The organism is Streptococcus sp. CF8_St5-11, from assembly GCF_024295625.1.
In the GTDB taxonomy this organism is placed as follows: Bacteria; Bacillota; Bacilli; order Lactobacillales; family Streptococcaceae; genus Streptococcus.
The window spans coordinates 1-57,671 of the sequence record NZ_JANCOJ010000006.1; the positions used below are offsets into that span (position 1 = coordinate 1).

General features: G+C 40.0%; 53 protein-coding genes and 1 riboswitch (1 of these 54 running past the window's edge). Of the genes, 14 read left to right on the forward strand and 39 right to left on the reverse strand.

The window, feature by feature from the left end; all coding sequences use genetic code 11:
* Positions 1 to 2 precede the first annotated feature (2 nt).
* The 6 genes from nrdI to malQ form a co-directional block, all read right to left on the reverse strand.
* Positions 3 to 458, reverse strand: a complete 456-nt coding sequence (nrdI, locus tag NMM13_RS09240) for a class Ib ribonucleoside-diphosphate reductase assembly flavoprotein NrdI (protein WP_155125189.1) — start codon at positions 456 to 458, stop codon at positions 3 to 5.
* Between the two features lie 61 nt (positions 459 to 519).
* A complete protein-coding gene (locus NMM13_RS09245) occupies positions 520 to 1,035 on the reverse strand; it encodes a hypothetical protein (RefSeq protein WP_254728664.1) in 516 nt (171 codons plus the stop codon).
* Positions 1,036 to 1,461: 426 nt separating this feature from the next.
* Positions 1,462 to 4,290, reverse strand: a complete 2,829-nt coding sequence (locus NMM13_RS09250; protein ID WP_254728666.1) for a GbpC/Spa domain-containing protein — start codon at positions 4,288 to 4,290, stop codon at positions 1,462 to 1,464.
* A 125-nt stretch (positions 4,291 to 4,415) separates the two neighbouring features.
* Positions 4,416 to 4,556: a hypothetical protein gene (locus NMM13_RS09255; protein WP_254728668.1), complete on the reverse strand. Its 141-nt coding sequence runs from the start codon at positions 4,554 to 4,556 to the stop codon at positions 4,416 to 4,418.
* 422 nt (positions 4,557 to 4,978) lie between these two features.
* Positions 4,979 to 7,237, reverse strand: a complete 2,259-nt coding sequence (gene glgP, locus NMM13_RS09260; RefSeq protein ID WP_254728670.1) for a glycogen/starch/alpha-glucan family phosphorylase — start codon at positions 7,235 to 7,237, stop codon at positions 4,979 to 4,981.
* Between the two features lie 43 nt (positions 7,238 to 7,280).
* On the reverse strand, positions 7,281 to 8,810 hold the full coding sequence (gene malQ / locus NMM13_RS09265; protein WP_254728672.1) for a 4-alpha-glucanotransferase: 1,530 nt from the start codon (positions 8,808 to 8,810) through the stop codon (positions 7,281 to 7,283).
* Positions 8,811 to 9,257: 447 nt separating this feature from the next.
* On the opposite strand from malQ, the gene NMM13_RS09270 reads away from it, so the two are divergent.
* From NMM13_RS09270 to pulA, 6 genes are all read left to right on the forward strand, one after another.
* On the forward strand, positions 9,258 to 10,514 hold the full coding sequence (locus tag NMM13_RS09270) for an extracellular solute-binding protein (protein ID WP_023919928.1): 1,257 nt from the start codon (positions 9,258 to 9,260) through the stop codon (positions 10,512 to 10,514).
* A gap of 127 nt (positions 10,515 to 10,641) precedes the next feature.
* Positions 10,642 to 11,937: a sugar ABC transporter permease gene (locus NMM13_RS09275; protein ID WP_049495699.1), complete on the forward strand. Its 1,296-nt coding sequence runs from the start codon at positions 10,642 to 10,644 to the stop codon at positions 11,935 to 11,937.
* A 1-nt stretch (position 11,938) separates the two neighbouring features.
* The gene (locus NMM13_RS09280) at positions 11,939 to 12,781 is read left to right on the forward strand and encodes a sugar ABC transporter permease (RefSeq protein ID WP_254728674.1); all 843 of its coding nucleotides are present in this window, start codon (positions 11,939 to 11,941) and stop codon (positions 12,779 to 12,781) included.
* A gap of 143 nt (positions 12,782 to 12,924) precedes the next feature.
* Positions 12,925 to 13,737, forward strand: coding sequence for a DUF1189 family protein (locus NMM13_RS09285; protein ID WP_254728676.1), 813 nt, complete (start codon positions 12,925 to 12,927; stop codon positions 13,735 to 13,737).
* 11 nt (positions 13,738 to 13,748) lie between these two features.
* The gene (locus NMM13_RS09290; RefSeq protein WP_254728678.1) at positions 13,749 to 14,732 is read left to right on the forward strand and encodes a LacI family DNA-binding transcriptional regulator; all 984 of its coding nucleotides are present in this window, start codon (positions 13,749 to 13,751) and stop codon (positions 14,730 to 14,732) included.
* An 8-nt stretch (positions 14,733 to 14,740) separates the two neighbouring features.
* Positions 14,741 to 16,816, forward strand: a complete 2,076-nt coding sequence (pulA, locus tag NMM13_RS09295; protein ID WP_254728680.1) for a type I pullulanase — start codon at positions 14,741 to 14,743, stop codon at positions 16,814 to 16,816.
* A 28-nt stretch (positions 16,817 to 16,844) separates the two neighbouring features.
* Here the strand turns inward: pulA and NMM13_RS09300 are convergent, their stop codons facing one another.
* The 11 genes from NMM13_RS09300 to NMM13_RS09350 form a co-directional block, all read right to left on the reverse strand.
* A complete protein-coding gene (locus NMM13_RS09300) occupies positions 16,845 to 17,786 on the reverse strand; it encodes a YitT family protein (RefSeq protein WP_003009152.1) in 942 nt (313 codons plus the stop codon).
* Positions 17,787 to 17,861: 75 nt separating this feature from the next.
* Entirely contained in the window at positions 17,862 to 19,616 is a 1,755-nt protein-coding gene (gene aspS / locus NMM13_RS09305) for an aspartate--tRNA ligase (protein WP_254728682.1), read from the reverse strand.
* A gap of 97 nt (positions 19,617 to 19,713) precedes the next feature.
* Positions 19,714 to 19,938, reverse strand: a complete 225-nt coding sequence (locus tag NMM13_RS09310; RefSeq protein WP_021154124.1) for a hypothetical protein — start codon at positions 19,936 to 19,938, stop codon at positions 19,714 to 19,716.
* A 251-nt stretch (positions 19,939 to 20,189) separates the two neighbouring features.
* Positions 20,190 to 21,458 carry a D-alanyl-lipoteichoic acid biosynthesis protein DltD gene (dltD, locus tag NMM13_RS09315; protein WP_049471789.1) on the reverse strand — a complete coding sequence of 423 codons (1,269 nt, stop codon included), beginning with the start codon at positions 21,456 to 21,458 and terminating at the stop codon, positions 20,190 to 20,192.
* Positions 21,451 to 21,690: a D-alanine--poly(phosphoribitol) ligase subunit DltC gene (gene dltC / locus NMM13_RS09320; RefSeq protein ID WP_024055455.1), complete on the reverse strand. Its 240-nt coding sequence runs from the start codon at positions 21,688 to 21,690 to the stop codon at positions 21,451 to 21,453. The genes dltD and dltC overlap by 8 nt, the downstream gene beginning before the upstream one ends.
* A gap of 14 nt (positions 21,691 to 21,704) precedes the next feature.
* Positions 21,705 to 22,958, reverse strand: coding sequence for a D-alanyl-lipoteichoic acid biosynthesis protein DltB (gene dltB, locus NMM13_RS09325; RefSeq protein WP_049471788.1), 1,254 nt, complete (start codon positions 22,956 to 22,958; stop codon positions 21,705 to 21,707).
* Positions 22,955 to 24,505 (reverse strand): D-alanine--poly(phosphoribitol) ligase subunit DltA, encoded by a 1,551-nt coding sequence (dltA, locus tag NMM13_RS09330; protein WP_049471787.1) that lies wholly within the window; start codon positions 24,503 to 24,505, stop codon positions 22,955 to 22,957. The genes dltB and dltA overlap by 4 nt, the downstream gene beginning before the upstream one ends.
* Before the next feature lie 18 nt (positions 24,506 to 24,523).
* On the reverse strand, positions 24,524 to 24,652 hold the full coding sequence (locus NMM13_RS09335) for a teichoic acid D-Ala incorporation-associated protein DltX (protein ID WP_251457995.1): 129 nt from the start codon (positions 24,650 to 24,652) through the stop codon (positions 24,524 to 24,526).
* A gap of 169 nt (positions 24,653 to 24,821) precedes the next feature.
* Positions 24,822 to 26,081 (reverse strand): S41 family peptidase, encoded by a 1,260-nt coding sequence (locus NMM13_RS09340; RefSeq protein WP_254728684.1) that lies wholly within the window; start codon positions 26,079 to 26,081, stop codon positions 24,822 to 24,824.
* A gap of 92 nt (positions 26,082 to 26,173) precedes the next feature.
* Positions 26,174 to 26,857 carry a DUF4956 domain-containing protein gene (locus tag NMM13_RS09345; RefSeq protein WP_045760045.1) on the reverse strand — a complete coding sequence of 228 codons (684 nt, stop codon included), beginning with the start codon at positions 26,855 to 26,857 and terminating at the stop codon, positions 26,174 to 26,176.
* Positions 26,850 to 27,629, reverse strand: coding sequence for a polyphosphate polymerase domain-containing protein (locus tag NMM13_RS09350; protein WP_254728686.1), 780 nt, complete (start codon positions 27,627 to 27,629; stop codon positions 26,850 to 26,852). Before NMM13_RS09350 ends, NMM13_RS09345 begins: the two co-directional genes overlap by 8 nt.
* 214 nt (positions 27,630 to 27,843) lie before the next feature.
* On the opposite strand from NMM13_RS09350, the gene NMM13_RS09355 reads away from it, so the two are divergent.
* Both NMM13_RS09355 and NMM13_RS09360 read left to right on the forward strand, forming a co-directional pair.
* Entirely contained in the window at positions 27,844 to 29,091 is a 1,248-nt protein-coding gene (locus NMM13_RS09355) for a carbohydrate-binding domain-containing protein (RefSeq protein WP_254728688.1), read from the forward strand.
* Positions 29,092 to 29,183: 92 nt separating this feature from the next.
* Positions 29,184 to 29,846: a DUF4947 domain-containing protein gene (locus tag NMM13_RS09360; protein WP_254728690.1), complete on the forward strand. Its 663-nt coding sequence runs from the start codon at positions 29,184 to 29,186 to the stop codon at positions 29,844 to 29,846.
* Positions 29,847 to 29,934: 88 nt separating this feature from the next.
* Here NMM13_RS09360 and NMM13_RS09365 read toward each other — a convergent pair whose 3' ends face one another.
* The gene (locus NMM13_RS09365) at positions 29,935 to 32,730 is read right to left on the reverse strand and encodes a YhgE/Pip domain-containing protein (protein ID WP_254728692.1); all 2,796 of its coding nucleotides are present in this window, start codon (positions 32,728 to 32,730) and stop codon (positions 29,935 to 29,937) included.
* A gap of 134 nt (positions 32,731 to 32,864) precedes the next feature.
* Between NMM13_RS09365 and NMM13_RS09370 the strand changes: the two genes are divergently transcribed.
* Positions 32,865 to 33,398, forward strand: a complete 534-nt coding sequence (locus NMM13_RS09370) for a TetR/AcrR family transcriptional regulator (RefSeq protein ID WP_003001962.1) — start codon at positions 32,865 to 32,867, stop codon at positions 33,396 to 33,398.
* A 151-nt stretch (positions 33,399 to 33,549) separates the two neighbouring features.
* Here the strand turns inward: NMM13_RS09370 and rpsD are convergent, their stop codons facing one another.
* The 12 genes from rpsD to NMM13_RS09430 all read right to left on the reverse strand — a co-directional run bounded on the left by rpsD (position 33,550) and on the right by NMM13_RS09430 (position 45,775).
* Complete coding sequence (gene rpsD, locus NMM13_RS09375) at positions 33,550 to 34,161, reverse strand: 30S ribosomal protein S4 (protein WP_003002210.1); 612 nt, start codon at positions 34,159 to 34,161, stop codon at positions 33,550 to 33,552.
* Positions 34,162 to 34,366: 205 nt separating this feature from the next.
* Complete coding sequence (locus NMM13_RS09380; RefSeq protein WP_254728694.1) at positions 34,367 to 35,098, reverse strand: ABC transporter ATP-binding protein; 732 nt, start codon at positions 35,096 to 35,098, stop codon at positions 34,367 to 34,369.
* Complete coding sequence (locus NMM13_RS09385) at positions 35,091 to 36,086, reverse strand: ABC transporter substrate-binding protein (protein ID WP_049506426.1); 996 nt, start codon at positions 36,084 to 36,086, stop codon at positions 35,091 to 35,093. The genes NMM13_RS09380 and NMM13_RS09385 overlap by 8 nt, the downstream gene beginning before the upstream one ends.
* 57 nt (positions 36,087 to 36,143) lie before the next feature.
* Positions 36,144 to 36,902: an ABC transporter permease gene (locus tag NMM13_RS09390; RefSeq protein ID WP_021154138.1), complete on the reverse strand. Its 759-nt coding sequence runs from the start codon at positions 36,900 to 36,902 to the stop codon at positions 36,144 to 36,146.
* A gap of 74 nt (positions 36,903 to 36,976) precedes the next feature.
* Positions 36,977 to 37,078, reverse strand: a riboswitch (TPP riboswitch).
* 34 nt (positions 37,079 to 37,112) lie between these two features.
* Positions 37,113 to 37,385, reverse strand: coding sequence for a Veg family protein (locus NMM13_RS09395; RefSeq protein WP_003009183.1), 273 nt, complete (start codon positions 37,383 to 37,385; stop codon positions 37,113 to 37,115).
* 1 nt (position 37,386) lies between these two features.
* On the reverse strand, positions 37,387 to 38,745 hold the full coding sequence (gene dnaB / locus NMM13_RS09400) for a replicative DNA helicase (RefSeq protein ID WP_014714093.1): 1,359 nt from the start codon (positions 38,743 to 38,745) through the stop codon (positions 37,387 to 37,389).
* A gap of 25 nt (positions 38,746 to 38,770) precedes the next feature.
* The gene (rplI, locus tag NMM13_RS09405; RefSeq protein ID WP_003002156.1) at positions 38,771 to 39,223 is read right to left on the reverse strand and encodes a 50S ribosomal protein L9; all 453 of its coding nucleotides are present in this window, start codon (positions 39,221 to 39,223) and stop codon (positions 38,771 to 38,773) included.
* Positions 39,220 to 41,199 carry a DHH family phosphoesterase gene (locus NMM13_RS09410; RefSeq protein ID WP_254728696.1) on the reverse strand — a complete coding sequence of 660 codons (1,980 nt, stop codon included), beginning with the start codon at positions 41,197 to 41,199 and terminating at the stop codon, positions 39,220 to 39,222. Before NMM13_RS09410 ends, rplI begins: the two co-directional genes overlap by 4 nt.
* Before the next feature lie 195 nt (positions 41,200 to 41,394).
* Positions 41,395 to 43,305: a tRNA uridine-5-carboxymethylaminomethyl(34) synthesis enzyme MnmG gene (gene mnmG / locus NMM13_RS09415; RefSeq protein WP_061455868.1), complete on the reverse strand. Its 1,911-nt coding sequence runs from the start codon at positions 43,303 to 43,305 to the stop codon at positions 41,395 to 41,397.
* An 8-nt stretch (positions 43,306 to 43,313) separates the two neighbouring features.
* Positions 43,314 to 43,769 carry an NUDIX hydrolase gene (locus NMM13_RS09420; protein WP_021154145.1) on the reverse strand — a complete coding sequence of 152 codons (456 nt, stop codon included), beginning with the start codon at positions 43,767 to 43,769 and terminating at the stop codon, positions 43,314 to 43,316.
* 137 nt (positions 43,770 to 43,906) lie between these two features.
* Complete coding sequence (gene mnmA, locus NMM13_RS09425) at positions 43,907 to 45,028, reverse strand: tRNA 2-thiouridine(34) synthase MnmA (protein WP_023919979.1); 1,122 nt, start codon at positions 45,026 to 45,028, stop codon at positions 43,907 to 43,909.
* A gap of 204 nt (positions 45,029 to 45,232) precedes the next feature.
* Positions 45,233 to 45,775 (reverse strand): LysM peptidoglycan-binding domain-containing protein, encoded by a 543-nt coding sequence (locus NMM13_RS09430; protein ID WP_254728698.1) that lies wholly within the window; start codon positions 45,773 to 45,775, stop codon positions 45,233 to 45,235.
* 228 nt (positions 45,776 to 46,003) lie between these two features.
* On the opposite strand from NMM13_RS09430, the gene sdaAB reads away from it, so the two are divergent.
* Genes sdaAB through NMM13_RS09445 form a run of 3 tightly spaced genes read left to right on the forward strand, consistent with a single transcriptional unit; the run spans position 46,004 to position 48,188 of the window.
* Positions 46,004 to 46,675, forward strand: coding sequence for an L-serine ammonia-lyase, iron-sulfur-dependent subunit beta (gene sdaAB, locus NMM13_RS09435; RefSeq protein WP_003002135.1), 672 nt, complete (start codon positions 46,004 to 46,006; stop codon positions 46,673 to 46,675).
* A gap of 9 nt (positions 46,676 to 46,684) precedes the next feature.
* Positions 46,685 to 47,557 (forward strand): L-serine ammonia-lyase, iron-sulfur-dependent, subunit alpha, encoded by an 873-nt coding sequence (sdaAA, locus tag NMM13_RS09440; protein ID WP_045760056.1) that lies wholly within the window; start codon positions 46,685 to 46,687, stop codon positions 47,555 to 47,557.
* Between the two features lies 1 nt (position 47,558).
* Positions 47,559 to 48,188, forward strand: a complete 630-nt coding sequence (locus NMM13_RS09445) for an HAD hydrolase-like protein (RefSeq protein ID WP_070589885.1) — start codon at positions 47,559 to 47,561, stop codon at positions 48,186 to 48,188.
* A gap of 25 nt (positions 48,189 to 48,213) precedes the next feature.
* Here NMM13_RS09445 and NMM13_RS09450 read toward each other — a convergent pair whose 3' ends face one another.
* From NMM13_RS09450 to NMM13_RS09485, 8 genes are all read right to left on the reverse strand, one after another.
* Positions 48,214 to 48,864: a LysM peptidoglycan-binding domain-containing protein gene (locus NMM13_RS09450; protein ID WP_003002250.1), complete on the reverse strand. Its 651-nt coding sequence runs from the start codon at positions 48,862 to 48,864 to the stop codon at positions 48,214 to 48,216.
* Positions 48,865 to 49,021: 157 nt separating this feature from the next.
* Positions 49,022 to 49,819 carry an energy-coupling factor transporter transmembrane protein EcfT gene (locus tag NMM13_RS09455; RefSeq protein ID WP_024054768.1) on the reverse strand — a complete coding sequence of 266 codons (798 nt, stop codon included), beginning with the start codon at positions 49,817 to 49,819 and terminating at the stop codon, positions 49,022 to 49,024.
* Complete coding sequence (locus NMM13_RS09460; RefSeq protein WP_049471771.1) at positions 49,812 to 50,654, reverse strand: energy-coupling factor transporter ATPase; 843 nt, start codon at positions 50,652 to 50,654, stop codon at positions 49,812 to 49,814. Before NMM13_RS09460 ends, NMM13_RS09455 begins: the two co-directional genes overlap by 8 nt.
* Entirely contained in the window at positions 50,639 to 51,463 is an 825-nt protein-coding gene (locus NMM13_RS09465) for an energy-coupling factor ABC transporter ATP-binding protein (RefSeq protein ID WP_049471770.1), read from the reverse strand. Before NMM13_RS09465 ends, NMM13_RS09460 begins: the two co-directional genes overlap by 16 nt.
* Positions 51,464 to 52,003: a CDP-diacylglycerol--glycerol-3-phosphate 3-phosphatidyltransferase gene (gene pgsA / locus NMM13_RS09470; RefSeq protein WP_003009208.1), complete on the reverse strand. Its 540-nt coding sequence runs from the start codon at positions 52,001 to 52,003 to the stop codon at positions 51,464 to 51,466.
* A gap of 31 nt (positions 52,004 to 52,034) precedes the next feature.
* On the reverse strand, positions 52,035 to 52,442 hold the full coding sequence (locus tag NMM13_RS09475) for a helix-turn-helix domain-containing protein (RefSeq protein WP_003002050.1): 408 nt from the start codon (positions 52,440 to 52,442) through the stop codon (positions 52,035 to 52,037).
* 26 nt (positions 52,443 to 52,468) lie between these two features.
* Positions 52,469 to 53,743, reverse strand: a complete 1,275-nt coding sequence (locus NMM13_RS09480; protein ID WP_254728700.1) for a pitrilysin family protein — start codon at positions 53,741 to 53,743, stop codon at positions 52,469 to 52,471.
* Between the two features lie 8 nt (positions 53,744 to 53,751).
* Positions 53,752 to 54,999 (reverse strand): pitrilysin family protein, encoded by a 1,248-nt coding sequence (locus tag NMM13_RS09485; protein WP_049522633.1) that lies wholly within the window; start codon positions 54,997 to 54,999, stop codon positions 53,752 to 53,754.
* Positions 55,000 to 55,154: 155 nt separating this feature from the next.
* Between NMM13_RS09485 and yaaA the strand changes: the two genes are divergently transcribed.
* On the forward strand, positions 55,155 to 55,517 hold the full coding sequence (yaaA, locus tag NMM13_RS09490) for a S4 domain-containing protein YaaA (protein ID WP_254728702.1): 363 nt from the start codon (positions 55,155 to 55,157) through the stop codon (positions 55,515 to 55,517).
* Positions 55,517 to 56,611, forward strand: coding sequence for a DNA replication/repair protein RecF (recF, locus tag NMM13_RS09495; protein WP_254728704.1), 1,095 nt, complete (start codon positions 55,517 to 55,519; stop codon positions 56,609 to 56,611). The genes yaaA and recF overlap by 1 nt, the downstream gene beginning before the upstream one ends.
* Positions 56,612 to 56,656: 45 nt before the next feature.
* Here the strand turns inward: recF and guaB are convergent, their stop codons facing one another.
* Positions 56,657 to 57,671 carry the 3' portion of an IMP dehydrogenase gene (guaB, locus tag NMM13_RS09500; RefSeq protein WP_003009220.1) on the reverse strand. Its footprint extends 467 nt past the window's final position, so only the last 1,015 of its 1,482 coding nucleotides appear in the window; its start codon lies off the right edge, out of view; its stop codon occupies positions 56,657 to 56,659.

The window sequence follows — 57,671 nt, forward strand, 5'->3', positions numbered from 1 at the left end:
TTTTAAAGATGATACAAATCTTCTACAATGGCGGCTACTTTTTTAATATCTCCCAACATCCCCCGCATTTCAAAATCGGCTAACATAGGGAAACCAAAGCGTTGGCTGTATTGCTTAGCGGTTAAACAATATTGATTGTTAAAATTCCGATTGCCTGATCCAACCACTCCTAAGCACTTGCTGGCGTTGCCTCCGTAAGCAATAAAATCTGCGACATCTGTCGTCAAAATTTCCACATCGCCATTGTCAACACCATTTCCACCCTCCAAATAGGTTGGCAAAAAAGTAATAAAAGGATTGGTCATTTCAAAGAAGGGCTGGCCCTCTTTGACTAGGTCTTTCACATGAACTTTCTCGATTTCAAGTCCGGGATGGGCCTCCAGCAAATAGTCACTTAAACGGCGGACAAAACTCTCTGTATTCCCACTCAGACTAATATAAACAAAGGATACTTTCATCTTTTTTCTCCAATCAAGAAGCTCTCTTATCCTCTAAGAGAGCTCCATTCAAACTTATCTATTATGCCCTAGCTTGAGCTTTTCTCAAACGCAAGGTTTTATACAAAACAATTCCAAGGAAGAGAAGAGATAAAGCAGTCAAGAGCAACAAAGCAATGGACGAAGATGCCAGATATCGTTGGCGAAGCGCTGAGTTTGAAAAACTAGCTAATAGTGGACGCCCTGCAAAATAATTATAGCAAGAGAAGGCTTGACTTAACAAAATCTGCCCCATATAAGTATAATGTGCTATTAACAGATCCTGCTTCATAAAGAGGAAATAGAAAGTTGCCAGTAAAGCAATCAGAATCAGGGAAACAAATAAAAAGGTTAATGGAGACTGATTGAGTTGGGCTGATTTCTCATAATATGTCACATAGTCAGCCTTGTCTTGAGCCGTTGTTAAACCAAGTTGTTTCGCAAAATCATCTGTCAACTCAAAACTCTTTGAAGCTCCAAAGGTTGAGACAGCTGATGTTAGGGTTCCAACCGTAGAGAAAAATAACAGGATGTAAAGATAGATAGGTTTCTTTTTCATACAAACTCCTTTTCATTTCTTACACCCTATTATATCGCGATACAGATAGAAAGGCAAGCGCCTCAAAACCGTGGAAGCACTTGCCTGATCACTGATACGTTCAAATGAAATTCATTTGGAAAAGTAATGTGTGCAAAAGATGAAAAGCCATCGCAACTGTATCATTGGAATGATTAGAGATATAACGGAGTCCTATAAACTTTCATTCGAACACCACCAGTATACCTCATTCTCTTCTTCTTGTGTCATCCATTTCTATTCTGCTTCATTTCGACACGATTTGGTCTATAAAAGCCATTTCCTCTCCTTATCCAAAAACTATTCTGTTCTATTTCTCAACTATTTGGTCATCACTCCATCAAAAAAGCCAGAAGGACTTGCCTTCTGACTTTCTTTATTTAGATGAATGAACGAAAGAAACAAGAATTAATCTTCTTTTTTCTTGCGTGCAAGACCCAATCCAAGCAATCCAGCCATCGCACCTGCAAGAACAGCTGCAGTTGAGCTTTCTGTACCTGTATTTGGAAGCGCAGGTGTTTGTGGTTGCGCAGCCTGTACAGGTTGTTCCGGAACTTCAGGAGTTGGTTCGGTTGGAACCTCTGGAGTTGGTGGAACGATTGGTGTAGGTGGAACAATTGGTGTTGGTGGGTTGTATGGAGTTGGTGGAGTTGGAGGAACTGGTGTTGGTGGGGTTGGAATATCTGTTTCCGTTACCACTTTATTCTTATGCCATTTCACTTCAGCTTCCGGTTTCACCGGATTCGTATTTGGAACGACTTCAGGAGTTGGTGGGGTTGGAGCTTTTGGTGGAGTTGGAGCTTTTGGTTCCTCCACATCGACCGTAATCACAGTGTAGTTAGGTGCTGTTGGCGGAGTTGGTGATTTAGGTTCTTCAGGTTTACTTGGCTCTGCTGGCACTTCCACAACTGTTGGTGTTGGTGGAGTTGGAGCCTTTGGTTCTGTTGGTTTTGTTGGCTCTTTCGGTTTTTCTCCTGGCTCTTTAGGAAGACCTACATTTGAGTTGATGGCAAACCAATAAACCGTTGGTTGACCAGCCGCATTGGCACCATTAGCCGTAAAGACTAAGTGTCCATCTGACATCTTCAAGCCTGCTCCACCATAATAGAGGTATGGAGAAGATGGATTATCCCAACCTTCAAGAGTTGTTGAAGATTCACCGTTAAAGACAGAGCCATGTTCAATATATTGGTTATCTTTAAAGGAAGTCACTTCTTTAGTAGCAGCATCATAAGAAACACTTGAGTTTGGAATTGGAATAAATTTATTATTTCCAACATTTACAGACTCTTGGTGTTCCACGTTTTCAAATTTCTTCTTAGGCGTGAACGTAATTTGACCTGTAGTTGCATCTACTTTGTATGATCCGATAACATCATCCTTACCTTCAAAGGTAAATTCTTCTGTACCAATAGAATGAACACTTCCTGAACCCGAAGCATTTACAGTTAACGCATCCGTTACTTCTTCCTTCTCAGGTGTCGTACCAGGAACCCATTTACCTGTGTCATCTTTAACATAACCATATTTCTGAGTCACAATTTTGAGAGGGTTGTCTGCTGAAATGGAAACAGTTGCAGTACCAAAGTCTGCTTTTCCTGTTTTAACCTTCACTTCATTGTTTTCAATGCTCATGGATGAACCATCTGCATATGGATCCCAAGTTCCACGAACAGTGTTGCCATTTTTATCTTTGGCTTCTACTGTAAGGGCACGAGGTTTGTCTCCACTATCGACATAGGAAGCACCTGTCCAGTGGTTGAGCGAGTTCAAAGCGACAATGGCATTGCGTTGAGTCAAATCAAATTTATTGCCATCACCATCATAGAATTCAACATCGACAGCAACCTTAACGGGTTTGTTTTGGTCGGTTGAAGCTCCGACTGTCATGGTTACCGTTGGATCTGCGTTGACTGCTGCAATCCCTTTGCCATCATTTGATGGAAGACTTAAAATCTCATAACGGTAAATCACACGTTTGATTGGATGCATATCCGTATTTTCACGCATGCTGGACTGATTCAAGTTATCATAAGTAACGACAAATTTATCGCCTTCTTTCACTTGAATGTACTCAGTTTCATTATTGGCCCAAGGACTAGTTGCTACAATATCTGAAGCTTCCAATTTATTAGAATCATATTGATGGACATTGCTTGTATTTAAACGAGCTTGAGCATCACGAGTAAGATAAGTGCTGATGCCGTCAATGGTGTGAGTTGCACCACCTTCACGTTGGAAGGTCAAATCTTGAACAGTTGAAACATTTTTAAGGTCAGCATACGCATTGTCTGTCATATATTTGTCGTATGCTTGTTTCGCGTCCGTATATTGTTTTTTGGCAACTTCGTATTCAGCTAATTTCTTTTGATAAGCAATATAATCATTTTCGTACTGTACTTTTTCTACATTGTATTTTGCAAGATCAGCTTCGTATTGAGCCTTAGCAGCATCTTCTTCTGCCTTCTTCGCTACCAATTGATCATAAGCTGCTTTATCTTTATCGTATTGCGCTTTCTTAGTTTGGTATTCTTGTAAATCTTTGTCATATTGCGCTTTAGCTGTATTGTAAACAGCCATTTCTGCATCATACTTAGCCTTGGCATCTGCATTGGCCTTATCGGCTGCTGCTTTTTCGGCTACTTTGGCATCGTAGGCTGCTTTTTTAGTATTGTACTCTTCTAAAGCTTTATCATAAGCTGCCTTTTCCTGATTGTACTTTGCTGTTTTCTTTTGGTAATCTGCTTCCGCATCCGCATTTCTCTTTTCAATCAATGTGATTTCTTGAGATTTTGCTTCATACTCGGCTTTGGCCTTTTTGTAGTTTTCAACGACTGTGTTGATTTCAGCTGTTTGGGCTTTATTATCTGCTTCTGCTACTGCGATAGATGGTTGGACTTTTTCAGCTTCTTCTGTAACGGTCACACCTTCTGTAGCTGCATCAGCTTTTGCTTTTTCAAGTTCTGGTGATTCTACATAAGTCGTTGTAACTGTTTTATTTCCTTCTACCACAGTTGTAGATGTCAACTTAGAACTTGTTGCAACAGCTGCATCGCTTGTTGCTGTATCCGTAGTAGTCGCTTCAGTTGCAGGCGCTGTTGCCTCATCTGCTTTCACTTCTGCTCCGTAGGTATTGACAGTAGCCAATCCAGCGATGGCTAATGAAACAACACCGACTGATAACTTACGAATTGAAAATTTTTCCTGCTTCGAAACATGTTCACGATAGCTTTTCATTTTCAAAACTCTCCTTTTTATGTTTAAAAAAATCTCACTGTAGAGGCAAAAATATGCTACTTTCAGTTAAATCTATTGTATCACAATCAACCATTTTAAAATATTTGTTGATTTAATTTTTTATTTTACTTTAAAGATATAACAACTTGAAACGCCAAACTTTCAAGTTCTTCTTCATCTTTTGGTTGAAAATATATGTAAACAGGTTTGAAAAAACCTTTATTTTCAAAGGTTTTCAAGCCGCTTTCTCTTTTTGTAAATTTCACCGGAAGGCTTTTTTAGGGGAAGTATTTTTTTATACCAATAGATTAGATTTGAAGGTTGAAATGAAAAATTATGTAACATTTTCCCTTTTTAGGTCCGTAAAATTCAAAAAAACAACAAATTTTAAGGAATCAGCCATTGCTTGAAACCCCTTACCTAGACCTTAGTTAGAGCTATTTTTTGGGGGCGGTTATTCCCTTTTATTTCGAAAAACGGGCACATCGTTTTTTCTTTTTCGATGTCTCCTTCACTTTATTTCAGAAAGAAACATGAAAATCAAGGGCAAATTGAAAGAAAATCTCCTCCCACACTCATGCACCATCTGTAGCTACGCTCCTCCCAATCTCTAGTCCTTTCCAATTTCCTCCCCCAATTCTATAAAAAAAGACCAAGGTCCTAAGAACCTTGGTCTAATAACTAGTGATTAGTTTAAGTGCCAGATATCTTCGTTGTACTGAGCGATCGTACGGTCAGATGAGAAGAATCCTGCTTTCGCAATGTTAACGATGACTTGATCCAACCATGCATCACGGTCTTCGTAGTCAGCCAACATGCGTTCTTTTGTTACAATATAGTCTTCCAAATCAAGAAGAGTCATGAACCAGTCTTTGTTGATCAATTCATTGTGAAGACGAGTCAAGCGTTCTTTGTCCCCAACAGCAAGAACGGCATCGCTGACGATGAAGTCTACCAATGGTTTGATGGCTTCACGTTCATAGAAGTCTGCTGATTTGTATGCTGATTTAGCGTAAAGATCGATAACTATTTCTGAATCTTCACCGAAGATATAGATGTTGTCACGTCCAACCAATTCAGCGATTTCCACGTTAGCTCCATCCATCGTACCAAGTGTCAATGCACCATTCAACATGAATTTCATGTTACCAGTACCTGAAGCTTCTTTCGAAGCAAGAGAGATTTGCTCAGAAATATCGCTAGCTGGGATCAAGTAGCTTGCAGCAGTTACGTTGTAGTTTTCTACCATAACAACTTGCAAGTGTGGAGCTACTGCTGGATCGTTTGCAATCACTTCAGACAAGCAAAGGATCAAGTGGATGATATCTTGTGCAATAGTGTAGGCAGGAGCTGCTTTACCACCAAAGAGAACAGTGATTGGACGAGCAGGGATATTTCCAGCTTTAATGTCCAAGTATTTGTGGATCACATACAAAGCGTTCATTTGTTGACGTTTGTATTCGTGAAGACGTTTGATTTGGGTATCAAAGATAGAATTTGGATTGATTTCCACACCTTGATGGTCTTTCAAGAAACGAGCCAATTTGCGTTTGTTGTGAGACTTGATGTTTTCCAATTTTGCTTTGACGGCATCTTTATCTTCATAAGAAAGAAGGTCTTCCAATTTAGATGCGTCATGGTGCCAGTCACGTCCGAGGATATCATCCAAGTAGTGTGACAAGGTTGGGTTGGCATGCATGAGCCAACGACGGAAAGTGATACCGTTTGTTTTATTGTTGAATTTTTCAGGGTAAATATCGTAGAAGGCTTTCAACTCAGAATTCTTCAAGATTTCTGTGTGAAGTGCAGCAACCCCGTTTACGCTAAATCCATAGTGGATATCCATGTGTGCCATGTGTACGCGATCATTCTCATCGATGATTTGAACAGCTGGATCTTTGTATTCAGCGCGAACACGGCGGTCCAATTCTTCAATGATTGGAACTAAGTGAGGAACCACTTCTTGTAAGAATTCAAGTGGCCATTTTTCAAGGGCTTCTGCAAGGATTGTGTGGTTAGTGTAAGCCGTCATGCTACGAACGATAGAGATGGCTTCATCCATTCCAATACCACGTTCTGTCAAAAGACGGATCAATTCAGGGATGACCATTGAGGGGTGAGTATCGTTGATTTGGACAACAGCATAGTCAGCAAGGTCATGCAAGTTGCTTCCTTTTTCGATGGCTTCGTCGATGATCAATTGTGCACCGTTTGATACCATGAAGTATTGTTGGAAGATACGGAGCAATTCCCCTTGACGGTTACTATCATCTGGGTACAAGAAGAGGGTCAAGTTGCGAGCGATATCTGTCTTGTCAAAGTTAATACCATCTTCAATAATAGATGAATCAACTGAATCCAAGTCGAACAAACGCAAACGGTTCTTGGTATCAATCTTGTAACCAGGGACATCGATATCATAAAGGGTAGAAGTCAATGTGAAGTGTGCAAATGGCACTTGGTAGCTACGGCTTGAACGAACGAGCCAGCTTTGGTCAGTCAACCATGCGTTTGGAATCGTTTCTTGTTGGTTGTTTTTAAGGACTTGTTGGAACAAACCAAAGTGGTAGTTCAAACCAACCCCATCCCCTGTCAAACCAAGGCTTGAGATAGAGTCGATAAAGCAGGCTGCCAAACGTCCCAAACCACCGTTACCAAGTGATGGTTCCAATTCCACTTCTTCGACTTCGATCAAGTCTTTACCAGCATCTGACAATTCTTTTTTGACATCGTCGTAAAGACCCAAGTTGATCAAGTTATTCGACAAGAGTTTACCGATCAAGAACTCAGCTGATATGTAGTAAACTTTCTTCTTACCAGTATTGATTTTCTTTTGGGCACTTGCTTGCTTGGTGTAATTAAGCAAAGCAATGTACAATTCTTCATTTGAACATTCTGCAATTGTTTTTTGATGATGATCAATCACATATTTTTGTAATGATTCCATGTTTTAAAGTCTCCTTTGTTTCAACAATTTTAATAGGGAAAGATTATTTTTCTGCTTTCTTAACTTCTTTTTTCAAATCTTTGTTTTCACGACGATAGATCGTTGTGAAATCAAGCAATTCTTGCTCAACAGCTGGAGTCAATTGATCCGCTGTCATCCGCCATGACCAGTTACCACCAAGAGTTGATGGGAAGTTCATCCGAGCTGAGCCATCTAACTCAAGCAAGTCTTGCATCGTAGCAATCGCCATGAAGCTGACGGAAGCAAAGACGGTGCGAAGCATAGCATGCGGTACAGATTCGTACTCTTTCCGGTTGGTATAACGAGCAAGATACTCACGAGTTGGATCGTCGATTTCATTGCGGTACCATCCAAGAACTGTGTTGTTATCATGTGTTCCAGTGTACATCACAGAGTTGTTTGGTGCCAAGTGAGGGCTATCGATACTTTCATCGTCAGGATTGAAGGCAAATTGAAGAATCTTCATTCCTGGGAAGCCAGTGCGTTCACGAAGTTCGATGACTTCGTCTGTCATGAAGCCAAGGTCCTCAGCGATGATGTTCAAATCACCGAGTTCTTCCTTCACGGCTGCAAAGAGTTTGTAGCCAGGACCTTTGACCCATTTACCTGGTGCTGCAGTTTCAGAACCAGCAGGGATTTCCCAGTATGATTCGAAACCACGGAAGTGGTCGATCCGAACGATGTCATAGATCTTGAAGCTTTCACGCAAGCGTTCAATCCACCATTGGTAGCCATCTTTGTCCATTGCTTCCCAGTCATAGATTGGGTTCCCCCAAAGTTGACCAGTTGCTGAGAACTCATCTGGCGGGCATCCTGCAATGCAAGTTGCTTTTCCGTTTTCATCTGTTTTGAAGAGATGAGGATTAGCCCACATGTCACTTGAATCTTCCGCTACATAGATTGGCATATCTCCCACAATTTCAATGTGGTGGTCGTTGGCATAAGCTTTCAAGGCCAACCATTGTTGGAAGAAGAAGAATTGAGTTACACGATGGTAAGTCAATTGATCAGCCAATTCTTCACGGTATTTAGCCAAAGCTTTTGGCTCACGCGCACGAATAGCTGCATCTGGCCACTCTGTCCAAGCTTTCAAATCAAAGTGTTCTTTAATAGCCATGTATTCTGCGAAGAGCTCCAACCAAGAAGCATTGGCTTCGCAAAAGGCTTGGAATTCTTTTTGATCACCTGATTTCAAGAAGTTCGCAACGGCTTTTTCAAGTAGCGGACGACGTTGTTCGAAAACCTTTGCATAATCCACTTGAGTAGGATCTTGACCAAAGTCCACTCCTTTAAGGTCTGCTTCTGTCAACAAACCTTGTTCGATCAAAAGATCGAAATCAATAAAATGAGTGTTCCCAGCAAAAGCTGAGAAAGATTGGTATGGAGAATCTCCATAACTGGTTGTACCAAGCGGCAAGATTTGCCAGTAACGTTGCTTGGTCCGAACGAGGAAATCAACAAAATCATATGCTGATTGTCCGAATGATCCGATTCCGTATTGTCCAGGAAGGGAAGAAATGTGCATCAAAACACCACTTTGACGTTTTTTCATGGGTTACCACCTCTTTTTATTTCTTTGAAGCCTGCGATTCGGTGCACGGTATGGGTATCGTTGCAGAGTCGTATCCAGCTCTCAAGCGGCTCTACTCTTTGTTAAAATCGAACAGGCGCAACTCAGTTTACGCAATTTTTGCGAAAACGTTTGCGTACCATGTCATTATAAACTTTTTCCATATTTTCTGCAAGGGGTTTCTTAAAAACTTTTTAACTTTTTTCAGAATGTCCTCACCCCCCTAGTGTATTCTTTCCTTTGCCTAATGTCAACAAATTTAATGTATTTTATAGAAGAAAGTTCGGAATTAAAATATTTTTAAAAAATTTTCTCAAAATCACTTGCAAACGTTTTCGCCTTGTGATATACTTAAGTCGTTTTAGGAAAACGTTTGTCTAAAACGGTTTCTAATTATTATCTTTTTTTATTCTTTAGGAGGAATAAATCATGAAACGTACAATTTTACGTAGTGCTGCTGTACTTGGTACAGTTGGTTTTGCCGGCTTCTTACTTGCTGCTTGTAGCAATAACTCATCAGGTTCTTCTGAGGCAAGTAAAGAAATCAACGTCTATGTAGACAAAGGCTACAAATCTTATGTTGAAGAAGCTGCAAAAGCTTTTGAAAAAGAAAATGGCGTAAAAATTAACATCAAGACTGGTGATGCTCTTGGTGGATTGGATAACCTTTCTCTTGATAACCAATCTAAAAAAGCTCCAGACGTTATGATGGCACCATACGACCGTGTAGGTGGTCTTGGTAGCGATGGTCAATTGGCTGAAGTGACATTAAACAAAGATAGCCATACAGATAAAACAACTGAAGCTCTTGTAACAAACGGTGGTAAAGTTTACGGTGCACCTGCTGTCATCGAAACATTGGTTCTCTACTATAACAAAGATCTTGTAAGCGAAGCTCCAAAAACATTTGGTGATCTTGAAAATCTTGCAAAAGATAGCAAGTACGACTTCGCTAGCGAACCTGGTAAAACAACTGCCTTCTTAGCTGACTGGACAAACTTCTACTACACTTACGGTTTACTTTCAGGTAACGGCGGTTATGTGTTTGGTAAAGACGGTACAGATCCTAAAGATATTGGATTGAACAACCAAGGTTCTATCGATGGTATCGAATATGCAAAAACTTGGTATGCTAAATGGCCAAAAGGTTTGCAAGATACAAAAGCTGCTGCTAACTTCATCCAAACACAATTCCAAGAAGGTAAAACAGCTGCTATCATCGATGGTCCTTGGAAAGCTGCTTCATTGAAAGAAGCTAAAGTAAACTACGGTGTCGCAACGATTCCAACTCTTCCAAACGGAAAACAATACTCTGCCTTTGGTGGTGGTAAAGCTTGGGTTATCCCTGCAGGTGCGAAAAACCTTGATGGCGCTCAAAAATTCATTGACTTCTTGACAAGTACTGACCAACAAAAAGCTTTGTTTGACAAGACCAATGAAGTTCCTGCCAACACAGAAGCTCGTAAATATGCGGTTAGCAAAAACGATGAATTGACAACTGCCGTTGTTGATCAATTCAAGAATGCTCAACCAATGCCAAATATCTCAGAAATGAGTGCTGTTTGGGATCCAGCTGCTACTATGCTTTTCGATGCTGTAAGTGGTAAAAAATCTGCAAAAGCATCTGCTGACGATGCAGTGAAATTGATTAAAGAAACCATCGAACAAAAATTCGGTAGCAAATAAGACAGTTTTTAGGTGTGAGTAAGAGGTTGGAGACAAAGTCCCAACCTCTTATGTTCAATTTTCAAGCACAACTTACTGTCTGACTTGTCTTCTTGCTCTCTAGCAAGGACATTATAAGGAGATTTGAATGACTACAGAACAAAACCCTAAAAAGGCTATGTGGCTCTCTTTGATCCCGGGTCTTGGGCAAATTTATAACAAACAAAAAACCAAAGGCTATATTTTTCTTGCCGTAACCATTCTCTTTCTCGCCTATTTCCTAGGAATTGGAGCTGGAGAATTAGCGAAATTGGTTACACTTGGAACCGTCCGTGGACAAGATAATTCTCTCTTTATCTTGATTCGTGGCGCCTTCCACTTGATCATTACCATTGTTTACTTCCTATTTTATGCCTTAAATATTAAGGATGCTGGAACCGTTGCAAAACGTATCAACAATGGCATTGCTGTTCCAAAAACTGGAAAAGAAATGGTTCAAGCCATCTATGAAAATGGCTTCCCATATTTATTGATCATTCCTTCATACATTGCTATGACATTTGCGATTATCTTCCCAGTTTTAGTAACTTTGATGATCGCCTTTACCAACTACGACTTCAAACATACCGCTCCAACAACCTTGTTGGATTGGATCGGGTTCCAAAACTTCACTAATATGTGGACCTTGAGCACCTTCCGCTCAGCCTTTACATCTGTTCTTGGCTGGACCTTGATTTGGGCACTCGCAGCTTCTACTCTTCAAATCGTACTCGGTATCTTGACCGCTATTGTTGCAAACCAACCATTCGTAAAAGGAAAACGAATCTTTGGGGTTATCTTCTTGCTCCCATGGGCTGTTCCAGCCTTCATCACTATCTTAACTTTCTCAAATATGTTTAACGATAGTGTCGGTGCCATCAATGCACAAGTTATCCCATTGTTTGCGAAGATCTTCCCATTCTTAGATGGCATTTTGATTCCTTGGAAAACAGATCCTACTTGGACAAAAATTGCTTTGATTATGATGCAAGGTTGGCTCGGCTTCCCTTACATTTACGTCTTGACTTTAGGGATTCTTCAATCTATTCCAAACGATCTTTACGAAGCTGCTTATATTGATGGTGCCAACGGTTGGCAAAAATTCCGCAGCATCACTTTCCCAATGATTATGGCTGTTGCAGCTCCAACTTTGATCAGTCAATATACTTTCAACTTTAATAACTTCTCCATCATTTACTTGTTTAACGATGGGGGACCTGGTTCTGTCGGAGGAAACGCCGGATCTACAGATATCTTGATCTCATGGATCTACAAGTTGACAACCAATTCTTCTCCTCAATATTCAATGGCCGCAGCGGTAACCTTGATTATCTCTGTGATTGTGATCTCAATCTCTATGATTGCCTTCAAGAAACTACATGCATTTGATATGGAGGATGTATAAAATGAAAAATTCAGTTCAATTTAAACGCCGCCTCAATCATTTCTTGACTTACCTGTACATGGTGGTTCTTTCAATCGTTATCATTTATCCATTGTTGATTACGGTTCTATCAGCCTTCAAATCAGGGAATGTCAGTGCCTTTACACTTGATTTTAGTGGCAATCTTAGTTTTGATAACTTCTCAAAACTTTTCTCTGAAACTCATTATGGCACTTGGTATATGAACACCTTGGTTATCGCCATTATCACCATGATTGTACAAACAAGTATCGTTACCTTCGCAGGTTACGCATACAGCCGTTACAATTTCTTGGCGCGTAAACAAAGTTTGGTCTTCTTCTTGATTATTCAAATGGTCCCAACCATGGCAGCCCTCACAGCCTTCTTCGTTATGGCTTTGATGCTGAATGCCTTGAACCAACCTTGGTTCTTGATCTTCCTTTATGTTGGTGGTGGTATTCCAATGAATGCCTGGTTGATGAAGGGATACTTCGATACTGTTCCAATTTCCCTCGATGAATCTGCGAAATTGGATGGAGCTGGACACTTCCGTCGCTTCTGGCAAATCGTCCTTCCTCTTGTTCGTCCAATGATTGCCGTTCAAGCACTTTGGGCTTTCATGGGGCCTTTCGGAGACTATATCTTGTCTAAATTCTTGCTTCGTGACGAAGTGAACTTTACGGTAGCCGTTGGTCTTCAAACCTTTATCAGTGACCAAAAAAATCAAAAAATCGCCTTCTTTGCAGCCGGTGCTATTTTGATCGCGGTTCCAATCTGTATCTTATTCTTCTTCCTACAAAAGAACTTTGTTTCAGGCTTGACAGCTGGTGGAGATAAAGGATAAAATAGAATCTTATTTCAAGCACATTTTATTTTTAAGTTAAGGGTAGTATGGTGGATGCTTTACTACCCTTCGTTAAGAATAAAATCAATCAAAGAGATTTCTCTTTGCATTTCTGATACTCTTATGTTTAGAAAGGTCATCTTATGCCCTATCCTTTTAATTATTTCGCAAGTATCTTCAATTTTCGCTCTTCTTTTGCAAACCGCAAAAAACTGAGCTGGTTCCAAATGATTTTTACTTCTTTCTTTCTAATCTCTATCACACTATTACCTGTGGCTCTGCAAAATGCTCAACTCAAAACCTATCCTTTGACAACCTTTGTCAGCGATGTGTTTGATCCTTTATCAACAGACGTTATGAAAGATATCCAAGAACACTTCGTGATCAAAGACCAAGAGCTCACCTATACAGGGACTAACCCTGTACACAAGACTTCAAAAGGACAGGTTATCTTAGGCCAAGAGGCAAAGGCTAGTGAAGGCAAGGAGTTAACACTCCATTTTGATCGCAAACAATTGATTATCTCAAAAGAAAATAAAGAACTCGCTACCGTCTCATACCAGGCTATCAATCAGGAGAGCCTCCGGGATAAAAAAAGCTTCACTCAAGCTATCTCTAGCGATTGGTTCCGTGAAAATCGACTCCCTGTCAGTCTCTTTCTCGTGATTTTCTCCGGCTTCTTATCGACAGTCAATTATTTGATTCTCATCGTAGGGGCATCTTTCTTCCTCTACTTGACACGAAAATCTCGACTCTTTTCACTACAAACTTTCAAGGAATGTTTCAATTGTATTCTGAATTGCCTGGGGCTCCCTATTTTACTAAGTGTCCTCATCAGTTTACTATTCCATCAAGTATTTACTACGATGATCATGATCCAAAATGTCTTATTTGTACTCTATCTTGCCATGGTATTTTATAAGACCCACTTTCGTGATCCAGACTATCACCGCTAGGAGGTTTTCTCATGCGTGTTACCATCAAAGATGTTGCGAAACTCGCTGGCGTCGCGCCTTCTACTGTCACTCGCGTCATCCAAAACAAATCCACGATTAGTGATGAAACAAAAAAACGTGTCCGTGAGGCCATGGTCGAATTGGACTACCATCCCAATCTTAATGCTCGCAGCCTTGTCAGCCAATCTAGTCAAGTCATTGCTTTGGTCCTACCAATCGACAGTGACGTCTTCTACCAGAATCCTTTCTTCCCAACTGTTTTACGAGGAATTACCCAGATTGCTTCAGACAATGACTATGCCATCCAAATCTGTACAGGTCAAAACGAAGAACGGCAGCTCGACAACCTCAAGCAACTCATCTACGGAAACCGTGTGGATGGTTTAATCTTCCTTTATTCCAACCCGAACGACCCCCTCGTTGAATTTGCACTGAAGGACAAGTTTCCCTTCCTCATCCTTGGAAAGGCGGTCTCTCCTTTTGTTTCGCTAGTCGATAATGACAATATCGAGGCTGCATTTGATGCAACAGATTATTTTATTCAACAAAACTACCGAAAAATTGCTTTTATCGGGGGAAACAAAGAGCTGTTTGTGTCTCAAGACCGCTACCAAGGTTATAAAGAAGCCCTCCAAAAAGCAGGGATTCCTCTCGATGAAAAACTCGTTCATTTTTCATTTGGGTTTATGTTAGAAGATAATTCTTATCAAATGATGGAGAGTCTACCATTAACAGAACTAGATGCGATTATGACGACCGATATTCTCGTTGCTGAAGGGGTGCGCCAATACCTATTAGAACACCAGCTGACAATCCCGATTATTTCCTTTGATTCGATCAAGCCACGACTCGATATTGAAGCCTATATTGACATCAATGCGGTGGAACTCGGGCGTGAATCTGTCCGGACCATCCTTCAAATCATCAAAGATCACAAAGAAGGAAAAACCGTCTGCTACCGTCAATTGATTGACCATACCATTACGAAACTTTAGGAGTCTTTATGTCTACATTTACTGCTTATTTAGATGACCAAGACCTCATTCGTATCCAAAAGGGAGAGGAGCATATCCTTCCTTTTTATTTGAAAACGAACCAAGGTCATCTTGCCTTAATCCCTGTCAAAACGTCAAGTGCAGCGACTGACACAGGAGACTATTTCTTAAGCCCTATTCCACTTGAACTCGGAGAAGAGTACACCATCTACGATGCTACTGGAAATTCTTCTATACTCCACTATCGAAACATCGTTCGCAAACCCATTTTTGATCAAACCTTCACCTATAGTGGAGAGGATCTAGGAAGTTTCTACACACCACATCAGACGCAATTTAAATTCTGGGCACCGATTTCGCAAGATGTGAGTCTCCATATCGAAGATCAGATCTATCCGATGACACGTACAGAAAACGGTGTCTGGAAACTCGTGCTCAAAGGGGATTGGGAAGGAGCTGCCTACCACTATGAATTTCGTGTCAATGGCCTAGAACGTCGGATTCACGATCCCTATGCTCTATCCTCTTTGGCCAACTCTGGAGACAGCTTGGTCATCGACCGGAAGAAGATTACACGTCCTATCACACGTGCTGCTCGTCAATTAGACCCGACAGAAGCAATCATCTACGAGATGAGCGTTCGGGACTTCTCTGTCCAAAAAGAGGCCGGCTTTAAACACCCTGGTAAGTTTAAAGGGTTGACAGAATCGCCTCAACTCAATGGTCAGATCCTTGGATTTGATTACCTTCAAAAACTTGGCATTACCCATGTACAGTTACTTCCTGTCTATGATTTCGGTAGTGTTGATGAAGAGAATCAATGGAAAGCCTACAACTGGGGTTATGATCCTGTCCAATACAATGTTCCAGAAGGTAGTTATGCCAGTGACCCCAACGATCCTTATGCACGGATTTGGGAACTCCAAGATGCTATTGCAACCTATCACCAATCTAATCTTAGTGTTATCATGGATGTGGTCTACAATCACGTCTACCAGGCCGATGAGTATGCATTTGAACAAATCGTACCCGGTTATTTCTACCGCTATAATGCAGAAGGAGGGCGGACCAATGGAACCTTCTGTGGGAATGATGTCGCAAGTGAACGCTCCATGGTGAGACACTATATCAAGCAATCTCTCAAACAATGGGTTTCCCTCTACGGCTTTGATGGTTTTCGCTTTGACTTGATGGGAATCCTAGACATTCAAACCATGACAGAGATTGCAGAAGAACTCCGTGAAATCTATCCTAACATCTATCTCTATGGGGAAGGGTGGAAGATGGATACCGGCCTCTCTGAAGATCAGCTCGCTCACCAGTATAACGCGAAACGATTACCAGCCTTTGGCTTTTTCAGTGATAACTTCCGGGATACGATCAAGAGAACACTTGTAGCCGGTCACCGTCGTGAGAGTCAACATCCCGCAAATGATTTTGCGAATATTCTAACGGCGAATGTCGGGAAGCTAGGGCCTGCTCATTTCACCCAACCTCAACAAGCCATTCAGTACGTCGAATGCCATGACAATGCAACTGTTTTTGATTATTTCCAACTTGAAAAGGAAGGGATTCGTCTAGAAGATCGAAAAGCTCTCTCACGATTAGCTCTTCATTTAGTGTTACTAGCTCAAGGAGTGCCGTTTATCCATGCTGGTCAAGAATTTTATCGCACAAAAGGGCTCGAAGACAACACCTATAACTTGCCAGATAGTCTCAACCAATTGGACTGGTCATCCCTTTCAAAATGCCAAGAAGAAATTGCTTTTCTTGAAGAATTGATTGCTTATCGGAAATCACAGCCACTCCTTCGTTTGAAAAAAGGGCAAGAGATTCGCGACTACTGTGATGTCAAATGGTTATCTGATCATCATTTGATCTACACGATTGAGAAAGATCGTGAAAAAATAACGATTCTTGTCAATTTCGGTGATCAAGAACAGACCTATCAGCATCCGAGCGATAGTCAGCTGCTATTTGCCTATCCTCATGCCAACCTCCAAGCGCCTATTCCTAAAGGAAAGGAACTTTCTATTCTTGCTCATAGTTGGCTCCTTCTCCACGAAACTGAATCAACAAAATAAAGGTCACCACATTGTGGTGACCTTATTTTTATTCTTCTGTTTCTACAAAGCGTCCGATGATATGAACGTTTTCTGAAATGGTGATAAAAGCCTGAGGATCAGCTTTTTTCATTATATATTTGAATTCATTAAACTCTGCACGCGTAATAACTGTCAGCAGAACCGCTTTTTCCTGATGGTTATAGGTTCCTTCTGCATTGTGGATAATGGTTGCTCCACGATGCAATTTTTTATGAATCTTTTCAATAATGGCATCCGGCTGGCTCGTTACGATCATTGCCTGCATCCGTTTTTGCTTGGTAAAGACAGCATCCGTTACTCGACTCGATACGAAGATGGTAATCATAGAGTAAAGAGCATACTTCCAACCAAAGGTCAGACCAGCAATCAACATGATGGTCCCATTGACCAAAAAGGAGATACTGCCGACATTCTTTCCTGTCCGTTTTCGAATCGTCAAACTAACAATATCCGTTCCTCCACTGGAAATGTTGTTCCGAAGAGCAAAACCAATCCCTGTTCCCATGACAACCCCACCAAATAGAGCATTCATGATCGGATCGTTGGTCAACGTAATCACTGGCACGAACTGAATAAAGAGGGAACTCATCGAAACCGTAATAAAGGTAAAGATGGTAAATTTATGGCCAATTTGATACCAAGCCACAATCATCAAAGGGATATTGATGGCATAAAAGGTTAAGGAAACGGGAATCGTAAAGCCAATAAAGCGTTGGCTCAGAACAGATAAAATCTGAGCTAGACCTGTTGCACCGCTGGAGTATACATGTCCTGGTTGAAAGAAGAAGTTGACGGCAATCGCTGATAGAAAACCATACAGCAAGGAAGCTGACACTTTTTCATCGTATTTCTCACGGGAGATGCTCTTCAGCACGCGCAATAATTTAATGTTATAAGCTAGTCGCCGCACATGATAGCGAAATAGCTTATGAAAGCGAATTTTTTTCATTTTCAATCCATCGATTAGAAGAAAAGGAAAATCTTAGAGCAACTGATTCCTAGACTCTCCCTTTTCTCTCTTGTCCTATTCTTGCTCTGCTACTTCTACTTGAAGATTTAACTCATCCAATTGCTTTTTAGAAACGACAGAAGGAGCTTGTGTCATTGGATCTGTCGCCTTGTTATTCTTAGGAAAGGCAATGACTTCCCGAATATTATCTTCACCTGCAAGAAGCATCACGAAGCGGTCCAAACCAATCGCCAATCCTCCATGTGGTGGGAAACCATAATCCATTGCTTCCAACAAGAAACCAAATTGTTCATTGGCAGCTTCTTTTGTAAATCCAAGTGCCTTAAACATCCGTTCTTGTAAATCTTTATGATTAATCCGTAGGCTTCCTCCACCTAATTCATAGCCATTTAAGACGATATCATAGGCAATTGCTCGAACTTTTGAAAGATCTCCTTCCAATTCATGCTCTGTTTCAGCTTGTGGGAGTGTAAATGGATGGTGAGCAGACATATAACGGCCTTCTTCTTCAGACCATTCAAACATTGGCCAATCCACTACCCAAAGGAAGTTGTATTGATTGTTGTCAATCAAGTCAAGCTCTTTCGCAAGACGAACACGCAAAGCACCAAGCGTGGCATTGGCTACTTCAAGAGTATCTGCTACAAAGAGAACTAGATCTTTGTCTTCTAACTGTAAAGCAGCTGTCAAGTCACTTGTCAAGTCTGTCAAGAACTTCGCAACAGGACCGTTCAAAGTACCCTCAGCATATTTCACCCAAGCAAGACCTTTTGCACCGTATTGCTTCGCAACTTCTGTCAATTTATCGATGTCTTTACGAGAGTAATGATCCGCTGCACCTTTGACAACGATCGCCTTAACTGCTGGAGCTTCTGAAAAGACTTTGAAGTCTACACCCTTGACAAGCTCTGTCAAGTCTTGAAGCAACATTTCAAAACGTGTATCTGGTTTATCTGAACCATACAAGGCCATGGCATCATCATAATTCATCCGTGGGAATGGGAGTGTTACCTCAATTCCCTTGGTTTCTTTCATGACACGTGCAATCAAGCCTTCTGTGATATCTTGGATTTCTTGATCACTCAAGAAAGAGGTTTCCAAGTCGACCTGTGTAAATTCAGGTTGACGGTCTCCCCGTAAATCCTCATCCCGGAAACACTTCACGATTTGATAATAGCGGTCAAATCCAGCATTCATCAACAATTGTTTTGTAATCTGAGGACTTTGTGGAAGGGCATAGAAATGCCCCTTATTGACACGGGAAGGAACCAAATAGTCACGCGCTCCTTCTGGAGTTGACTTAGAAAGAAACGGTGTTTCCACATCAATAAATTCTAATTCATCCAAGTAATTGCGGATTGAATGGGTTACTTTTGCACGAAGTTTGAGGTTTTCCAACATCTCAGGACGACGAAGGTCTAAGTAGCGGTAACGAAGACGAGTATCATCATTGGCTTCAATACCGTCCTTGATTTCAAATGGTGTTGTTTTTGCGGTATTGAGAACCGTAATAGTTTCTACCTTGAGTTCTACTGCTCCTGTAGGCAAGTTTGGATTAGCTTGTTCACGAGCTTCTACAAGACCTGTCACTTCTACAACATATTCACTACGGATGCTTTCGGCTGTAGCCATCACTTCTGTACTAACTGTTTCTGGATTGATCACCAATTGCATGATCCCTTCGCGGTCGCGTAGATCGATAAAGATCAAACCACCCAAGTCACGACGACGGCTAACCCATCCTTTCAAGGTAATACGAGTTCCAATGTGTTCTTCACGAACACGTCCAGCATACATTGAACGTTTCATTTCTAATTAATCTCCAAACTAATATTCTTCCTTCTATTTTACCATAAAGACCAGCAGAAAGTGGCCTTTAGCTCAACTTTTTCAGTCACCAACTTCTTTAATTATCGTGGCTCTCTTCTTTCTTTTTGGGATCATCGTAGAGAGTGGGTGCTAGCACCTTCATTAAAGTCGCCGTCCCAAATCGCAAGACAGCTGCTGCTAGTCCAAAAATAGGGGATAGGTAGCGGAAAAAGAAATCTCCCCTAAGCACATAGGTCATGCCACCCACAATAAAAAAGATCACAATTCCCTGAACGATTGCGTAAAACCAAATTTTTTTCACACTATTCTCCTTTTCACAAACCAGCTGACTTATCCACTGTTTTTTATCACTTATCCACAAAAATGTGGATAACTTTCACTTTTTGCCCCCTCAAAAGAGGAAGCGTCAGAAGCATCAGGACTTGCTTTCATCCATTTACAAGCAAGTTTCCCACAGCCTGTGGATAACTCTCTTGCTTATTTGTGACTTTCTCGTCACTTTCCTCACAAATCAAGGAGCCAGGATTTGATCCTGCCCCCTTTGATCAAGCATTATTTAAATTCGTCTGGTGTCCCTTTATATTGGGCCCAGTCTTTGCTGAAGAAGCGATCATTTAGATGGTAAGTTGGTGCTTTTTCAGCCTTTGTGACAAAGGGATTGACCGCTTTATCAAAGGCTAGCCAACCATTCCATCCCATATGAATCGTATCTTCCATAAAGTAAGGCTGATCACCATCTTTAGAAAAGTCTGCAATATTGGTGAATCCTTGACTTTCCAATTGGTAACGAATCTTTTGAACAGCCTGTTCATACTTTTCTTGGCTCAAGCCTGTGTATTTCATCCATTTGGCATTAACTGGAGGAATGACAAAGATAACATTGGTCCGAGATTTAGCAAACTGGTCTAGAACCAACTGCAAGTCATTGTACTCAGGAGATTGAACATAGGATTCGTTTTTTTGGAAACCTTTTAGTTTCTTCAACTTCATTTTTAAACGAGTATTGTAAAAATGATTGCTGATTCCAAGGTCGTTGTTATTGGTTTTGACTTTTGCTTCAGCCGTTGCAATTTCTTCCAATTTCTCATATGAGAATTGATCTGGTAAATCTTGTAGACGTTTTTTGACCTTCTTATCGTAATTCCCGTTTGTACGCGTTGCAAGATTACTAAACAAAGCATCTTCGCGCTGGACAAGGTGGGAAACAAACTGGTTCAAAGACTGATCAAATCTGGAAATTTTCTTTCCTTGAGAAATTTTTGTTACAACACTTTGAAAGGCGACATTTGGATACTGTTGTAACAGACGCTTTGCAGCATACTGGGATGCAGCATCCTGTTGGTGATTGGCAATAAAGCTATTCAACTGATCGCTATTAAAGAATTGTTGAAAGGCAGAGGAATCGTATCCCTTTTTGGTAAACCATTGCGGAGAAACCACATAAACAGCTGTATTGTCCTTGAGTTCTGGCAAAATCTGTTGCATTCCAAAATACTGGTTCAAAGAAGCCGCACCACGTTCTCCTAAAAAGTAGGGTCTGTAATTGCGGTCATATTTTTCAGCCAAAACTGCTGGATGCACCACATCAAAACGCAACCATTCACTTGAGCCGAAATAAGGAACAAAGCGATGCTGTGGATCCGAAAGTGCTTCTTGCTTCTTTGTACGACTCTTGAAGCCTTCTGCATTCAGACTAACCGCAGCTTTTTTCTCTTCAGTATAGTTGTGCTTATGATTGATTGGATAAAAGAATAATAAAGCTGCTACCATGAGGAGCGCGCAAAATACGGGCCCTAAAATCAGCCATAAACGCTTAAGCATTCTGAAGCTCCGTTACACCTTCTACGATCTTGTTGGCAGTGTTCCAATCATCGCGTCCAAATTCTGATACAGGAACACGGATGCCAAAGCGACTTTCCAATTCCACAATCAATTCGACTGTTCCCATACTATCAAGAACACCCGCATCAAAGAGATCCTCATCCATCATGTCTGAGACATCTTCCATAAACAATTCGTCAATAATTTCAATTACTTGTGATTTTACATCCATTTTTTATTCTCCTTTTATTTCACTTTTGGGAACCATTGCTGATCCAAGAATCCTGAGAAGATCAGGAAGGACAGCATCACTGTATTAAAGGTGATAAAGATCCCCAAAGCCTTGGTCCAACGATTGTCCGGTATCGGATCCAATCCTTTTGCTTTTCTTTCTTTATTGATGGTCTTTTTCTTGCGAATCCAAGCATCATTGATAACCATTCCAAGCCCATGGAAGAGCCCATAAGCGATATAGTACCAGGTCACTCCATGCCAGAAGCCCATGACCAACATATTAATAATGTAGGCAACATTTGAGGTGGTAATCCGGCTCTTGAACACTTTATTGCGCATCAGCACCATTACGAGACGCATAAAGACAAAATCACGGAACCAGAAAGATAAACTCATATGCCAGCGATTCCAGAATTCCTTTAAATCACGTGATTTAAAAGGACGGTCAAAGTTGATGGGACTTTTAATCCCCATCAAATTGGAAGCTGCTAAAGCAAACATGGAATACCCTGCAAAGTCAAAGAAAAGGTCAAAGCCATAAACATACATGACTCCCAGCGTTCCGATGTTGAAGAATCCACCTTGAGACAAAGCATAGGTCTGCACATGACCTAACAATAAGTGGCCAAAAATATGAGCTAGGATAAATTTATAAAGGAAGCCATACATAATGTACTTAACAGCTTGCTCCAACATATCCAATAATTCTTCGCGCTCAGGAATGGCTTTATAATCCTCATTAAAACGCTTGAAACGATCAATCGGCCCACTTGAGAAGGTCGGCATAAAGAGCATAAAACGTAAGAATTCCCAAAGTGTGAATTCTTTCAAGACACCATCTCGCATTTCGATGATCATTCCGACAGCCCGGAAGGTCAAATAAGAAATCCCTAAAAATCCAAACAAGGATTGGTGTCCATTCTTGATCGCTGGCTCTACCTTAACAAAGATCAAGGGCAAGACAGACAAGAAGGAATGAAGATAGAAAATCCACTTATTGTCCGCTTTCTGACGATAAAATTTGTAGGAATACACAATCAAGATTTGCCAGACTACGTAAAAGAGTAAGGCATAAATTTGCTTGAGATTCGAACCTGTCAGCATCAAAATGATAAAGATCAGACTCACAAGTCCTTCATATACCGGAAACCGCTTTTTGAAAAAGAGACCCACAAAGATCGGCAAAAAAGCTAGAATGAGGTAGATAAAATAGATCGGTGTTCCATAGTGTTCTAAATGAGGGAGCTGTTTCAAAAACTCGATCATCGGTTGTTAACCTCGCTAATCAACCCTTTGATGTCGATTTTCCCGTTTGGTGTTAATGGCAGGCTGTCACGGTAAAGGAATTTTGAAGGCATCATATAAGACATCATGATGTTTTCTAAATCTTCCTTAATGGCTTTCGTGATATCAATTTCGCGCTCAAATTGTTCTTTGACGCCCTCTTTTAAGATGACATAGGCCAAGAGATTTTGCACCTTGTGATCTTTATTATAACGCGGTACTGCGACTGCTGAGTCAATATACTTCGATTTATTCAAGTTTTGAGAGACATCCTCTAGCTCGATACGATAACCGTTAAACTTGATTTGGAAGTCCATTCGACCACCATAGAGAAGGAGTCCTTCATCCGTCATGGTTCCGACATCTCCCGTATGGTAGGCTGGCAGACCTTCAAATTCGAAGAAGGCTTCTGCTGTTTTCTCTGGATTATTCATATAACCTTTTGAAACGGCTGGTCCAGACACGATGATTTCCCCTTGCTCACCATTTGGCAATTTGTTGCCTGCCTCATCAATGATGAAGGTTGGAGAATCTTCTTTGGTATAACCAATTGGCAGACGTTTCAAAGTAGCTAACATCTCATCTGTTACGGCTACAGCCGAAAGAGCTACAGTTGCTTCTGTTGGGCCGTAGGCATTGATGATGCGTGCATTTGGGAAACGCTCGCGCAATTTCTGAGCAGTCTTGACTGTCAACTCTTCCCCATCAAAGTAGAAATGGGTGATCCCTGGCATTTTTTCAGCATTGAAATCTTCAGACAACATGGCCATATCTGCAAAAGATGGTGTTGAAGTCCAGATAGCAATCGGAAGAGAAAAGATGGTCGCAAAGAGTTGTTTGAAGTCTTGAGTAATGGCTGATGGAAGAGCAAAAAGCGTTCCTCCAAGAGCCAAGGTCGGTGCCCAGTACATGACAGACAAGTCAAAGGAATAGGGCGGTTGCGCCAACATTTGCGGACGCTCTGGCGTTGCAAATTCCTTGTCCGTAATCATCCAGTTGGTAAAGCTGAGCAAGTTATCGTGCGAAATTTGCACCCCTTTTGGTTTCCCAGTTGTCCCTGAGGTAAAGATGATGTAGTAGTTATCATCCCCTTTGACCGGATGTTTCAAGTCATAGGCATGCTGAGCCGCATAAGCTTCACGCACTTGCTCCAAGGACATGATTGGAGCAGCTGGGTTTTCCAATGGAAATTCATTGATGGCAATAATCAAGCTTGGCTCTGCTACTTCAACAATGGCAGACACGCGCTCCAAGGCAGAGTGGCTATCAATTGGGATATAGGCATGGCCAGATTTTGTCAAGGCCACAAAGGTTGCTAACATTTCATATTCTTGTCCACCAAAGACAACAACAGGTGACTTTTCAGGAAGTCCCATTTGATCAATGTGGGCAGCCAAGCTATCTGAATCAGCCTTCAATTGGCCATAGGTATGCTCCTCACCAAGGACATTGTAGACCGGATAGTCTGGTTGTAGTTGCGCATAACGTTCAATTGTCTCGATCATATCGTGAATAGGTTGGTTTGACACGGGTAGGAGTCTCCTTTTCTAAAATTCGTTGTAGATAAAGCCACCCTGACCTTGACCAAGGTAACTAAAGAAATAAAGTAGGGCTAGGAAAATGGCAAAATACAAGACCGTCTGCCCGATAAATTTATAAAGTGTTTGATGTTTCATAAGCTTCACTCTTCATTTTGATTATTACTCTCTATTTTACCATTTTTTATACCAAGTAAGCAATTTTAAACATAGTGAGAATCCCCTGGAAAACGTTATCATTTCAGACATTTATCCCTTCTAACCAAAGAAATTTTCTTTAATCAGTTTTTCTGATTGAAATCCTGTTTTATTTTACATTCCCCCGATGAATTAACTCCAGACACTTGTCCAGATCCACATCTCTTTCAAAATGGTCAGGACTCCAAGGAATCTCTATATCCGGTTCAACACCTTGATCCGTCATTCCTTTGCCTTGATCCAGGCTTAGACAGCGAGAAGTAGGAAACATCAATCGATAATCACCATAATCAACGGTACAACAATTGGAATAGTCTAAAATTCCGAGAGTTGGTCTACCTACCACCGTTACCTTCTTAAATTGCTTCATCATCTGGACAAAATTATCTCCAGAAGAAGCGCAGTAGATGTCTGATAAGACAAAGATCCGTTCGGGATAGTGGCCTCCTCTAACCTCTGGGAAGAATTCCTCGCTTTCTTGCTGATACGGTACATAGCCTTTCCCCCGATGGCGGAGCAAATCCCCTTTCATCTCTTCAAGCAGCTTAACTGTTTCAGGACTAATTTCTTTCTGTTGCATCCAGTCCTCAAAGTCTTTCAAGCGCAGGTCAACATTGCGCTCTGTGTAGAGAATTTCCATGCCATCATCATCCCAGTCAAGCGAATCATAGCCCTGATCCTTCTCTAAGCCTAGATGTAATAGAGGGAAATATAAAGAATCCGTCCCTCCACTGTTGCGTCGGACATCAATGATAAGAAACTTGACTTCCGTCATCGTCGGTAAACACTCTTGGTATAAACGACCCAAAGATCCTTCATCCATAAAGTTATCCAGACGAAGATAAAGAATCCCATCGTCTAATCGTTTCCAAAAAATCTGATCCTGGATCGGTTCTCGATTGGGTACTACTTTAATGGTCTTTTCTATCCCTTCTCGAAGCAGGGTGACACTCGTTGACTGAGAGACCAAATCTGCCCATTCTCTATAATGTCTTTCTGGGGTCTTGCTGATAAAATAGGCTTTATGAAGAGAAGCTATCTGATCCAAGTCACTTCCATCCAGAGCTAGGATCTGATCTCCTACTTGAAGACCCGTATCTTCATTAGCTTCCTCAACATACAGTTTCTGTCCATTTATTCTCAAAAGGAACCCTTTTTGACTGGCCTTTTTATCTCGAAAGGAAACATGCCCGATCACCCCAAAACTAGCTAGGTAAGCCTTAACTTGATAGAGAAAGGCATCATCCGACATATCATCTGTCATTTTTTCTCGAAAGCGATCGGGGTCGCATCCTTTTCGATCCTTGATGGTAGATGAATCATGGCTCATAATCGAGATGATATCTTCAAAAATAGCAGTCTTTTTCATAAAGGATTCCTTCAATTTTTTAGAAATAGTATACCACTTTTTCTTAAAAAGTTCTTAAAATCCTAAAAAACTATCCTAAAGTAGGATAGTAGTTATAAATTCTTTCTTTTCTTGGCTTTCTTTGTCAGAGCGACATCACAATTTTCAATCTTGCTAATCAATAGATTGGCAAGGGCAAAATCATCGATGTTCGATTCCATATTTACCTCATAGTTCAAGGTCAGTTGTTCTCCAGCTTGGGCCGTTGTGACAGAAATAAAGTCAATTTCTGAACAACTTTGATCCAACAACTGGCTGATTTGTTCTGCAACAGAATCTTGTTTTGAGACAGTTATGGTCAAATGACGGCGCCGTTGATGGTCTGCCTTACTCTGTTTGTTCTCTAATACCAGCCACACTCCTAGTAAAGAAAGGGTTGATAAAATGGCCAATAAAAGATAGCCCGAACCTGCCGCTAGTCCTATAATCATGGCAAGAAAAATCGCAATCAACTCTCTAGAACCACTCGTAGCTGACCGGAAACGGATCAAACTAAAGGTCCCTGCCACTGCAATCGAGGTTCCCAAACTTCCATTGACCAAAAAGATCACTAAGGTCATCATACAAGGAAGCAAGGTCAAACTAATGACAAACTCTCGAGTGTAAAGTGTCCGGTATTTATAGGTCCAAGATAGGGCCAGCCCTAGAAAGAGGCTGACCAAAAGGGCCAGCAGTAAGCGCAAGGGATCCACTGTTGCTGTAGCATTATTAAAAATAGAATCAAATAGATTAGACATAGGCAGCACCTACCGTTTCTTGAACTGGTCTTGGGGCATAATCCAAGCCTTGTGATTTATGATAAGCACAGCTATATTTTGAAAATTTCTGTTTCACCAAACCATACTTCTCTAAAATATCCTTTAACCATTGAGGTTCTTGCCCAGGAGCCTTAATTTCCATGATCACGAAGTCATCCTCTAGTAGAGGTTCTCCTTTCTTCCCATCAAAAAGGCTAACAGCCTGGTCTCGAAAGACTAAGTTTTGATCGATTGTCACGCGAATCTTCTGATAAGGATAACCCTGAATGGATTTCTTTTCTTTGAGAGACAGACGATCATAGTAAATGAACATCCGTGGTTCCAATCGATGACCATAACGTTTGCGCAATCTCTGAATCTCTTGCACTAAGTCTGGATCTTGTATCTGATGATCTACTTTCCCATCTGTCATCAAGTTGATAATGGCTTGCGAAGTGGCGACTAGACGGAATTTATGGCCAATTCCTTCTTCATCTTTTGACTTCACCTCTAGAAATACTGGACTGTCTGCTTGAGGTTTTTCTATATATGTCCGCATCCGAATTTTTTCACGGCGGTGTTGTTTGGCAAGAGCATCTTGAATGACATCAAAATTTTCCGTATCAAAATAAATGTTTGAAATGGTTGAAGTTGGGTAATCATCTTCTACGACGTATTCTTTTAAGTCTTTGATCAAGTCCTTCACGTCATCTTTTGCGACGATATATTTTGTTTCGATTCGTTTGAAACTTATCTCAATTGTTTTTTTCATGTTTCTTCTCCTTTAAGGGGGATCTATTGTTTCTAACCTTCAGTAAGTATGAATACGACTTACGTGCTTTCTAGTTTAATAGGACTTTCTTAACTGGTCATTAAGCCAAACTTAAAGAAAACTAAAGTTAAGGTTCCTTTCAGAAAAACTTTAGGAAACTTTCAGCTAGCAACTTTAGACTAGGAGCATATCAATTGAACGAGAGGAAAAGCTCATGAAATCAAACAAATGGAAATTTTTATTAACGGGGGCCGCAACCCTCACCTTACTGACAGCTTGCACCCAGGCGTCATCACAATCAGCTACAAAAAGCAATACTGCACAAACAACCGCTACTTCTACTTCAAAAAATAAAACAAACAGTTCCAACTATTTTACAGATAAGGACAAGGACAGCTCTTATGATGAAAGCAAAGCCTCTACTGTAAAACTATCTGGTTCGTCTGCAAATGTATCAGGTGATGGCGTAGCCGTTTCTGGATCAACTGTGACCATCTCAAAGGCCGGAACCTATGTCATCTCTGGTGAATCCGATGGGGTTCAAATCAAGGTCGAAGCAGGTGACTCAGATGATGTTCATATCGTCTTGAAAGGCGTTACCATGACCAACACCAACGCGCCAATTTCTGCTACGAAAGCAGGGCATGTCTACCTCACTTTAGCAGATGGCACGACCAATACCTTGTCTGATTCAAGTTCAAACAATGATGAAGATGCCGATGCGGTGATCTTCTCTAAAGGCGACCTCACCATCAATGGTTCAGGTACACTCAACATTGACGCCAAGAAGAACAACGGTATCAAAGCCAATGACACTCTCCACATCACAGGTGGAACCTATAAGATCACGGCTGTAGGAGATGCCTTCAACGTCAATGACGAACTCAATATCACTGGTACGACCATGACCATCGATGCAGATGAAGATGCAGTCAAGGTAGATAATGATGAAGATACTTCGGTCGGAACCATGTACCTTTCAGATAACAAAATGACCATCACAGCAGGAGACGATGGCATCCATGCTTCTGGTGATCTGATCATCGATAGCGGAACCTATCAGGTAACCGAGTCTGTCGAAGGTCTCGAAGGAAAATCGATCACCATTAACGGTGGAGATATCACCATCTATGCAACCGATGACGGGGTCAATGCGGCTAATGCTAATGCCAACCAAGATGAAATTTTCTTCACCATGAATGGTGGAACTCTCAACGTTGAAGTTGGCCAAGGGGATACCGATCCAATCGACTCAAACGGTAATGTCACTGTGACTGGAGGAACCATCAATTTAACAGGGCAATCCGGCTTTGACTTTGATGGTACTGCTACCTATACCGGTGGAGATATCTATATCAATGGTGAAAAACAAACAGAAATTGTCAATTCCATGCCTGGAGGCGGTGGTGCTCCCGGCGGTGGCGGACCTCAAGGTGGTGGACCTGGAGGCGGACATCCATAACAACAAATAAAGGCAGGATTTCTTCCTGACCTTTTTTTGTTCCTCTTTTTATGATAGAATAGAAAATCAATCAACTTGTTGAAAGGAATATGATGAAAAAACAGACACTACCTCTTTTGTTCACACTCTTGCTGTCTCTTCTTTTTCTATCAGCCTGTGTGCCGGACCTTAAGATCAATTTTAAACAAGTGCCTACTACTACCAGCTCAAAAAAGAAAACCACTAAAAAAAGTAGCTCGAGTCGTTCAACTAGCTCAACTAGCACAGGTAATTCCTCTAGCTCTCCCTCAACTACTACGGAGACCACTTCTGACATCATCACAACCGAAGGGCTCCCTAGAAATGCCCAAGAAGCACCCAAGGATAAAATTTATGCAACAGGGAACTTAAAAATAGCCTACTCTAGAAATGACGACAATATTTTTGTACAAACGCCGGATTATGAAGGGTATACCACTGCTCTTGTCCAAAAAATCCTTGGAAATCCAGAAAAACAAATAACAGACCCTGCTTATATTAGCGAATCTTTTCAAAATATTGAACTAGAAAATATTAAAAATCTCTACCGTAAGGGGAAAATTACAGAAGAACAAGCTCATGCCTTTTTATTGGGAGCTGTTGATCTGAAACAAGCTTCTAAATTCGGAGTAGATTACACCATTTACACCTATAAAAACAACACCATCCAACTGGTCTTTGAAAACGACCAACTCCTCTATATTACGCCAAATCCTGATGTTGTCTTCTTTAAATAATGAATATTCTCGCTTAAACAAGCGAGAATTTTTGTTTCACATGAAACAAAAAACTCTCAACTCCAAATGAGTTGAGAGTTCTTGACGATTAGTCCTCTTCATATTTTTTTGGATTGTAAAACCACATCCCTAGTCCCGCAAATAGAGCAATGGTCATCAAAAGAAAGACCACTTGATTTCCAATTTCTCCTGTCATCGAAATCGTTTGACGAAGACCAGAGACGGTATAGCTCATTGGCAAGAATGGATGAATGGCTTGGAAAAATCCATTTGTCAAAGCAAGAGGATAAGTTCCTGCACTAGAAGCCAATTGCAAGAGCAAGAGGATCAACGAGAGGAAAGCACCGACCTTTCTTTGCCATGTTGTTAAAGCGGTCACGATAGACATGAAGGCTAGACTACCGATCACACAAAGGAAGAGGGTAGCCATCTCATGATTGGCAGATAAACCAATCAAGTGAACAGCACCATAGACCAAGATTCCTGCAACCACCGCAATGGTTCCATTGACCTCAAAGCGAGATTTAAACCATGCCCAACGACTTTCAGGATGACGACCGGATGGCAATTTTGCAAAGATCATATTGGTTGACAAGGCACAAACAAAGAGTGCTACAGAGATCATATAAGGAGCCATTCCGACCCCATTTACAGGGACATTATCTTGATCTGTTTTAGAAGTCGTAACAGGATTGGCTAAGGTTTTTGCGTTTTCTTTTTCAGTTGTAGCCACATTCAATTGTCCCTTAGCATCGTTTAATCCTTGACTCAAGGTTTGGCTTCCTGTTGCTAATTCACCTAAACCGTTTGTCAATGTTTGGCCACCCGTTGCTAATTTGCTGGATCCTTCTGAGATTTGATTTGCACCGTCGGCTAGTTTATCAGCTCCGGTAACTAGTTGACCTGATTTTTCTGTCAACTGATTGACACCAGTGACAAGTTTATTGACACCACCTGCCAACTCTGGAGTCTTGCTGTTCAATTGTCCTACACCGTCAGCTAATTTTCCAGCACCAGCAACCAATTCACCCGACTTACCTGTTAATTGGGTCGCTCCTGAAGCCAGTTGATTCATGCCTGATGTCAAGGCAGGCATCTTCCCATTTAACTCACCTAGACCAGAAGCCAATTGATTGCTTCCTGCAAGTAATTCTGATGATTTACTATCTAGTTGACCAACACCTGCTGCTAACTGACTAGCCCCATTTGTTAAAGTACTGCTATTCGTCTGAAGTTGGGTTGCTCCATTAGCGATTTTATCGACACCAGCTGTATAAGCGCTGATCCCTTGACTGATGGTTTGACTAGCTGGCAACAATTGTCCACTAACTGCGGATTGGATCTTAGACAAGCCACTTGACAAGTCTGTCAAGGTAGAAGAAGCTGTCGGTAAAACTTGATTGGCTGCCGTTTGCAGTTGTGTCAAGCTATTTCCTGTATTCAAACTACCTTGGATCGTTTGAATCGTTGTCAAGATCCCTTGAGCCGCCGTTTCACTCGAGCTTGGGCTCGATGAGATTGCCGCATTGATTTCCGCTTGTTGGTCAGCTGTCATTGCTTGATAGGCTGCTGTCCCTTGCACACTTGCAAGGGCATTTGCACGATCCGCTTGGGCTGAAGCAAGGATTGATTGAGCTGAATTCGCAATACTCGTCAATCCAGACGAAAGTTGACTGGTATCTACCGTAGCATTTTGAATCGCTGCATTTAATTGGTTTAAACCTGCTGCCAATTGATCAATCTGAGCGGATTGACTTGTAGAAGCTTGTAGCTGGCTTGATAATGTTTGAATACCTGATTCTAATTGTGAAACCCCATTTCGAAGAGTAGCGGATTGACTACTTAATTGACCCGCTCCCTCTGATAATGTAGCGACTCCATTTGTATAGGTCACTAAACCATTTGAAAAGTTAGATAGACCCGAATTCAATTGACGCACACCATTGGTATAATTCCCAAGACCATCATTGAGGGTCCCCATACCACTAGTTAACTGACCAACTCCTGAGGCCAACTGAGGGGTTTGACTCGCCATTTGATTGAGACCATTTCCTAATCGATCCACTCCGGTAGCGTAAGCCATCAAGCCTGTATTAAAAGTACCAAACCCATTATTTAATTGATTGACGCCAGATACCAAGTTTGGAAGTTGACCAGCCATTTGATTGAGACCATTTCCTAATTGACCAACACCATCTGTATAGGCTGCTAGACCTGTACGAAGAGTAGTCGCACCATCTGAAAATGCTAAGCTTGAACGAGCCAATGTATTCAAATTAGTAGACAGTGTTTGACCACCATCTTCCAATTTACTTGCACCATCTGCTAATTTAGCACTTCCATCTGCCGCTGTCCCCATACCAGTTTTAAGCGATCCCATTTTAGAAAATAAAGCTGTTGTATACGTATTGGTCACTTTTTCAGCCACTGACTGCTTCATTTTTGTCATCGCAGTGTCGCTCATTTTCCCTGCGATAAAACTATGACCACTGGATGTTTGGTAATCAATGGTCATCTGTTCCGGATGATTGGTTAAGATGGAGCTAGCTTTTTTTGAAAGATCCTCAGGCAGGGTTACAATCATATAATAATCTCCATTTTTGAGACCATCTTTCGCAGTTTTCTCATCTACAAAATGAAAATCAAGTGAGTCATTGTCCTTCAAATTGGACACCATGTCTTTTCCAATTTCCATTTTTTGTCCATTATATGTAGCAGATTGATCCTTATTGACAACCGCTACAGGAAGATCCGAAACTTGGCCATATGGATCCCACATGGAAGATAGAAAAATAATATTATATAGAGCTGGAATCAAAGCAACTCCAATCATGACAATGATAAATGTTGGCTTTTTAAGAATAGCCTTCCATTCTTTCATCATATTTTTTGTCTCCTTTTTATACACATTGTCTAAATTTCTGATATAATAGATTATACAGTTTCTAGAAATTTTCACAAGTAGGAAATCTTTATTTTTAGACACCGTGTATAATTTTGTACAAAAAGGATTAATAGATGACTGAGAGCAATAAACGATTAAAAACAAAACGAAATATCGAGGAGGCGATGGTTCGACTACTCGAAAAGGAATCATTCGACCAAATCACGACGGTTGAGTTAGCACAAGAATCCGGCATTAGTCGCTCTAGCTTTTATACCCACTATCGAGACAAGTATGACATGATCGAGCGCTACCAACAAGCACTCTTTCACAAGCTTGAATATATCTTTGATAAACACCAAGATGACAAGCGCCAAGCGATTACAGAAGTGTTCGAATTTCTAACCAAGGAGCCACTCTTCGCGGTTCTTCTGACAGAGAATGGAACCAAGGAGATACAGACCTTCTTACGACATAAATTACAGATTCTTCTGGTTGATAGTTTGCAAGAGCGCTATAGTCATAAATCATTAACAGATATTGAAAGAGTCTACAGTTCTGTCTATCTGACCAATGCCTTCTTCGGAGTCTGTCAGATGTGGGTTTCGCGCGGAAAAAAAGAAAGCCCTCAACAAATGGCTGAATTTTTAATGAAAATGTTACGGTAACAGTCTCTCCTGATCGATCTAGATCAGGAGTTTTTTTATTAGCAGGTTTAGGTTTTAAGAAAACAAAAAGGGGAGCAAAGCCAGAAATCAACCCTTTAAGACAAAACAAAAAGCCCACTGTGGTAGGCTTTCTGCAAAGTATATCTTAAAATTAAAGCATTTTGTTGTAGAATTCAACGACAAGTGCTTCGTTGATTTCTGGGTTGATTTCATCGCGTTCTGGAAGGCGAGTCAATGAACCTTCAAGTTTGTCAGCATCGAATGATACGAATGCTGGACGTCCAACTGTAGCTTCAACAGCTTCAAGGATAGCTGGAACTTTAGCTGATTTTTCGCGAACTGAGATCACTTGACCTGGAGTTACACGGTATGAAGGGATATCAACGCGTTTTCCGTCAACAAGGATGTGACCGTGGTTAACGAATTGACGAGCTTGACGACGAGTAGTCGCAAGTCCAAGACGGTAAACAACGTTATCCAAACGACGTTCCAAAAGAAGCATGAAGTTGAAACCGACAGTTCCTTCTTTAACTTTAGTAGCTTGTACGAACAAGTTACGGAATTGTTTTTCACCAAGTCCGTAAGAGAAACGAAGTTTTTGTTTTTCAGCTAATTGCAAACCGTATTCTGACAATTTTGAACGGTTGTTTGGTCCATGTTGACCTGGTACGTAGTTACGACGTGCCAATTCTTTACCTGTACCTGTAAGTGACAAGCCAAGACGGCGAGATTGTTTCCAAGATGGTCCTGTATAACGTGACATTTGAAATGTCCTCCTATAAAAATAATTTTTGTAGGAAATAACGTTTTAGACAAACCTGATTCGTTCAGAAAGCCTTCGCCCAAACAGCAAAGGTTACTTTTCTAGCTGACTTCCTGTTGACGAGCTTCATTTTGTCCTGCTGTCATTTCGCACAAATTCTATTCTATCACGGAATAGAAACTTTGTAAAGTCCTTCAAAACAATTTCAATGAAATTCAGCTAACAATTCTATGATTCGTTTTTTATATTGCAATTGTTGCCAGTCCCTATCCGTTGCTGGATCCCATTTTAAAGGAAGATCTGCAATAATTTCACCGGGATTATGATTTAAGATATAGATCCGGTCACTCAATGTCAAAGCTTCTTCGATACTATGAGTGATCACTAGAGTGGTGAGACCAAGACGTTCCTTACTGTCTAGATACCAGTGATAAAGATCCTGCCTTGTCAATTCATCTAAGGCACTAAAAGCTTCATCTAATAGGAAGACAGAATGACCCAGAAGATAGGTTCTCAATAGCGCCACCCGTTGCCGCATCCCCCCACTCAGGGCATTGGGATAAAGGTTGGCAATACTTCCCAATTTAAATTCATCTAACAATTTTAGAGCTGTAGATGTTGCCTCTTCCTTAGGAATCTTTTTTAATTGAAGGGGAAGAATAATATTTCCCAATACTGTCTTATGTTCTAACAAAAGATCCTTTTGTAGCATATAGCTGACTTTTCCAAAGGAGATCGGGGCATCATCTACTTCTATAGCGCCCTTTTGTAAGGGAAGGATCCCAGCAATTAAATTAAACAAGGTTGATTTCCCTACCCCACTTGGACCTAGAATAGAGACGATTTCTCCTTTTTGCACTTCTAGTGATACATTGTTTAAAACTGCTTTATCTCCAAAAGAGAAACTTACATCTTTTACGGTTAAAATATCAGTCACCTACCAATTCATTTGTAAAACCTTTGTCTTCTAAGTCATTTGAAACCAATCCTTGCTCTTTTGCCCAAGCATAAAAAGCATTCCAACGCTTGGAGTCAAACTGCCCCCATTTATCCTTGTCTGAAGCATATTGACTGGAAAGATATTTTTGAGAAGCTAGTACAAAATCACGCTGGTTAGCCAAAGCAGGGGCCTGTTTAATCAAGATATCTGCTGCTTCTTCTGGATGCTCTATAGCATATTGGTAGCCTTTTTTCACCGCTTGAATGAATTTCTTTGCTTCCTCTTTATGAGACTTCAAATAGTCATTGTTAGCAATAATAACAGGCGAATAGTAGTCAAATGCAGGAACAAAATCTTTCATATAGAAGAAATTGGTCTTCATTCCCTTTTGCTCAGCCAAAATTCCATCCCAACCGTGATAAATCCAAGCAGCATCAAAGACCTTATTTTCAATCGGAGTAATGGAATTTGAATCACTATTTGGAACCAATTTTACTTGATTAAAATCAGCCCCCTCTTTTTTCATCATCGATTTGATCATTTCCAACTCAATCGGATCATTCCAGGTACCATACTTCTTACCAACCAAATCTTTTGGACTTGTGATCGCTGCATCTTTTCTTGAAATAATCCCTGACGTATTGTGTTCGACGATAGCTGCAACAGCGGTAATCCCCGCACCTTTATCCAATTTCTTGGCCATAGAATCTTGGAAATAAATACCAAATGGAGCTTTCCCATTAATAATCAAATCAGAACTACTGTCTTCCGGCGGAAGTTTTATATCTACATCCAGTCCTGCATCTTTAAAATACCCTTTTTCCTTTGCTACATAGAGACCCGTATGATTGGTATTCGGGGTCCAATCTAGAATAAAATCAATCTTTTTCAAACCACTTGACGATTGCTTGACAGAATTTTGACAAGCACTCAAGAAAACAAATCCCAATATTATTGAGAAAAATAAACCTATTGACTTTTTCATTAGCTATACCTCTTTTACATTTTTGTCAATTTAATTTTTACACCATTTACAAGTTTGTCAATCCTTTTTCCATTTTAGAATGGTTCGTTCTAATTGGTCAACGAGAAACATACCGAGTAAACTAATAGCAGAAATCAATACAATGATCGCAAACATCGTATCATACTGAAATAACTTCTTCGATTGGATCATATAGACCCCCAATCCATCAAAACCTCCTAACCATTCTGAAACTACCGTACTGATAAAAGCATAGGAAACGCTCACACGTAAACCTGCAAAAAAATAAGGAAGCGCTGCAGGAATTTTATAATGAGCTAAGGTCTGAAAGCGATTGGCTTGCATAATCTGAAACAATCTCAGAATATCTTGATCGCAATGCCGAAAACCATCTAACAGACTGACTACGATGGGAAATACCACCGTAATAATGATCAAAACCAGTTTTGGAAGCATACCATAACCAAACCAAAGAACCAGGATAGGGGCCAAGGCAATCGTCGGAATGGTTTGAATAACAACCATAAAAGGATAGACCAGATCATTCACCCATTGAAAACTATCCATGAGAATCGCAAATCCAGCAGCAAGAAGAACCCCTATAACAAGTCCGATCAAGGCCACTTGAAGGGTAGATAAACTGTGATGAATCAGGAGAGCTCGATCTCGTACAAAGGCATTCCCAATTTCAAGTGGCGTTGGTAATACAAATTTGGGGAGGATATTTAAAAATCCTGCTAACTGCCATAAGACAAGAAGACTGCTAAAACCTGCAAATCCTATCAATTGTTTTGAATATCTTTTTACAAGAGACATCGTAACCTCCTTTCTCACAAATAAAAAACGCCTCCAAAATAGGAGACGGATTGCACAAGGTCACTCATAACGAAAAATACATTTCATTTGTTTCCTACGCTAGCATTACCCAGATCAGGTGCGGTCGAAGCTTACACTTCCTCTCAGACTGTACACAGACTCCCATATGTATTTATTATAATAACTGATTTAGACGATAAAAGCAAGGAATTAATCCAAATAACGAATTAAATTCTTCTCTGTTAAAATATCTGAATAGGTGTAAGACTCCACGTATGTATTGGCCGGTTCACCTGGTAAGCTATTGTCGTTCGTATACTCGATAATAAATAAAGAAGGATAGACCTCAATCAAGCGTCCAAATTTATTTTTTTGACGTTTCCGTCCATTTTCAAGCGTCATTTCAACCACTTGTCCTTCATGGGCCTTGATCTCTTCTTTAATTTTTTTCATTTTTGCAACATCTGTAAATGCATCACTCATCTTATTGATCCTCTCTCTTTGAAATACTTGAGAATTTATTGTATTCCTTTTGGAATATTAATTCGACTGTCCCACGCGCACCTGAACGGTTTTTCTCAATAATCACTTCAACCGTATTATTAGGCATTCCATCTTCTTCCTCTTCACCAGCTCGATCATAATAATCATCACGGTACAAGAAAGCAACAATATCCGCATCCTGCTCAATCGATCCAGATTCACGAATATCAGAAAGAACAGGACGTTTGTCTTGGCGCTGTTCCACACCACGTGATAGCTGACTCAAAGCAATAACGGGAACTTTTAGTTCCTTAGCCAAAATCTTTAACTGACGAGAAATTTCTGAAACTTCCTGTTGACGGTTTTCTCTTCCAGTCCCTGTAATCAGCTGCAGGTAGTCAATCAGAATAAGACCGAGATTGCCTGTTTCCTGCGCTAATTTTCTTGCTCTCGAACGAATCTCAGTGATCCGAATTCCTGGAGTATCATCGATGTAAATACTCGCATTGGCCAAATTCCCTTGAGCAATGGCATATTTTCGCCACTCTTCATCCGTCAATTGACCTGTACGAATCGAATGGGATTCAATCAAGCCTTCAGCTGCTAACATCCGGTCAACCAAGCTTTCAGCACCCATTTCTAATGAGAAAATAGCTACTGTCTTATCCAACTTTGTCCCGATATTTTGAGCAATATTTAGAGCAAAGGCTGTTTTCCCTACTGCAGGACGAGCCGCTAAAATAATCAACTCTTCCTCATGTAGCCCTGTCGTCATATGGTCCAAATCGCGATAGCCTGTCGCAATACCCGTAATATCAGAGGTTTGAAGCGAGCGGGCTTCTAAGCTACCAAAATTTATATTCAAGATGTCTCGAATATTTTTAAATCCACTACGATTTGCGTTTTCACTAACATCAATCAGAGCTTTTTCAGCACCCGCAATGATTTCATCTGAAGGACTTGCACCATCATAAGCTTGATTAATACTTTCCGTTAATCGAGAGATCAATCGACGTAAGACAGCTTTTTCGGCAACAATCTTCGCGTAATACTCCGCGTTAGCTGAAGTTGGTACCGAATTAATGACTTCTACCAAATAGGAGAGACCGCCAATATTTTGGAGATCCCCCTGACTATCTAAAATATTTCGAACAGTCGTCGCATCAATCGCATCTCCGCGGTCAGCTAGATCGATCATGGCTTTAAAAATCAAACGGTGCGAGTACTTAAAGAAATCGCCCGGCTCGATATATTCACGAACAAAGACCAATTTCCCCTCATCAATAAAGATGGCTCCCAACACTGATTGCTCCGCTTGGATATCCTGAGGTTGTGTTCGTAATTCCTCTATCTCAGCCATAAAAAAACCTTTCTATCGATCGTGTTTACCCTTCGTTTACACGAATATTAATCACACCTGTAACATCTTGATAAATTTTTACAGGGACGTCAATCAAACCTGTTGAACGAATTGGAGAGGAAACTTGGATATGACGTTTATCAATTTTAATGCCAAATTGTTTCTCAAGCTCTTCTGCAATCTTTTTATTGGTAATAGAGCCGAAAGTACGGCCATCTGGCCCAATTTTTTCAGTGAATTGAACAACTGTTGCTTCTTCTTCTAATTTCGCTTTAATCTTTTGCGCTTCCGCTAACAATTCAGCATGCGCTTTTTCTTCTGACTTTTGCTTTCCACGAAGTTCACCGATTGCTTGGGCATTGGCTTCTTTCGCAAGATTTTTCTTGATCAAAAAGTTTTGTGCATAACCAGTAGGCACTTCTTTAATTTCGCCTTTTTTACCTTTACCTTTTACATCCGCTAAGAAAATAACTTTCATTCTACATTCTCCTTTTCAATAGTTACTTCGTTTTCAATCGTCTCAATCAGTTGTTGACGAATACTCATCAAATCTTGACCCTCAATTTGAGAAGCTGCCGAATTGAAATGACCTCCTCCGCCAAGCTGTTCCATGATACGCTGTACATTGACTTTGCTTCGACTTCGTGCAGAAATAGAGACAGTCCCACTTTGATTACAAGCAATGACAAAGGTTGCTTCCACCTCAGACATGGCTAGCATACTATCAGCTGCTTTACTAATAGTTACTGAATCATAGGCTTTAGTCGTATTGGCACAAGCTACGATGATATGTGGCAAAATCTTTTCACCAGTCAAGATCAGTTCGTTCACTTCACGATACTCATCAAACTGAATCGCAGAGATCTCCTGGATGGCTACACTATCACTACCTCTTGAGCGAAGGTAACTCGCCACATCAAAGGTCCGACTTGTAACACGTGCGGAGAAGTTCTTAGTATCCAGCATGATCCCAGCCATCAAGACACTAGCTTGAATCTTCGTCAACCGATTTTTCTTCGACTTCTGGAACTGAATAAGTTCACTAACCAATTCGCTCGCGCTACTTGCTCCACTTTCAATATAGGTGATCAGAACATTTTCAGGGAAATCATCATCCCGACGGTGATGGTCAATGACAATAATCTGTTGAAATTTCTGATAAAATTCTTTAGAAAGGGTCAAAGCTGTCTTAGAATGGTCAACCATAATTAACAAAGAGCGATCCGTCACCATTTGCATGGCTTCCTCTAGGGGAAGGATTTTCGTTACCTGCTCTTCTTCTAGTTTCGCAATTGCTCTTGAAATATCACTAGCCATTGCATGCGGGTCATAGACCACATAAGAGGAAGCCAAAATATTGCTAGAGAAAAACTGCATTCCCACAGACGCTCCTAAAGCGTCCATATCCAAGTTTCTATGCCCAACAATGAAAACTTGATCAACGGATTTAATCTTATCCGAAATAGCTGTCATCATAGCGCGTGTGCGAGTCCGAGTCCGCTTCACAGCCGAAGCTGTTCCCCCACCAAAGAAAATAGGGTTTTTCTGTTCATCATTTTCTTTGACAACCGCTTGATCCCCACCACGAACTTCCGCAAGGTTTAGGTTCAAGAGAGCCACTTTACCAATCTCATCATGCTCCCCGTCACCGTAAGAGAATCCCATACTTAAGGTAATAGGTAGCTCACGATTTTTAGCTTCTTCACGGAATTGATCGATGACTGAAAATTTTGATTCCATCAACTGTTCTAAGACCGTGTAGTCTGTAAACAAATAGAAACGATCCATCCCCACACGTCTGTAAAACATATGGTAATGAGCTGTAAACTCTTCTACAAAGTTGGCAATAAAACTATTGATATTGCTAATATCAGAGTCTGAAATGACATCTTCTAGATCATCATAGTTATCAACAGAAATAATACCGATAACGGGACGAGTTGTCACCAATCCCACAGTTGCTTCATACTCACTTGAAACATCAAAAAAGTAAACAACACTAGACGTCTGATCAAAGTAAACGGAATATTTCTTATCGGCTACAGTGACATAATGACCTTTATCCTCAAACAAAGTATTGAGTAACTTTTTCAATGATTCAACATCAAAGTCCCCATCATCTGTTGAAAAAATCAATTCAGCATAAGGGTTGAACCACTCTACTTCATTTGACTCTTCATTAATTTTAATAACTCCAACAGGCATTTTATCAAGAAGAGATGCTAATCCGCTTTCTGCCTGATGGTTAACATATTGTATTTGTTCTAATTCATCTAACTCTGAAATTTGTAACTGATATTCAAATAAAGCAATCAATACAGCTAAGACTATAAAAATTGCAATGAGAGTTACATAGCCTTTGCCAAAGATTCTTAAAAAAATTGCTAAAATTGCAAATGAGATAAAACCAATTAACACATAATGGATGAACGATAAACGAAATTTTTTCATCATAAACCTCTTCTCGGAATTATACCATAAATAGAGGTAAAAAGCGAGGTTTCTCTCTATATTACAGAGAAGATTGACCCGTAAAAAGCTCTTCCTCCGCTTCACTACTTTGTAAACAATGTTTACAACTGTGTAAATATTAACAACAGATTTCAATCCATAAAATTGAGGCTGAAACATCATCTCAGCCCCATTTTATTAGTGGTTTGCTTTGTTTTTGGAGATACTCCGAGATTTACCTTCCAAGTAAACCATTAAAATAGAGATATCCGCTGGATTGACACCTGAGATACGACTTGCTTGACCAATCGTTTCTGGATTAATTAATTTAAATTTTTGACGCGCTTCGGTTGCGATGGAGTCAATATCATCCCAGTCAATATTCGCAGGAATTCGTTTTTCTTCCATACGCTTCATTTTTTCGACTTGGTCCATTGCTTTTGAAATATAGCCTTCATATTTAATTTCAGTTTCAATCAATTCAATGATTTTATCATCCAGTTCTTCAGCTGCAGGACCGATAAATTCTACCACATCTTGGTAAGAGACTTCTGGTCGTCGCAAGAATTCTTTAGCAGTGACAGCATCTGTCAATGGTTTAAAGCCCATTGCAGCAACCTTTTCATTGGTTTCCTTTACAGGCTTTAACTTAATGCTATCTAAACGCTTCATCTCGTTTTCAAACTGATACTTCTTGGTTTCGAAACGTTGCCAACGTTCATCATCTACCAATCCAATTGCTCGTCCCATTTCTGTCAAGCGCATATCGGCATTATCATGACGCAAAATCAGACGGTATTCTGCACGGCTTGTTAACAAACGATACGGTTCGATCGTTCCCTTTGTTACCAAATCATCGATCATGACCCCAATATAACCATCACTGCGTTTCAAAATGAGTTCCGGTTTTCCTTGGATTTTTAGAGCTGCATTGATCCCTGCAATAATCCCTTGACCAGCAGCCTCCTCATAGCCAGACGTTCCATTGGTTTGGCCAGCTGTAAAGAGACCTGAAATTTTCTTGGTTTCCAAAGTTGCGCGCAATTGATGAGGCAAGACCATATCATACTCAATTGCATAACCCGTACGCATCATTTCAGCCTTCTCAAGTCCCTTAATAGAATGGACGAGATCCCGCTGAACATCCTCTGGTAAACTTGTTGACAGCCCTTGAACATAGACTTCTTCTGTGTTTCGTCCCTCTGGTTCTAAGAATAGTTGATGACGTTCTTTGTCAGCAAAACGGACAATTTTATCCTCAATGGACGGACAATAGCGAGGACCTACTCCCTTTACAACCCCTGTAAACATAGGTGCCCGGTGTAAATTATTCTGGATAATTTCATGGCTATGCCCATTCGTGTAAGTCAACCAACAAGGAACTTGATCCTTTACATAATCTTCATCACGCGATGTATAAGAAAAATGATTTGGAGCTTCATCTCCGGGTTGAATTTCCGTTTCGTCATAATTAATTGACGACGCCTTTACACGAGGTGGTGTCCCTGTTTTGAAACGTCCAATTTCTAATCCTAGCTGTTTGAGATTATCGGCCAAATTGATAGAAGCTAGACTATGATTAGGTCCTGATGAATACTTGAGATCTCCAATGATAATTTCTCCGCGTAAAGCTGTCCCAGTAGTGACAATAACAGCCTTCGCCCCATACTCTTGGTGAGTCGCTGTACGAACACCTACAACCTTGCCATTTTCCACCAAAATCTCATCAATCATGGTCTGACGAAGGGTAAGGTTTTCTTGGTTTTCAACTGTTTTCCGCATTTCTTTTGAGTAAAGTTCTTTATCTGCTTGAGCCCGAAGTGCACGAACCGCAGGACCTTTACCAGTATTGAGCATTTTCATTTGGATGTAGGTCTTGTCGATATTTTTCGCCATTTCTCCACCGAGGGCATCGACTTCACGCACGACAATCCCCTTAGCAGAACCACCGATAGAGGGATTACAAGGCATAAAAGCCAGCATTTCAATGTTAATAGTCGCAAGTAAGACCTTACAACCCATACGGCTAGCAGCTAGAGAGGCTTCTACTCCCGCATGCCCCGCACCGATTACAATGATATCGTATTCTTCAATAAAATTATAAGTCATTTTTTCTCCTATTTTTCAAGATGGATGTGTCGTAATTTTCCGTCCCATTCTGGTAGGGCCGATTTTAAAAAGGCTGGTTTCAGGTCAACAGTATGTAAATCATCTAAAGCAATCCAACGGCAAGGTAATTGCTTTGTATCTTCCTGCATGACCAAAGGTGCATCTTCTAGCAAGTCCACCAAATAATGAAATTCAATGTTATGGTAGTGGATTCCAGCTTGTTCAAAGTGATTTTCAACCACGAAAGCTAACGGCCCTGCTGTAGATGTGACACCAAGTTCCTCTTTGACTTCCCGAACTACAGCATCTTCTGTAGTTTCATTGACTTGAATAGCACCTCCGATTGTATAACAGCCGTCCTCATCTTCTATGACGAACAAGCGATTATCTTTTACAATCAAAGCAGTCGCTCTCACGCCAAAAACAGTAGAACCTATTTTCGTCCGAAAATCCTGTTGCCTCATTTTACTTCCTTTCGAAATCACACAAAAATAGTCAAAACTCTGAGAAGTGCAGGACAAAAAAGCCTGCAACATCCATGAGCTTTGACCATCATTTCTATTGCTTTTATTATTGTAGCAAATTGAGAAAATTTGTCAATTTAAATATACTGACAAACTTTTCCATCCCGATAAGCATTGTCAATCAAGCCACCGCCTAGACACTCTTCACCGTCGTAAAAGACAACAGCTTGTCCTGGTGTAATGGCTCGTTGAGGTTCTGCGAAAATCACTTCTGCCTTGTCACCTTTAACGTGTACAGTCACCTTGGAGTCAGGCTGACGATAGCGGAACTTAGCTGTACACTCTAATGTAAACTCTTCTGGCATATCTCGTGTAAAGTGAACTTGACTAGCCTGTAAACTTGTTGACATCAATGCTTCATGATAGAAGCCTTGACCGACATAAAGAATATTTTGACTGAGGTCTTTCCCAACTACAAACCATGGAGCATTGTCTCCACCTTGTTGGCCACCAATTCCAAGTCCACCCCGTTGACCGATTGTGTAATACATCAAACCAGCATGTTCACCCATATCTCGTCCATCGATGGTCATCATTCGACCTGGTTGGGCAGGAAGGTAGTTCCCTAGAAATTCTTTGAAATTCTTTTCTCCGATAAAGCAAATCCCAGTTGAGTCTTTCTTTTTAGCTGTTGCTAATCCAGCTTCTTCAGCTAGACGACGAACCTCTGGCTTTTCCAAATGTCCCAATGGGAACATGGTTTTTTGAAGTTGTTCTTGTGACAGCTGGCTTAAGAAATAAGTTTGGTCCTTCCCGTTGTCAACGCCGCGTAACATATGAACAATGCCATCTTCATCACGCGCTACACGCGCATAGTGCCCTGTCGCTACATAATCTGCACCGAGTGTCATAGCATAATCTAAAAAGGCCTTAAATTTGATTTCCTTATTACACATGACATCCGGATTTGGTGTTCGACCAGCTCGGTATTCGGCAAGGAAATATTCAAAGACACGATCCCAGTATTCTTTCTCAAAGTTGACAGAATAGTAAGGAATGCCAATTTGGTCTGCAACCGCTGCTACATCTTTGTAATCTTCTGTAGCTGTACAGACGCCATTTTCGTCTGTGTCGTCCCAGTTTTTCATGAAGATGCCGATGACATCGTAACCCTGTTGCTTTAATAATAAAGCTGTTACAGATGAATCCACACCACCACTCATACCAACAACAACACGTGTTTTCGAGTTATCACTCATAGATTTCTCCCATCTTTTCGTTTCTCACGATTGAAGGTCGTGGTTTGCTTCAACGATTGAAGGTCGTTTTGAGCAGTTACCATTTTAACACGCTTTATAGTAGAAAACAAGCATCTTACTATTCTTTTTGTTGATCAGGATCGATGGGTTTACAAGTCTGTAAATTTAAAAAGAGTCCTATTCAAGAACTCTTTTTAAACGAATTTAATACCAGCCATTTGCCAACCAGAAATTTTTAGCTGCTGACCATGATCCATAACGGTTGATAACATATTGATTGGCCACTTTTTCTTGGTTTGCAGGTGATAAATCACCATTCAAATAAGTGATAGTCAATTGGTAACGACCATAATATTGGCCATTTTGTGCTGTATAACTACCACTTGACTCTTTTTGGGCAATCCATTCCTTAGCAGCTGCATCTTCCGCACTCAAGTCATCTGAAGCAGAGACAGTAGTTGTTGCTTGTGTAGTATCCGTTTTACTAGCAGGAGCTTGCTCCGTGGTTTTCTGCGTTGTATTTGCATCTTCAATCTCAAGAACTTGACCAACTGAGATGAGATTCACGTTACTAATCTTATTTTTCTTAGCAATTGCATCAACCGTTGTGTTCTTCTCTTTAGCAATAGCTGATAAAGTATCACCTGATTTTACAGTATAAGAATCTGCATTCGCTACAATTGGAAGGAAAAGTCCTGCAAGTAAACTAAGTCCAATAATTCGTTTCATCATTTGTTTTTTATTCATTATTATGTACTCCTTTATTGGTATACCTCTATACTACACAAGAAATATTTCATATTTATTGAAATAATGTGTCAAATATTTCAGTCAGATGTTAGAAATACTAAAAATCCAGGATAATATAAATGCTTTAAGCCCCCTTTAAGATTTCTCAGATATTTCGGGAAAAATAGGAGAAATCATCAGCCATATCTGATATAATGAAGTAAAGTGATCACAAAGGAGCAGAGCATGAACTCTTTAAAATTCCAATCAGTTTTTGATATTATTGGACCTGTGATGATCGGCCCATCCAGTAGTCACACTGCAGGTGCTGTTCGAATTGGTAAAATTGTTTCTTCTATCTTTGGAGAGGAACCAAAAGAAGTTGAGTTCCAATTATTTAATTCCTTCGCCAAAACCTATCGTGGTCATGGAACAGATTTAGCCTTAGTAGCGGGCATCTTAGGAATGGACACAGATGATCCTAGAATCCCAGATAGTCTAAAAATTGCACATGAACGAGGCATTCGGATTGTTTGGTCTATTCAAAAAGAAAGCAATGCTCCTCACCCAAACACAACGACTATTACTGTTAAAAATGATCATAAAACGATTTCTGTCACTGGAATCTCAATTGGTGGTGGGAACATACAGGTTACTGAGTTAAATGGCTTTGCTATCTCGCTAAATATGAATACTCCAACCATTATCATTGTTCACCAGGACGTCCCCGGAATGATCGCTCATGTGACAGAAGCTCTTTCTCGCTATGATATTAATATTGCACAAATGAATGTAACACGGGAAAAAGCTGGAGAAAAAGCGATTATGATTATAGAAGTTGACTCAAGGAGTTGTGAAGCAGCGATCGAAGATATCCGTAAAATTCCTCATCTTCATAATGTCAACTTTTTCAAATAAGGAGTTCATATGTTTTATTCAATTGTAGACCTCGTAGAACAAGCAAGCACGCAATACCAAGGAAACGTCGCAGAGTTAATGATTGCAACTGAATTTGAACTAACTGGTCGTGAACGAGAAGAAGTCCTACGATTAATGACCCGTAATTTAGAAGTGATGATTGATTCTGTAAAGTTAGGGTTAAATGAAAACCACTCTCGTAGTGGGTTAACTGGTGGGGATGCCGCAAAATTAGATCGCTATATCAAATCAGGAAAAACGTTATCTGACTTGACCGTCCTAACCGCAGCGAAGAATGCTATTGCTGTCAACGAACACAATGCTAAGATGGGACTGGTCTGCGCAACACCCACTGCAGGATCTGCTGGCTGCCTCCCCGCAGTTCTCACTGCAGCTACCCAAAAATTAGGGTTAAACCGTCAGCAACAATTAGATTTTCTACTGACAGCTGGAGCTTTTGGTTTAGTCATCGCAAATAATGCTTCTATTTCAGGTGCAGAAGGTGGTTGTCAAGCAGAAGTTGGTTCTGCTTCAGCTATGAGTGCGGCAGCATTGACACTAGCTGCTGGGGGAACTCCTTATCAAGCGAGTCAGGCAGTCTGTTTTGTCATCAAAAACATGCTTGGTCTCATTTGTGATCCAGTAGCAGGACTCGTGGAAGTTCCATGTGTCAAACGAAACGCAATGGGAGCCAGCTATGCCTTCATTGCTGCTGATATGGCCTTAGCAGGTATTGAATCAAAAATACCTGTTGATGAAGTGATTGACGCCATGTACCAAGTTGGATCTAGTCTTCCGACTGCCTTTAGAGAAACAGCTGAAGGAGGATTGGCAGCAACACCAACCGGACGTAGATTACAAAAAGAGATATTTGGAGAATAGCATGCAAGCCTTATTTTTTGACTTAGACGGAACATTAGTTGACAGTTCCAAGGGAATTACAGAGAGTTTTCAACATACATTCGATACTTTGAAGGTTCCTCAACCCGATCTCAAAACCATCCGTAGTTTTATGGGACCACCTTTGATTTCTAGTTTTGAAGCTACCCTTCCTGAAACTTTGGTAGATCAAGCCGTAACTATCTATCGCCAGTATTATCATGAAAAAGGTCAATACAAATCAACTCTGTTTCCTCAGATAGTAGAAGCTTTGAAAGCATTACATGACGAAAACATTCCTCTTTATGTAACCACTTCAAAACATGAACCAGTTGCTTTACAGATGTGTCAAGATTTAGGTATCGCTAAATACTTTAAAGGAATTTATGGATCAAATTCAGATCGTATCCACAAAGCCGATGTCATTCGATACGCCTTGTCAATCAATGACCTTCCAAAAGAGGAGACAGTGATTATTGGAGACACAAAATTTGACCTCATTGGAGGTCAAGCAGTTGGCATAAAAACCATGGCCGTCACTTGGGGATTTGGAGATCTTGATGAGCTACTTCTTTACTCACCAGATTTTATTTGTCACTCTCCACTTGACATTCTTGAGACATTAAAAAAATAGGTTTACAAATTGTAAACCTATTTTTTTAATAACCCCAAGCTGACAAACCTTGTGAGCTATATGCATTGTATGCAGCCTGGATTTGATCATCAACTGTTGCAGTTGAACCCCAACCTGGCATTGTTTGGAACAAGCCACTGGCACCAGAAGCATTTGCTGCATTTACTTGACCATTTGATTCACGGGCAATAATTGCTTCCCAAGTAGAAGCAGGTACACCAGTCATTTCAGCCATACGAGCAGCTGCATAAGATCCTTGTTCTCCAGCAGTATTCCCATTTGATAGAACAATTCCACCATTTGTTGATTGTGCAGAAGTCACTGCAGCATTTGCTGCATAAGTTGTTTGTTTTTGAGCAGTTTGTGCTGTTGCAGTTGCTGTAGGTGCACTTTCAGCAGGTTTTGCTTGCTCTTGTGGAGCAACTTTATCAATCATAGATTTTGAACGCTCACCTAACTCAATAATTTGTCCTGCATAGATCAAATCTTCATTGGTCAGATTGTTAGATGCAATAATATTTTCTACTGAAGTGTTATTTTCTAGTGCAATTTTTGATAGAGTATCTCCAGACTTCACTTCGTAAGTTTCAGCATTCACTGTAGCAATACCTGAAATGAAAAGTGATGCTGCTGAAAGTAGGGAAGTGACTGTCCATTGGAACTTTTTACTGTTCATGAATTCTATTCTCCTTTCGAACATAATTCTATCATACACACAAAATGTTACAGTTTATTGTAGAATATATTACAAATGTTACAAGAATATGTGAATTTAATGTAAAAAGCGCTTTGTATAGCGCTTTTTCCTTATTTTTGAACCAATACAACTAGCTCTATCCATTTTTTAGATAAAAAACTATCAACATGAGGCACAGAATAACGAGCAATGCCAGGGTATCTTTTACTCCCCACTGCAGAGTCCGATAGCGTGTTCGTCCCTCACCGCCTTTGTACCCTCTCGCTTCCATCGCAATTGCTAATGCATCTGCGCGTTTAAAACTAGAAGCAAATAGAGGAATGAGGATCGGAATAAAGGAACGGATCCTTTTTAATAGATTTCCCTCACCAAAATCAACACCACGTGCCCTTTGCGCATTCATGATTCGATTCGTATCATCTACTAAGGTTGGAACAAAGCGCAAACTCATAGATAGCATTAACCCAATCTCATGAGCCGGAACCTTAATAATTTTTAGTGGGGTAAGGATCTTTTCAACAGCATCTGCTAAACTCAATGGTGTCGTCGTCACGGTTAAAATCGTCGAATAAAAAATGATTAAAATAAATCTACAAAATATGATGGCGGCTTGCATCAATCCTTGGTCGGTTAATTTAAAAAACCACCATTGGTACAAAATAGTTCCTTGAGAGGTCGCAAATAATTGAAAAATGGTTGTAAAAGCAATGATAAAAATCATTGATTTTAAACCTTTAATATAAAAACTAACCGAAATCCTCGTTAGATACATTAAAACAAAAATAAAACCAAAGAGAAGAACATTTGTCTGGATATTATTTGCCCAAAACAGAAGAAATATGAATAAAAACATTGAGAGCAACTTCCCACGAGGATCTAGTTGGTGGATAATGGAGTTTCCAGGAATATACCTTCCTAAAATCATATTATTCATGAAGTAACAGCTCCTTTAGTTCCTCAATTTTGATTGGTAGTCTGTCCAGAGGAAGTCCTCTTCGTTTCAATTGAAGAGCAAAATTCGTAATTTGTGGGACTCCTAATTGAAGTTTTTGTAAATACTCAACCTGTTGAAACACTTCCCCTGGGGATCCGTTTAGGACAAGTTTTCCCGCTTCTAAAGCAAATACGGTATCAGCAAAATTTGCTACATCATCCATCGTATGAGTTACCAGAACTAGAGTCATCCCATTTTTATGTAATGTTTCAAACAGCGCCATCAATTCCTTTCTTCCAGCAGGATCTAGCCCTGCTGTTGGCTCGTCCAATACTAAAATCTCTGGTTCAATAGCTAAAATACCCGCGATCGCAACCCGTCTCATTTGTCCACCAGATAGTTCAAATGGACTTTTATCATAGATAGACTCTTCTAAACCAACGATCGCTAATTTTTCTTTGGCTATTTCCTCCGCTTTGTCCTTAGGTACCCCAAAATTTTGTGGTCCAAAGGCTACATCAGCTAGAACAGTTTCCGCAAATAGCTGACTTTCTGGAAATTGAAAAACCAAACCGACTTTTTTTCTCAGGTACTTCATTTCTTTTGGCTCAGAATGATTATCTAAAACAAAATCTTCAAATTGAATCGTTCCTTTAGTCGGACGCAGTAAACCATTTAGTAATTGCAACAAAGTAGACTTGCCACTACCAGTATGCCCGATGATGGCTGTATAAGATCCATCTTTTATTTCCAAACTAATATCAGAAAGCGCCTGCCCTTCAAAAGGACTTCCCTCTTGATAAGTATAATAGACATTCTTTAAAGAGATTCCCATAGTTGGTCTAATAACTCACTTTCTGTTAGATAATCCTGTTTTAGCGGAAAATGCGAGCTGAGAGATTCTTGAACCTGCTTACTAAAAGGCTTATCTAGTCCAATCTCATTAAGGTCATTTCTTGAAAACAATTCCCGCGGCGTCATAGAAGACTCTAGTTTTCCTTTTTGAAACACCAGTGTTCGATCACTTAAGGCAATTTCGGTTAAATCATGGGTAATGGAGATAATTGTTAATTGAAATTTTTTCTGAAGTTCTCTCATTACCGCCATTAGATCCTCTCTGCCTTCTGGATCTAACATACTAGTTGCTTCATCAAGGATAATAATAGTTGGTCTCAAGGCGATAATACCTGCTATGGCCACCCGTTGCTTTTGACCACCTGACAAACGAGATGGTTCGCGATCTTTAAACTCCAGCATACCAACTTGCTCAATAGCCTTCTCCACTCGTTGAAGCATTTCTTCCCGTGGAATTCCTTGATTTTCTAAACCAAAGGCAACATCATCTTCTACTGTCGCACCAACAAATTGGTTATCAGGATTCTGAAATACAATCCCAATTTTACTACGGATTTCCCATATAGTTTCACGAGTCAGTTTTTTTCCATCAATGTAAATCTCACCAGACTCAGCTTCCAAAAGACCATCAATCAGGCGTACAACTGTAGATTTCCCACTACCATTGTGTCCAACAATCGAAAGCCACTCTCCTTGTTTCACGTGAAACGAAACCGTGTCAATTTGATACTCTTCTACTGTTTTATCGTATCGAAAGGATACATTTTTTAGCTCAATCATCTGTTTCATTTATTTAAATGTGTCTTTAAAGAGATAGCTACTTCCCTTAAAGTAGTCGTAACCAGAATAAATTGTGAAAATCAATGCAATATAAAGCAACACTTGCCCTGGAAGTGTCCAATGGCAAAGCAAAAAGATAATGGCAAACATTTGGCTAAAGGTTTTAATTTTTCCTGGCATGGCTGCAGCAAGAACTGTACCACCTGTCTCAACAAGTAGAAGACGCAAACCAGTAACAGCTAACTCACGACAAATGATAACGGCTGCAATCCAAGCAGGAACCATTTTTAATTCAATCATCATGATAAAGGCTGACATGACCAATAATTTATCTGCCATTGGATCGGCAAATTTACCAAAATTACTCACTACATTCCATTTACGTGCAAGAAAGCCATCTAAATAATCTGTAATACTAGCAATTGCAAAAATAACTGCCGCTACAATATGTCCTAAGTAAGAGTGACTTAAACTTAAAATAGCAATAAAAATAGGAATCATTACAACCCGAATTAATGTCAATGCATTAGGAATATTTTCTTTTTTCATACTTCCTCCAAAAAATAAACTATCTTTACATCTATTTTACAGATGCTGTAAACTCATAAAAATATACGATATAAATCACAAAGCCAAGGATGGCAAAACTCACTAGTAGATAATACAGGATTGGTAACCAGCTCGCTTTCTGTCTTAATTTTCTTGAATGAAGCTCTTCGTCATCTACAAGTATTTCTTCATCAAATAACAATTCTTTTCCTTCACGAAAAGCTGTCAATAGGATGGACTCATCTAATCCCAAAGCCCATGCTAACTTTTTAAGATAGATCTGAGCGTAAAAGGGACTCGGTAATAGATCAAACTCATCGTTTTCCAACGCTTCTATATAAGGAATTCCAATGGCTGTTTTATTTGACACATCCTGTAAACTTAAGTGTAAATTTACTCTTGACAGTCTTAACACTTGACCAATCGTTCTCTTCTTCATGTTTTCCCTTCTTGATACATTGTTTACTACTTTTGAAAAATCATATAGTCAACCATCTCAGCCTGGTCGATGAACTGACGCCCTAATTTGATGATATCTTGTAAACTAATACCTTGTAAAATCTTTGGAAGATCATAAGAAGTGCTACCGTCTGAAAAATATTCAAACTGAGTGGCACTATACTCAAGCGAATTTAAACCTTGTAAGAAATCACCAAACATTTCGCTTTTAATCGTATCCAAATGTTCCTGATTGACATCTGGATCCTTCTCAAATTGTTTGATTGCTGACCTAAATTGATGAGATAGGGACACCGGTTCTTGAGTATCCATTGTCAAAATAACGAAATGAAATAATTCCTCAACCTCGACTTCAAGTGTCAATGAGTTGTCAATCTTCCCAGCTTCATATAAACTTTGAAACCGTTGCGAAGTCCAACCAAACATCATCGAAAACAGTAATTTCAACATCAATTTATAACGAAATTTTTCCTCTTCCTTAATGATATCATTTCCTCGAATTCCAATTGCCAACTTAGGAGTAGCAACTTCCATTCTACAAGATTGATTCAATCTTACTTCATTTTTTTCTACAGGAAAACGTTCTAACTCAACAGAAGGACGAGGAGAAGTCAGATCATATTTCTTTACTACTTGCAATACTTCATCAACATCAAAGTTTCCGATCACTAATAAGTGCATTTGAGAGGGATGATAGAATAGATCAAAGTTTTCACGGAGATTATCTATTGTAATACCAGAAATAGACTCCCTGGTTCCAGCAATATCATCTGCTAACGGTGTTCCAGGATATAAATTTTCTAAAGCACCAAAAAATAATCGATAGTCTGGACTATCTTGGTACATTCCAATTTCTTGTTGAATGATTTCTCTTTCCTTTGATACAGATTTTTCTGTAAAGGAAGCCTTTGAAACCATCTCCAATAACAATTGAATATTTTCAGGGACCCTTGAAGTTGTTGAGAAAAGATAACTTGTCTTTGTAAAGCTTGTAAAGGCATTACTTTCCGATCCTAAATGAACGAATTTTTTTAAATAATCTTGACTATTTTCATCTTCAAATACTTTGTGTTCTAGGAAATGAGCAATTCCTGCAGGATATTGCCTTTCATCACCATTCACTAAAATTCGTGTATCCACTGAGCCAAACTTAGTTGTGATTATTCCATAGGTTTCATAATAATCTTCTTTGGGAATTAAATGAATAGTCAACCCATTTGACAAGCGTGTAAAGTATACTTGCTCACCAACTGATTCATAATATTTTTCTTTAATTTTCAATCTTTACACTACTTTCCTTCCATAAAATAAACAGACTGTAAATTAATTGTTTTTGCCACTTCAATAATTTCTTCTCTACTAACCTTATCGATGGACTCTAACCACTCTTCTAAAGAAAGGACTTTCTTTCCTAGGATCGTTTTCAAATATTCCCTTTCAATCAAGGTGTTTTGCCGATCCTGTGCTAATAAGGTCGTATTCACCAACATTTCTTTTGTCAATTGAAGCTCTGACTCTGTAAACTTGCCTCGTTTTAAATCATTCAACTGTCTCATAATCAAGGTCATTACTTTCGTACGAGATTCCTTATCAATGCCTGCAAAAACTCTCATGAAGCCTGTAAAAATATCAAAATGGCTTGAGATTGTATAAGCAAGGCCTTCTTTCTCACGAATTATTTGAAAAAGTCTCGAATGCGAGAAAGCTCCCAGCATCCCATTTAATACAACTAGAGGGATATGGAGAGATTCTCCATACTGGGTAGAAAAATGGTAACCTAATTCTAAAATAGATTGTTGGTTTTGTTTTTGCTCTAACTTTTCTCTTACAACATTTGTAAAAGGTTGTTGATAGGTGACAGACAAATTGTTATCACGTGGCTTGAATTCAAACTGGTTCACTCGATCCACAATAGCGACCTCATTAAAGTCACCTATGAAAAAGAAGTCAATGTTATCTAATTGGAGCATCTGATGAAACTGTTCAAGAGAACTTTGAGCTGTCTCTTGTCTCACTAAATCAACTTTCCCCAATCTTGACATCCCGATTGTTTCGTCTTCAAAAAATAGTTGATTCAATTGCCCATGTGCATAATAATAAGGCTCTTCAATTTCTGACTCCAAATCGGAAATCGTATTTTTCTTTTCAACGTCAAATGTATCACTGTCAAAGTGATCTTCTACTACCAAAGGTGAAAAGAAGATAGTTTCTATAATGTCCAAAACCTCATCAGTAAGAACATTTTTCTTACTCAAAAAGTCATCGCGCACAAAGGAAATATTCAAATCAACATAATGAACACGCCCCCTCTTAGAGACTGAGGTTGACAATTCTACCCCGTATAGACTCGCTAATTTTTCACGGAATAATTGTGAAGTTGGATATTTTTGATTTGCAGTTTCCATCATACAGGCTACTAAAACACGCGCAGCCACGGTATTTTCATCTAATGGCGATGAAAAACGGACCTTAATTTTATTGGTTTTAAATTTTTTTGATTGAAGAAAGTGAAGATTCACGCCCTTTACTAATTCCATTTTCATCCTCGTTCTACTCAATAGTAACTTTCATTATAACACGAAATCACACTAAAATCCTAATTCAAACTGTGAAAAAACTCCTCAAATCACTCAACATTCTCTACCCTAGAAAAACTAAAAATATGGTATAATAACACGCAAAGAGGTGAACTATGAATTACAAATTATTTGATGACTTTATTACATTACAAGCAATCTTAAAAGAACTCGGTATTATACAGAGTGGTGGTGCAATCAAAGCCTTTCTTCAAGAAAAAGAAGTCTTTGTTAATGGTGAATTAGAACAACGGAGAGGCCGTAAACTTCGTGTCAATGATCAAATTGACATTCCTGAACTGAACATGACTATCACCATTCTTGAACCTTCTCAAGAAGAAATAGAAGAGCATCTTAAAGAAAAGGAAGAAAAGGAACGTGTTGCTAAACTTGTCAAGCAACTCAATCAACAACAAAAGAAACAACCGAAAAAGACTAACAAAAAAGAAAAAGCAATTCGCTTTCCTGGTATCTCCTAATGTGGTTAAAACAGTTATCCATTCAACATTTTCGTAATTATCAAGAACTTGAAGTCGAGTTTCATCCTGGATTAAATATTTTCCTAGGTCAAAATGCTCAAGGAAAGACCAATATTCTCGAATCAATTTATTTTCTAGCTTTAACCAGAAGTCATCGAACACGAAATGATAGAGATCTCATCTATTTTGAATCCACCGATTTTAAAGTTTCTGGTCAATTACAAAGAGAAACTGGTCCCCTTCCATTAGAAATTTCCTTAACACCAAAAGGTCGGATAACTAAGGTAAATCATTTGAAACAAGCCAAATTATCGAACTATATTGGCCATATGAATGTTGTCCTTTTCGCACCCGAAGATTTGCAACTGATCAAAGGATCACCTGCAGGACGTCGAAAGTTTATTGACATTGAATTAGGTCAGATGAAACCTCTCTATTTATCCGACTTATCTCAATACAACCATGTACTGAAACAAAGAAACAGTTATCTAAAAAATTCAGAAAAAATTGATGCTACATTTTTGGAGGTCTTAGATTCACAACTAGCTAATTTTGGAAGTCGCGTCATCCATCATCGGCTTGAGTTTATTAAAAAATTAGAAGCTAAAGCAAAAGAAAAACACACTCGACTTTCTGACAACAAAGAAGACCTATCGATTCAATATCAGTCAACTGTTTTTTCTGAAGAAGGAAATGATATAGAAGAGCAGTTTCTCTCTATGTTGGAAAAAAACCGTCAGAAGGATATTTTTAGGAAAACAACAAGTATTGGGCCTCACAGGGATGATTTGGCTTTTTTTATCAATAATATGAATGCTACCTTTGGTAGTCAAGGCCAGCATCGAAGTGTTGTTCTCTCTCTAAAATTAGCAGAAATTGAATTAATGGAAGAAATCACAAGAGAAAAGCCGATTTTACTACTTGACGATGTCATGAGCGAACTTGACAATTATCGTCAACTTCAACTACTTGAAACCATCTCTAATAATATTCAAACATTTATTACAACGACCACTCTCGATCATTTAAAAGAACTACCTGAAGAGTTGAAAATTTTCACTGTTCAAGCCGGTCATATCAAAACAGCATCTTGACAATACTGTCAAGATGCTGTTATTTTTGTTTACAAATGTGTAAATTTATTGTGCCGAGTAGTTAGGAGCCTCGTTTGTAATTTGCACATCATGAGGATGGCTTTCTTTCAATCCGGCACCGCTCATTTCGACAAATTGTGCATGATCATGTAAATCTTGAATGGTTGCTGCACCAACATAACCCATACCTGAACGGATACCACCGATCATTTGGAAGACCATATCTGCTACAGAACCTTTATAAGCAACGCGTCCTTCAATTCCTTCAGGGACCAATTTATTGGCTTCATTGACAGATCCTTGGAAGTAACGGTCGCTAGAACCTTTCTTCATTGCTGCAATAGATCCCATACCACGGTATGTTTTAAATTTACGACCTTGGAAGATTTCTGTTTCACCTGGTGCTTCATCTGTACCTGCAAGCATTGAGCCAAGCATAACCGCGTTTCCACCAGCTGCGAGTGCTTTGACAATATCTCCTGAATACTTGATACCACCATCAGCAATGATCGTTTTTCCATATTCACGAGCTACAGCGGCTGCGTCATAAATAGCAGTCACTTGAGGAACACCAACCCCTGCAACAACACGAGTTGTACAGATTGATCCTGGACCAATTCCGACCTTAACTACGTCTACCCCTGCATCAAATAATGCACGAGCACCTTCAGCAGTTGCAATATTTCCTGCAATCAAGGTACGATCTGGGAAGTGAGCACGAATTTCTGCAATCTTACGAAGAACACCCGCAGAATGTCCATGAGCAGTATCAATGACAATTGCGTCTGCACCAGCTTCAAAAAGAGCTTCTGCACGTTCAAAAGTATCTGAAGTAACCCCTACGGCACCAGCCACAAGCAAACGACCAAATTCATCCTTAGCCGCATTTGGGAACTCAATAACTTTTTCAATATCTTTGATTGTAATCAAGCCAGAAAGACGACCATTTTCATCTACCAATGGTAATTTTTCAATACGATGCTCTTGTAGAATGCGTTCAGCTGTTTCCAAATCAGTTCCAACCGGTGCAGTCACCAAATTTTCACTTGTCATATGATTT

Coding starts and splice junctions, on each gene's coding strand:
- nrdI (WP_155125189.1), bottom strand. CDS start 458: ATGAAAGTATCCTTTGTTTATATTAGTCTGAGTGGGAATACAGAGAGT.
- NMM13_RS09245 (WP_254728664.1), bottom strand. CDS start 1,035: ATGAAAAAGAAACCTATCTATCTTTACATCCTGTTATTTTTCTCTACG.
- NMM13_RS09250 (WP_254728666.1), bottom strand. CDS start 4,290: ATGAAAAGCTATCGTGAACATGTTTCGAAGCAGGAAAAATTTTCAATT.
- glgP (WP_254728670.1), bottom strand. CDS start 7,237: ATGGAATCATTACAAAAATATGTGATTGATCATCATCAAAAAACAATT.
- malQ (WP_254728672.1), bottom strand. CDS start 8,810: ATGAAAAAACGTCAAAGTGGTGTTTTGATGCACATTTCTTCCCTTCCT.
- NMM13_RS09270 (WP_023919928.1), top strand. CDS start 9,258: ATGAAACGTACAATTTTACGTAGTGCTGCTGTACTTGGTACAGTTGGT.
- NMM13_RS09275 (WP_049495699.1), top strand. CDS start 10,642: ATGACTACAGAACAAAACCCTAAAAAGGCTATGTGGCTCTCTTTGATC.
- NMM13_RS09280 (WP_254728674.1), top strand. CDS start 11,939: ATGAAAAATTCAGTTCAATTTAAACGCCGCCTCAATCATTTCTTGACT.
- NMM13_RS09285 (WP_254728676.1), top strand. CDS start 12,925: ATGCCCTATCCTTTTAATTATTTCGCAAGTATCTTCAATTTTCGCTCT.
- NMM13_RS09290 (WP_254728678.1), top strand. CDS start 13,749: ATGCGTGTTACCATCAAAGATGTTGCGAAACTCGCTGGCGTCGCGCCT.
- pulA (WP_254728680.1), top strand. CDS start 14,741: ATGTCTACATTTACTGCTTATTTAGATGACCAAGACCTCATTCGTATC.
- NMM13_RS09300 (WP_003009152.1), bottom strand. CDS start 17,786: ATGAAAAAAATTCGCTTTCATAAGCTATTTCGCTATCATGTGCGGCGA.
- aspS (WP_254728682.1), bottom strand. CDS start 19,616: ATGAAACGTTCAATGTATGCTGGACGTGTTCGTGAAGAACACATTGGA.
- dltD (WP_049471789.1), bottom strand. CDS start 21,458: ATGCTTAAGCGTTTATGGCTGATTTTAGGGCCCGTATTTTGCGCGCTC.
- dltC (WP_024055455.1), bottom strand. CDS start 21,690: ATGGATGTAAAATCACAAGTAATTGAAATTATTGACGAATTGTTTATG.
- dltB (WP_049471788.1), bottom strand. CDS start 22,958: ATGATCGAGTTTTTGAAACAGCTCCCTCATTTAGAACACTATGGAACA.
- NMM13_RS09335 (WP_251457995.1), bottom strand. CDS start 24,652: ATGAAACATCAAACACTTTATAAATTTATCGGGCAGACGGTCTTGTAT.
- NMM13_RS09340 (WP_254728684.1), bottom strand. CDS start 26,081: ATGAAAAAGACTGCTATTTTTGAAGATATCATCTCGATTATGAGCCAT.
- NMM13_RS09345 (WP_045760045.1), bottom strand. CDS start 26,857: ATGTCTAATCTATTTGATTCTATTTTTAATAATGCTACAGCAACAGTG.
- NMM13_RS09350 (WP_254728686.1), bottom strand. CDS start 27,629: ATGAAAAAAACAATTGAGATAAGTTTCAAACGAATCGAAACAAAATAT.
- NMM13_RS09355 (WP_254728688.1), top strand. CDS start 27,844: ATGAAATCAAACAAATGGAAATTTTTATTAACGGGGGCCGCAACCCTC.
- NMM13_RS09360 (WP_254728690.1), top strand. CDS start 29,184: ATGAAAAAACAGACACTACCTCTTTTGTTCACACTCTTGCTGTCTCTT.
- NMM13_RS09365 (WP_254728692.1), bottom strand. CDS start 32,730: ATGATGAAAGAATGGAAGGCTATTCTTAAAAAGCCAACATTTATCATT.
- NMM13_RS09370 (WP_003001962.1), top strand. CDS start 32,865: ATGACTGAGAGCAATAAACGATTAAAAACAAAACGAAATATCGAGGAG.
- rpsD (WP_003002210.1), bottom strand. CDS start 34,161: ATGTCACGTTATACAGGACCATCTTGGAAACAATCTCGCCGTCTTGGC.
- NMM13_RS09385 (WP_049506426.1), bottom strand. CDS start 36,086: ATGAAAAAGTCAATAGGTTTATTTTTCTCAATAATATTGGGATTTGTT.
- NMM13_RS09390 (WP_021154138.1), bottom strand. CDS start 36,902: ATGTCTCTTGTAAAAAGATATTCAAAACAATTGATAGGATTTGCAGGT.
- NMM13_RS09395 (WP_003009183.1), bottom strand. CDS start 37,385: ATGAGTGATGCATTTACAGATGTTGCAAAAATGAAAAAAATTAAAGAA.
- dnaB (WP_014714093.1), bottom strand. CDS start 38,745: ATGGCTGAGATAGAGGAATTACGAACACAACCTCAGGATATCCAAGCG.
- rplI (WP_003002156.1), bottom strand. CDS start 39,223: ATGAAAGTTATTTTCTTAGCGGATGTAAAAGGTAAAGGTAAAAAAGGC.
- NMM13_RS09410 (WP_254728696.1), bottom strand. CDS start 41,199: ATGATGAAAAAATTTCGTTTATCGTTCATCCATTATGTGTTAATTGGT.
- mnmG (WP_061455868.1), bottom strand. CDS start 43,305: ATGACTTATAATTTTATTGAAGAATACGATATCATTGTAATCGGTGCG.
- NMM13_RS09420 (WP_021154145.1), bottom strand. CDS start 43,769: ATGAGGCAACAGGATTTTCGGACGAAAATAGGTTCTACTGTTTTTGGC.
- mnmA (WP_023919979.1), bottom strand. CDS start 45,028: ATGAGTGATAACTCGAAAACACGTGTTGTTGTTGGTATGAGTGGTGGT.
- NMM13_RS09430 (WP_254728698.1), bottom strand. CDS start 45,775: ATGAATAAAAAACAAATGATGAAACGAATTATTGGACTTAGTTTACTT.
- sdaAB (WP_003002135.1), top strand. CDS start 46,004: ATGAACTCTTTAAAATTCCAATCAGTTTTTGATATTATTGGACCTGTG.
- sdaAA (WP_045760056.1), top strand. CDS start 46,685: ATGTTTTATTCAATTGTAGACCTCGTAGAACAAGCAAGCACGCAATAC.
- NMM13_RS09445 (WP_070589885.1), top strand. CDS start 47,559: ATGCAAGCCTTATTTTTTGACTTAGACGGAACATTAGTTGACAGTTCC.
- NMM13_RS09450 (WP_003002250.1), bottom strand. CDS start 48,864: ATGAACAGTAAAAAGTTCCAATGGACAGTCACTTCCCTACTTTCAGCA.
- NMM13_RS09455 (WP_024054768.1), bottom strand. CDS start 49,819: ATGAATAATATGATTTTAGGAAGGTATATTCCTGGAAACTCCATTATC.
- NMM13_RS09460 (WP_049471771.1), bottom strand. CDS start 50,654: ATGGGAATCTCTTTAAAGAATGTCTATTATACTTATCAAGAGGGAAGT.
- NMM13_RS09465 (WP_049471770.1), bottom strand. CDS start 51,463: ATGAAACAGATGATTGAGCTAAAAAATGTATCCTTTCGATACGATAAA.
- pgsA (WP_003009208.1), bottom strand. CDS start 52,003: ATGAAAAAAGAAAATATTCCTAATGCATTGACATTAATTCGGGTTGTA.
- NMM13_RS09475 (WP_003002050.1), bottom strand. CDS start 52,442: ATGAAGAAGAGAACGATTGGTCAAGTGTTAAGACTGTCAAGAGTAAAT.
- NMM13_RS09485 (WP_049522633.1), bottom strand. CDS start 54,999: ATGGAATTAGTAAAGGGCGTGAATCTTCACTTTCTTCAATCAAAAAAA.
- yaaA (WP_254728702.1), top strand. CDS start 55,155: ATGAATTACAAATTATTTGATGACTTTATTACATTACAAGCAATCTTA.
- recF (WP_254728704.1), top strand. CDS start 55,517: ATGTGGTTAAAACAGTTATCCATTCAACATTTTCGTAATTATCAAGAA.